This window comes from Mitsuaria sp. CC2, assembly GCF_048957715.1.
In the GTDB taxonomy this organism is placed as follows: domain Bacteria; phylum Pseudomonadota; class Gammaproteobacteria; order Burkholderiales; family Burkholderiaceae_C; genus Roseateles.
In genome coordinates this window covers 57672-114237 of the sequence record NZ_JARVXN010000022.1, presented here as the reverse complement: position 1 = coordinate 114237, position 56566 = coordinate 57672, and the positions used below count along the sequence as shown (strand labels likewise).

General features: G+C 68.7%; 52 protein-coding genes (2 of these 52 only partly in view). 31 read left to right on the top strand and 21 right to left on the bottom strand.

Annotation, left to right across the window (positions count from 1 at the left end; all coding sequences use genetic code 11):
* Positions 1 to 31, bottom strand: the beginning of a protein-coding gene (gene metG, locus PV762_RS15845; protein ID WP_421035964.1) for a methionine--tRNA ligase. Its footprint begins 2015 nt before the window's first position; 31 of the gene's 2046 nt are visible here — the first part of the coding sequence; the start codon lies at positions 29 to 31; the stop codon falls past the left edge of the window.
* Between the two features lie 53 nt (positions 32 to 84).
* Positions 85 to 1077 (bottom strand): bile acid:sodium symporter family protein, encoded by a 993-nt coding sequence (locus PV762_RS15840; RefSeq protein ID WP_421035963.1) that lies wholly within the window; start codon positions 1075 to 1077, stop codon positions 85 to 87.
* Between the two features lie 935 nt (positions 1078 to 2012).
* Between PV762_RS15840 and minC the strand changes: the two genes are divergently transcribed.
* From minC to minE, 3 genes are read left to right on the top strand one after another with little or no spacing between them, the layout of a single operon-like run.
* Complete coding sequence (gene minC / locus PV762_RS15835; RefSeq protein WP_421035962.1) at positions 2013 to 2921, top strand: septum site-determining protein MinC; 909 nt, start codon at positions 2013 to 2015, stop codon at positions 2919 to 2921.
* A 47-nt stretch (positions 2922 to 2968) separates the two neighbouring features.
* Entirely contained in the window at positions 2969 to 3781 is an 813-nt protein-coding gene (minD, locus tag PV762_RS15830) for a septum site-determining protein MinD (RefSeq protein WP_088403458.1), read from the top strand.
* Between the two features lie 17 nt (positions 3782 to 3798).
* Positions 3799 to 4062, top strand: a complete 264-nt coding sequence (minE, locus tag PV762_RS15825) for a cell division topological specificity factor MinE (protein ID WP_088403459.1) — start codon at positions 3799 to 3801, stop codon at positions 4060 to 4062.
* Between the two features lie 3 nt (positions 4063 to 4065).
* Here the strand turns inward: minE and PV762_RS15820 are convergent, their stop codons facing one another.
* The gene (locus tag PV762_RS15820; RefSeq protein WP_421035961.1) at positions 4066 to 5607 is read right to left on the bottom strand and encodes a methyl-accepting chemotaxis protein; all 1542 of its coding nucleotides are present in this window, start codon (positions 5605 to 5607) and stop codon (positions 4066 to 4068) included.
* A 281-nt stretch (positions 5608 to 5888) separates the two neighbouring features.
* Here PV762_RS15820 and PV762_RS15815 point away from each other — a divergent pair, with 281 nt between their 5' ends.
* The 6 genes from PV762_RS15815 (at position 5889) to PV762_RS15790 (ending at position 13029) form a co-directional block, all read left to right on the top strand.
* The gene (locus PV762_RS15815; RefSeq protein WP_421035960.1) at positions 5889 to 7559 is read left to right on the top strand and encodes a 3-(methylthio)propionyl-CoA ligase; all 1671 of its coding nucleotides are present in this window, start codon (positions 5889 to 5891) and stop codon (positions 7557 to 7559) included.
* Positions 7560 to 7697: 138 nt separating this feature from the next.
* Entirely contained in the window at positions 7698 to 8969 is a 1272-nt protein-coding gene (locus tag PV762_RS15810; RefSeq protein ID WP_421035959.1) for a branched-chain amino acid ABC transporter substrate-binding protein, read from the top strand.
* 132 nt (positions 8970 to 9101) lie between these two features.
* Positions 9102 to 10046 (top strand): branched-chain amino acid ABC transporter permease, encoded by a 945-nt coding sequence (locus tag PV762_RS15805; protein WP_421036016.1) that lies wholly within the window; start codon positions 9102 to 9104, stop codon positions 10044 to 10046.
* 15 nt (positions 10047 to 10061) lie between these two features.
* On the top strand, positions 10062 to 11462 hold the full coding sequence (locus PV762_RS15800) for a branched-chain amino acid ABC transporter permease (protein ID WP_421035958.1): 1401 nt from the start codon (positions 10062 to 10064) through the stop codon (positions 11460 to 11462).
* The gene (locus PV762_RS15795; protein ID WP_421035957.1) at positions 11459 to 12250 is read left to right on the top strand and encodes an ABC transporter ATP-binding protein; all 792 of its coding nucleotides are present in this window, start codon (positions 11459 to 11461) and stop codon (positions 12248 to 12250) included. Before PV762_RS15800 ends, PV762_RS15795 begins: the two co-directional genes overlap by 4 nt.
* 32 nt (positions 12251 to 12282) lie before the next feature.
* Entirely contained in the window at positions 12283 to 13029 is a 747-nt protein-coding gene (locus PV762_RS15790) for an ABC transporter ATP-binding protein (protein ID WP_421036015.1), read from the top strand.
* Here PV762_RS15790 and PV762_RS15785 read toward each other — a convergent pair.
* Positions 12999 to 13988: a hypothetical protein gene (locus tag PV762_RS15785; RefSeq protein ID WP_421035956.1), complete on the bottom strand. Its 990-nt coding sequence runs from the start codon at positions 13986 to 13988 to the stop codon at positions 12999 to 13001. The two genes, PV762_RS15790 and PV762_RS15785, sit on opposite strands and share 31 nt — an antisense overlap.
* A 245-nt stretch (positions 13989 to 14233) precedes the next feature.
* On the opposite strand from PV762_RS15785, the gene PV762_RS15780 reads away from it, so the two are divergent.
* The 6 genes from PV762_RS15780 (at position 14234) to PV762_RS15755 (ending at position 21470) form a co-directional block, all read left to right on the top strand.
* Positions 14234 to 14767 (top strand): hypothetical protein, encoded by a 534-nt coding sequence (locus tag PV762_RS15780; RefSeq protein ID WP_421035955.1) that lies wholly within the window; start codon positions 14234 to 14236, stop codon positions 14765 to 14767.
* Between the two features lie 253 nt (positions 14768 to 15020).
* On the top strand, positions 15021 to 17117 hold the full coding sequence (locus tag PV762_RS15775; RefSeq protein WP_421035954.1) for a 3-hydroxyacyl-CoA dehydrogenase NAD-binding domain-containing protein: 2097 nt from the start codon (positions 15021 to 15023) through the stop codon (positions 17115 to 17117).
* Between the two features lie 28 nt (positions 17118 to 17145).
* A complete protein-coding gene (locus PV762_RS15770; RefSeq protein ID WP_421035953.1) occupies positions 17146 to 18321 on the top strand; it encodes an acetyl-CoA C-acyltransferase in 1176 nt (391 codons plus the stop codon).
* A gap of 27 nt (positions 18322 to 18348) precedes the next feature.
* Positions 18349 to 20181: an acyl-CoA dehydrogenase gene (locus tag PV762_RS15765; protein ID WP_421035952.1), complete on the top strand. Its 1833-nt coding sequence runs from the start codon at positions 18349 to 18351 to the stop codon at positions 20179 to 20181.
* A gap of 20 nt (positions 20182 to 20201) precedes the next feature.
* A complete protein-coding gene (locus tag PV762_RS15760) occupies positions 20202 to 20993 on the top strand; it encodes an SDR family oxidoreductase (protein WP_421035951.1) in 792 nt (263 codons plus the stop codon).
* A gap of 24 nt (positions 20994 to 21017) precedes the next feature.
* Entirely contained in the window at positions 21018 to 21470 is a 453-nt protein-coding gene (locus PV762_RS15755) for a PaaI family thioesterase (RefSeq protein ID WP_421035950.1), read from the top strand.
* A 13-nt stretch (positions 21471 to 21483) separates the two neighbouring features.
* Here the strand turns inward: PV762_RS15755 and PV762_RS15750 are convergent, their stop codons facing one another.
* Both PV762_RS15750 and PV762_RS15745 read right to left on the bottom strand, forming a co-directional pair.
* Positions 21484 to 22647 (bottom strand): hypothetical protein, encoded by a 1164-nt coding sequence (locus tag PV762_RS15750; protein ID WP_421035949.1) that lies wholly within the window; start codon positions 22645 to 22647, stop codon positions 21484 to 21486.
* Positions 22648 to 22657: 10 nt separating this feature from the next.
* Positions 22658 to 23554: a hypothetical protein gene (locus PV762_RS15745; RefSeq protein WP_421035948.1), complete on the bottom strand. Its 897-nt coding sequence runs from the start codon at positions 23552 to 23554 to the stop codon at positions 22658 to 22660.
* A gap of 254 nt (positions 23555 to 23808) precedes the next feature.
* Here PV762_RS15745 and PV762_RS15740 point away from each other — a divergent pair, with 254 nt between their 5' ends.
* The 6 genes from PV762_RS15740 to PV762_RS15715 all read left to right on the top strand — a co-directional run bounded on the left by PV762_RS15740 (position 23809) and on the right by PV762_RS15715 (position 30538).
* On the top strand, positions 23809 to 24828 hold the full coding sequence (locus tag PV762_RS15740; protein ID WP_421035947.1) for an NADP-dependent oxidoreductase: 1020 nt from the start codon (positions 23809 to 23811) through the stop codon (positions 24826 to 24828).
* The gene (locus PV762_RS15735) at positions 24828 to 25301 is read left to right on the top strand and encodes a GNAT family N-acetyltransferase (RefSeq protein ID WP_421035946.1); all 474 of its coding nucleotides are present in this window, start codon (positions 24828 to 24830) and stop codon (positions 25299 to 25301) included. The genes PV762_RS15740 and PV762_RS15735 overlap by 1 nt, the downstream gene beginning before the upstream one ends.
* A complete protein-coding gene (locus PV762_RS15730) occupies positions 25298 to 26305 on the top strand; it encodes a glutathione S-transferase family protein (protein WP_421035945.1) in 1008 nt (335 codons plus the stop codon). The genes PV762_RS15735 and PV762_RS15730 overlap by 4 nt, the downstream gene beginning before the upstream one ends.
* A 39-nt stretch (positions 26306 to 26344) precedes the next feature.
* Complete coding sequence (locus PV762_RS15725) at positions 26345 to 27250, top strand: SDR family oxidoreductase (RefSeq protein ID WP_421035944.1); 906 nt, start codon at positions 26345 to 26347, stop codon at positions 27248 to 27250.
* Between the two features lie 119 nt (positions 27251 to 27369).
* The gene (locus tag PV762_RS15720) at positions 27370 to 29103 is read left to right on the top strand and encodes an ATP-binding protein (RefSeq protein WP_421035943.1); all 1734 of its coding nucleotides are present in this window, start codon (positions 27370 to 27372) and stop codon (positions 29101 to 29103) included.
* 172 nt (positions 29104 to 29275) lie between these two features.
* The gene (locus PV762_RS15715) at positions 29276 to 30538 is read left to right on the top strand and encodes a TIGR03862 family flavoprotein (protein ID WP_421035942.1); all 1263 of its coding nucleotides are present in this window, start codon (positions 29276 to 29278) and stop codon (positions 30536 to 30538) included.
* 10 nt (positions 30539 to 30548) lie between these two features.
* On the opposite strand, the gene PV762_RS15710 is transcribed toward PV762_RS15715, so the two are convergent.
* Entirely contained in the window at positions 30549 to 30764 is a 216-nt protein-coding gene (locus PV762_RS15710; RefSeq protein WP_421035941.1) for a tautomerase family protein, read from the bottom strand.
* 226 nt (positions 30765 to 30990) lie between these two features.
* Between PV762_RS15710 and PV762_RS15705 the strand changes: the two genes are divergently transcribed.
* The gene (locus PV762_RS15705) at positions 30991 to 31173 is read left to right on the top strand and encodes a CsbD family protein (RefSeq protein ID WP_421035940.1); all 183 of its coding nucleotides are present in this window, start codon (positions 30991 to 30993) and stop codon (positions 31171 to 31173) included.
* An 88-nt stretch (positions 31174 to 31261) separates the two neighbouring features.
* Here PV762_RS15705 and PV762_RS15700 read toward each other — a convergent pair whose 3' ends face one another.
* The 4 genes from PV762_RS15700 to PV762_RS15685 form a co-directional block, all read right to left on the bottom strand.
* Entirely contained in the window at positions 31262 to 31414 is a 153-nt protein-coding gene (locus PV762_RS15700; protein WP_421035939.1) for a hypothetical protein, read from the bottom strand.
* 67 nt (positions 31415 to 31481) lie between these two features.
* On the bottom strand, positions 31482 to 32234 hold the full coding sequence (locus tag PV762_RS15695) for a hypothetical protein (RefSeq protein WP_421035938.1): 753 nt from the start codon (positions 32232 to 32234) through the stop codon (positions 31482 to 31484).
* 298 nt (positions 32235 to 32532) lie between these two features.
* Positions 32533 to 33813: an MBL fold metallo-hydrolase gene (locus PV762_RS15690; RefSeq protein WP_421035937.1), complete on the bottom strand. Its 1281-nt coding sequence runs from the start codon at positions 33811 to 33813 to the stop codon at positions 32533 to 32535.
* Positions 33814 to 33826: 13 nt separating this feature from the next.
* Positions 33827 to 36211, bottom strand: a complete 2385-nt coding sequence (locus PV762_RS15685; protein WP_421035936.1) for a TonB-dependent receptor domain-containing protein — start codon at positions 36209 to 36211, stop codon at positions 33827 to 33829.
* A gap of 273 nt (positions 36212 to 36484) precedes the next feature.
* Between PV762_RS15685 and PV762_RS15680 the strand changes: the two genes are divergently transcribed.
* Positions 36485 to 37084, top strand: a complete 600-nt coding sequence (locus tag PV762_RS15680; protein WP_421035935.1) for an RNA polymerase sigma factor — start codon at positions 36485 to 36487, stop codon at positions 37082 to 37084.
* Positions 37085 to 37086: 2 nt separating this feature from the next.
* Positions 37087 to 38112 carry a FecR family protein gene (locus PV762_RS15675; RefSeq protein WP_421035934.1) on the top strand — a complete coding sequence of 342 codons (1026 nt, stop codon included), beginning with the start codon at positions 37087 to 37089 and terminating at the stop codon, positions 38110 to 38112.
* Positions 38113 to 38168: 56 nt separating this feature from the next.
* On the opposite strand, the gene PV762_RS15670 is transcribed toward PV762_RS15675, so the two are convergent.
* The 5 genes from PV762_RS15670 to PV762_RS15650 form a co-directional block, all read right to left on the bottom strand.
* Entirely contained in the window at positions 38169 to 38414 is a 246-nt protein-coding gene (locus PV762_RS15670) for a helix-turn-helix domain-containing protein (protein ID WP_421035933.1), read from the bottom strand.
* A gap of 28 nt (positions 38415 to 38442) precedes the next feature.
* Positions 38443 to 39906 carry a M81 family metallopeptidase gene (locus tag PV762_RS15665; RefSeq protein WP_421035932.1) on the bottom strand — a complete coding sequence of 488 codons (1464 nt, stop codon included), beginning with the start codon at positions 39904 to 39906 and terminating at the stop codon, positions 38443 to 38445.
* Positions 39907 to 39912: 6 nt separating this feature from the next.
* Positions 39913 to 41934, bottom strand: coding sequence for a serine hydrolase domain-containing protein (locus tag PV762_RS15660; protein WP_421035931.1), 2022 nt, complete (start codon positions 41932 to 41934; stop codon positions 39913 to 39915).
* A 69-nt stretch (positions 41935 to 42003) separates the two neighbouring features.
* Positions 42004 to 44004: a serine hydrolase domain-containing protein gene (locus PV762_RS15655; RefSeq protein WP_421035930.1), complete on the bottom strand. Its 2001-nt coding sequence runs from the start codon at positions 44002 to 44004 to the stop codon at positions 42004 to 42006.
* A 10-nt stretch (positions 44005 to 44014) separates the two neighbouring features.
* Positions 44015 to 46255, bottom strand: coding sequence for a TonB-dependent receptor (locus tag PV762_RS15650; RefSeq protein WP_421035929.1), 2241 nt, complete (start codon positions 46253 to 46255; stop codon positions 44015 to 44017).
* A 250-nt stretch (positions 46256 to 46505) separates the two neighbouring features.
* Here PV762_RS15650 and PV762_RS15645 point away from each other — a divergent pair, with 250 nt between their 5' ends.
* Positions 46506 to 47219 carry a helix-turn-helix domain-containing protein gene (locus tag PV762_RS15645; RefSeq protein WP_421035928.1) on the top strand — a complete coding sequence of 238 codons (714 nt, stop codon included), beginning with the start codon at positions 46506 to 46508 and terminating at the stop codon, positions 47217 to 47219.
* A 67-nt stretch (positions 47220 to 47286) separates the two neighbouring features.
* Here PV762_RS15645 and PV762_RS15640 read toward each other — a convergent pair whose 3' ends face one another.
* Entirely contained in the window at positions 47287 to 48711 is a 1425-nt protein-coding gene (locus tag PV762_RS15640; protein WP_421035927.1) for a peptide MFS transporter, read from the bottom strand.
* A gap of 113 nt (positions 48712 to 48824) precedes the next feature.
* On the opposite strand from PV762_RS15640, the gene PV762_RS15635 reads away from it, so the two are divergent.
* From PV762_RS15635 to PV762_RS15620, 4 genes are read left to right on the top strand one after another with little or no spacing between them, the layout of a single operon-like run.
* Complete coding sequence (locus tag PV762_RS15635) at positions 48825 to 49976, top strand: NAD(P)/FAD-dependent oxidoreductase (protein WP_421035926.1); 1152 nt, start codon at positions 48825 to 48827, stop codon at positions 49974 to 49976.
* Between the two features lie 24 nt (positions 49977 to 50000).
* Positions 50001 to 50990, top strand: coding sequence for a dipeptide epimerase (locus PV762_RS15630; RefSeq protein WP_421035925.1), 990 nt, complete (start codon positions 50001 to 50003; stop codon positions 50988 to 50990).
* 54 nt (positions 50991 to 51044) lie between these two features.
* The gene (locus PV762_RS15625) at positions 51045 to 52391 is read left to right on the top strand and encodes an AAA family ATPase (protein WP_421035924.1); all 1347 of its coding nucleotides are present in this window, start codon (positions 51045 to 51047) and stop codon (positions 52389 to 52391) included.
* A gap of 5 nt (positions 52392 to 52396) precedes the next feature.
* The gene (locus PV762_RS15620; RefSeq protein WP_421035923.1) at positions 52397 to 53080 is read left to right on the top strand and encodes a retron system putative HNH endonuclease; all 684 of its coding nucleotides are present in this window, start codon (positions 52397 to 52399) and stop codon (positions 53078 to 53080) included.
* On the opposite strand, the gene PV762_RS15615 is transcribed toward PV762_RS15620, so the two are convergent.
* Entirely contained in the window at positions 53077 to 53571 is a 495-nt protein-coding gene (locus tag PV762_RS15615) for a DUF1579 domain-containing protein (protein WP_421035922.1), read from the bottom strand. The two genes, PV762_RS15620 and PV762_RS15615, sit on opposite strands and share 4 nt — an antisense overlap.
* 76 nt (positions 53572 to 53647) lie before the next feature.
* Positions 53648 to 54571 carry a M14 family metallopeptidase gene (locus tag PV762_RS15610; protein WP_421035921.1) on the bottom strand — a complete coding sequence of 308 codons (924 nt, stop codon included), beginning with the start codon at positions 54569 to 54571 and terminating at the stop codon, positions 53648 to 53650.
* 113 nt (positions 54572 to 54684) lie between these two features.
* On the opposite strand from PV762_RS15610, the gene PV762_RS15605 reads away from it, so the two are divergent.
* Positions 54685 to 55674 (top strand): aldo/keto reductase, encoded by a 990-nt coding sequence (locus tag PV762_RS15605; RefSeq protein ID WP_421035920.1) that lies wholly within the window; start codon positions 54685 to 54687, stop codon positions 55672 to 55674.
* Positions 55675 to 55777: 103 nt separating this feature from the next.
* Positions 55778 to 55903, top strand: a complete 126-nt coding sequence (locus tag PV762_RS15600; protein ID WP_421035919.1) for a hypothetical protein — start codon at positions 55778 to 55780, stop codon at positions 55901 to 55903.
* A gap of 79 nt (positions 55904 to 55982) precedes the next feature.
* Here PV762_RS15600 and PV762_RS15595 read toward each other — a convergent pair whose 3' ends face one another.
* The gene (locus PV762_RS15595; protein WP_421035918.1) at positions 55983 to 56195 is read right to left on the bottom strand and encodes a cold-shock protein; all 213 of its coding nucleotides are present in this window, start codon (positions 56193 to 56195) and stop codon (positions 55983 to 55985) included.
* 244 nt (positions 56196 to 56439) lie between these two features.
* Positions 56440 to 56566, bottom strand: partial view of an MBL fold metallo-hydrolase gene (locus PV762_RS15590; protein ID WP_421035917.1) — the end only. Its footprint extends 854 nt past the window's final position; 127 of the gene's 981 nt are visible here — the last part of the coding sequence; the start codon falls outside the window, past its right edge; its stop codon occupies positions 56440 to 56442.

Sequence of the window (56566 nt, the reverse complement as noted above, 5' to 3'; positions counted from 1 at the left end):
GGGCGGTGGTGACGAAGAGCTTGCGGGTCATGGCGCTTTTCAGTGCTGCAGGGGCCCCGGGGGATTTCCGGGGAACCGGTCATTTTAGGCGCCGGAAGCCGGCCTCGGGCGCGACGCGTAACGCTGGGCCAGCCAGGAGCACAGGATGAGCTGCAGCTGGTGATAGAACATGATCGGCAGGACGATCACGCCGACCGCCGGATGCGCGCCGAACAGCAGCTTGGCCATCGGCACGCCGGAGGCCAGCGTCTTCTTGGAGCCGCAGAACACGGCGGCGATCTCGTCCTCGACCGGCAGGCCCATCGCGCGCGAGGCCAGTCGGCTCAGCGCGATCACCACCGCCAGGAACAGGGCGGCGCCCAGGGCCGCCTTGACCAGCAGTTCCGCGCCGTGGTCGCGCCACAGGCCCGAGGCCACGGAGTCGCTGAAGGCCGACAGCACCAGCAGGATGATGACCCAGCGGTCGACCAGCGTGATGCGCGACTTGTGGCGCATGTAAAAGCCCAGCAGCAGCGGGCGCAGCAACTGGCCGGCGACGAGCGGGAGCAGCAGCAGCTGGGTCAGCTTCCAGACCGCTTCGCCGAAGGGCAGGGTGGCGCCGCTGGTGCCGGCCATCAGCGCCACCAGCAGCGGGGTCAGCACGATGCCCAGCAGGCTGGAGACGCTGGCGTTGAAGATCGCCGCCGGCACATTGCCCTTGGCCAGCACGGTCATGGCGACCGACGAAGAGATGGTCGACGGCAGCGCGCAGAGGTAGGCGAAGCCCAGGGCCAGGTCTTGCGGCAGCCAGCGGCCGAACAGCGCGCTGAAGCCCCACCACAGGAGCGGGAAGAGCGCGTAGGTGCTGAGCTGCACCAGCACATGGACCTTCCATTTGAGCGCGCCGTCGCGCAGCGCGGCGGCGGACAGGCCGAGGCCGGTCAGGAAGAACACGAGGGCCACGCCCCAGTTGCTGACGACCTCCAGCCGAAGGAGTCCGCCGCTGCGGCCAAGGTCGGGCCACACGCTGGCGAGCGCCACCGCGCCGACCAGCGCCAGCAGAAACCACTCCTTTCGGAGCCAGGACCGGATACCCATCGCCAACCTTTCGCCGGCGTTGCCGGCACGTCGCCCATCGGAAGAAAGCAGGGACTCTATCGGGCCCGCGACTTGCCCACCTGTCCTTGGCCTTGCCGCCCCGATGATTTCTCCGTCCGACGACACGCTGCTCGCCCTGGATGTCGGATTCGTGACGCGACCCGGTGCATTCATGACGGCATTCGCACGCTCGGGCGAGCCGGCGACCGGAGGATTCGATCCGACTTGTAACGGCAGGCGGACCTGTCGCAAAGGCCCACACACCCTCCGGCGGCCCGCCGAAGAGGGGATCGACCTCGTCCGCCGGTTCAAGGAATGACGCTAAATGCTTGATTTCAAAGACCCCGGAAAGCTATCCACCGAGACTGTGGATAACTGTGTGGGAAACCTGCCGGGGATTGCTCTAAACCCTTGATCGACGGCCCCCCGAGGTTCCGTGCCTCATTTCTGGGCAAGCGAATTCCCGCTATATGAATCAACGACTTAGCGGATTGCCGGGAAAACGAGCAGCTGCGATGCAGCACCCGGGTGTGCGGGACCGATGGAGCCGCTGAATGGGGATAAGTCAAGCCCCGCATCCTCGATTTTTGGGTTGACAACCCTCCGATGACGCCGGAACGGGCGACCCGGCGATGGCGGTGCCGTCCCTGCCGAATGGTGGATCTATCCCCCGCCCCTGTGGACAAGCATGTGTGTCACCTGCCGATGACGCTTGCAAGTGCTTGTCACGAGCGGTATTCCAGTGGCTTGCTCAAAAATGAGGCAGTCCATGGCCCGATCGAACATTCCCATGACGTCGCGTGGCAGGGACATGACACGCTTTCGACACGGGCCTGAGGGCCTTCGGGACCACACGGCCTGGGCAGGCCCCTAAAGAGAGGCCCTCGCGCACCGCTAAAATCCGCGACTTTGCAAACGCATTCCTCATTTCTTTCATGACGCAGGCAGTGGCGGGCAATTCATCCGGGCGATCGTCCGCCGGCAAGACGCCGGAACTTTTTGAACTGAAGAGCGCCTCGCTGAGCCTGCTCTCCCTCGTCCTGAAGACGGCCGACGCGGCCGCGCTCGACGCGGAACTCCAAGCCAGGCTGGGCGAGACGCCCGACGCGTTCCACCACGATCCGCTGCTGCTGGACCTGAGCCAGTTGCCGGCGGCGGCCGCGACGGCAGTCACGACGCCGGGCGCGGTCGAGAGCCAGGGGCAACTGAGCCTGGAGTCCGAGACGCCTGTCGCCATCGATGCCGCCGAGCCGGTCTCCCGCGTCGACATCGCCGCGCTGCTGCCCCTGCTGCGCCGTCATCGCTTGCAGCCGGTGGGCGTGGTCGGCGCGAATGCCGCCGAACTTGCCCAGGCGGCCGAGCTCGGCCTGGCCGAGGCGCCCGACCAGCCGGTGCGCGATTCGCGTGAACCGCGTGAACCGCGCGAACCCCGGGTCGAGCAGGTCGTCCAGCAGGTCATCAAGGAAGTCATCGTCGAGCGGCCGGTGGAAGTGCCGGTGCCCACCGAGGCCAAGACCGTCTACGTCGACAAGCCGCTGCGCTCCGGCCAGCAGGTCTACGCCAAGGGCGCCGACCTGGTCGTCCTGGCGGCGGTGAACCACGGCGCCGAAGTCATCGCCGACGGCAGCATCCACGTGTATGCGCCGTTGCGGGGCAAGGCCATCGCGGGCGCGCGCGGCAACGCGGACGCGCGCATCTTTGCGCAGCAGCTCGAGGCCGAACTGATCGCCATCGCCGGCATCTACCGCACCAGCGAGAACCCGCTGCCCGACAACGTCCGGGGCAAGGCCGCGCAGGTGCGGCTCGACGGCGAAAAACTGCTGATGGAGCCGCTGGGCGCCTGACCCGCGGATCCTCCCAACCAGACACTCTGAAAAAAGGACCTTCCCCCATGACCAAGATCGTTGTGGTGACCTCCGGCAAGGGCGGCGTGGGCAAGACCACGACCAGCGCCAGCTTTGCCACCGGCCTCGCCATGCGCGGCTACAAGACGGCGGTGATCGACTTCGACGTCGGCCTGCGCAACCTCGACCTGATCATGGGGTGCGAGCGCCGCGTCGTGTACGACCTGATCAACGTCATCAATGACGAGATCAAGTTGAGCCAGGCGCTGATCAAGGACAAGCAGCTGGACAAGCTGTTCATCCTGGCGGCCTCGCAGACGCGCGACAAGGATGCGCTCAAGCAGGAAGGCGTCGAGCGCGTGCTGGACGAGCTCAAGGCGATGGAGTTCGACTTCATCGTCTGCGATTCGCCGGCCGGCATCGAGACCGGCGCGCTGATGGCCATGCACTACGCCGACGAGGCGCTGGTCGTGACCAACCCCGAGGTCTCCTCGGTGCGCGACAGCGACCGCATCCTGGGCATGCTCAACAGCAAGACCAAACGCGCGATCGAAGGCAAGGAGCCCGTCAAGGAGCACCTGCTGATCACCCGCTACAACCCCAACCGGGTCGAGGGCGGACAGATGCTGTCGCTGGAGGACATCCACGAGATCCTGCGCACGCCGCTGATCGGCGTGATCCCGGAAAGCGAAGTGGTGCTGCAGGCGTCCAACCAGGGCCTGCCGGCCATCCACATGAAGGGAACGGATGTTGCCGAGGCCTACGCCGACGTCATCGCCCGCTTCCTGGGCGAGGACAAGCCGATGCGTTTCGTCGAGGCCGTGAAGCCGGGCTTCTTCAAGCGTCTGTTCAGTCGCTGACCCCAAAGGGAAAGACCATGGGATTCATGTCCTTCTTCCTGGGCGAAAAGAAAAGCACCGCCAGCGTCGCCAAGGAGCGCCTGCAGCTGATCCTCGCCCATGAACGCAATGGTCGCGGCGCCAGCCCCGACTACCTGCCGCAACTGCAGCGCGAGCTGCTCGCGGTCATCTCGAAGTACGTCTCCATCAACCCGGACGACATCAAGGTCCACATGGAGCGCCAGGACGATCTCGAAGTCCTGGAGGTCAAGATCGAGCTGCCGGAAGGCCGCAAGCTCTGACCCTCAGAGCCTGAAGACGGCGACGGCCTGGTTCAATTGGGCGGCCTGATGCTTCAGGCTCTCGGCCGCCGCGGCCGCCTCCTCGACGAGCGCGGCGTTCTGCTGCGTGACCTGGTCCAGCTGCGTGATGGCGTCGCCAACCTGGCCGATGCCCTGACTCTGCTCGACGCTGGCATGGCTGATCTCCGCAATCAGGTCGGAGACCCGCTTCACCTGTTCGACGATCTGGCCCATGGTCTCGCCGGCCGAACCGGCGATGCGCGTGCCGGCCTCGACCTTGGCGCCGCTGTCGACGATCAGCGTCTTGATCTCCTTGGCGGCCGCCGCGCTGCGCTGCGCCAGCGCGCGCACCTCGCTGGCGACGACGGCGAAGCCGCGTCCCTGTTCGCCGGCACGTGCCGCTTCGACAGCCGCGTTCAAGGCGAGGATGTTGGTCTGGAAAGCGATGCCGTCGATCGTGCCGATGATGTCGGTGATGCGGCGCGAGCTCTCATCGATCTGACGCATCACCGCCACCACCTGCTGCACCGCCTGGCCACCCTCGGCCGCGACCGTGGACGCGCTCTGCGCCAGCTGCGTCGCCGTGCGTGCGGTTTCGGCGTTCTGCTTCACCGTCGCGGTGAGCTCCTCCATCGACGCCGCCGTCTCCTCGAGGTTCGAGGCCTGTTCCTCCGTCCGCTGCGACAGGTCGGCATTGCCGCTGGCGATCTCGCCGGTGCCTGTCGCGATCGAGTCGCTGCTCATCCGCACCTGACCGACGATGCGCGTGAGACTCTCGTTCATCCGCTGCAACGCCCCCAGCAGCTGTCCCGTCTCGTCGCGGCTCTCGACACGGATCTCCGACCGCAGATCGCCGGCGGCCACGGCCTCCGCGACCTTCACCGCCTGCGCCATCGGCGTGACGATCGCGCGGCTCAGCAGCCACGCGGTGAACAGCCCGACGGCGGCGATGACGAGCGCGCCGAATCCCGCCTGCCAGCGCAACGCCGCGCGTGCGTCGGCCGCGGCCTGGCGCGCCTCCCGTGCGTGGTCCTCCTGCATCGCGACGAACTGTCCGATCGCCTCGAGGTAGACCTTCACCGACGGCACGTACTCGTTCTGCACGATGCGGCTGGTGGCGCTCCAGTCACCGGTCGCACCGGACTCTCGTGCCTTCTTGCTGGCCGCGAGCAGCGTCTGTCCCAGACCGACGATCTCCTTGAGCTTGGCCTGGTCCTCCGGGCGCGTGGCTTCCGCCGCGATCTGCTCGCGCAGCTTGGCGACTTCCGGCGCATCGTTGGCGATGTTGGCCTTGAAGAGTTCGCCGACGGCCGGGTCCGAGCTGATCGCGCTGGCCATGCTGCGCGCCACCGCCGTCTGCGTCATGCCCTGCCACTGCACGGACTTGCGGATGATGTCCTGCGCGGCCTCGATCGCCGCGCTGGAGTCGCTGGTGATGCGATCGCCGCGCCACAGCGTGAACATGCCGACCACGAGCATCGACACGAGCAGCAGCACGATCGCGCCGTTGAGCTTGCTGGTCAGGGGAAGGTCGTTGAGCCGCATCGTCGTCTCCTGGGGGTTCTGGTTTTTCGATGTGAGGGCCTGGACGCACCGAATCTGAGCACCGCCGCCTGTCGCTGCCAAGAGAGCTTGTGCCCGCCGCGGTCCCGTGTATTCCCCTATGCCGGAAACGCCGCCGCGTCACTAGGGTGACGCGAGGCGCTCGGGGCGGTCGATAGACTGACTCGAACAGCCGAAATCAAGGCGCCCGAGCGCTGGCCCGATCGCGTTGCACGCGGTCCGGCCGCCGAGAGGTTCCGCGGAGACAATTTCCAGGAGACGACATGGCACTGATGGGCCAGATGATGTCGATGCCCTTGCTGATCTCATCGTTGATCCAGCATGCGGCGCGCCATTCCGGGGAGACCGAGATCGTCAGCAAGCGGGTCGAGGGCGACCTGCATCGCACCACCTGGGGCGAGGTCGAGTTTCGCGCCCGGCAGCTTGCCCAGGCCTTCGCGCGGCTGGGGCTGAAAGCCGGCGAACGCGTCGGCACGCTGGCCTGGAACGGCCATCGCCACCTCGAGATCTATTACGGCACCTCGGGCTCGGGCCTGGTCTGCCACACGATCAATCCGCGCCTGTTCCCCGAGCAGATCGCCTGGATCGCCGGCGACGCCGACGACCGCGCGCTGTGCTTCGACCTGACCTTCCTGCCGCTGGTCGAGAAGCTCGCACCGCAGCTCGGCCAGGTGCGCCACTTCATCCTGATGAGCGACCGCGCCCACATGCCGGCCGAGTCCTCGATCCCCAACCTGCGCTGCTACGAGGACCTCGTCGCCGCCGAGGACGGCCACTACGTCTGGCCCGAGTTCGACGAGAACACCGCCTCCAGCATCTGCTACACGAGCGGCACGACCGGAAATCCCAAGGGCGCCGTCTACAGCCATCGCAGTTCGGTGCTGCATGCCTACGGCGCGGCGCTGCCGGATGCGATGGCGTCCTCGCGCCGAGACGTGATCCTGCCGGTGGTCCCCATGTTCCACGTCAACGCGTGGGGACTGCCCTACAGCACTGCGCTGGTCGGCTGCAAGCTGGTGCTGCCCGGGCCGCATCTGGACGGCAAGTCGCTGTATGAGTTGTTCGAGACGGAGAAGGTCACCTTCAGCGCCGGCGTGCCCACGGTGTGGCTGGGACTGCTGAACTACGTCGGCGCCAACGGGCTGAAGTTCTCGACCTTCAAGCGCACGGTGATCGGCGGCTCGGCCTGCCCGCCGGCGATGCTGCGCACGCTGATGGACGACTACGGCGTGGAGGTCATCCACGCCTGGGGCATGACCGAGATGTCGCCGCTGGGCACGCTGTCGCGGCTCAGCAGCCGCCAGCTGGAACTGCCCAAGGAACAGCAGCGCCACCTCCTCGAGAAGCAGGGCAAGGCGATCTACGGCGTGGACATGGCCGTCGTCGACGACGGCGGCCAGGCGCTGCCGTGGGACGGCAAGAGCTCGGGCAACCTGGTCGTGCGCGGGCCCTGGGTGATCGACAGCTACTTCGGGCATGACGGGTCGCCGCTGATCCGCGTCACCGGCGAGGACGGCCGCGACGCCGGCCTGTGGTTCCCGACCGGGGACGTCGCCGCGATCGACGCCGACGGCTTCATGCAGATCACCGACCGCAGCAAGGACGTGATCAAGTCCGGCGGCGAATGGATCAGCTCCATCGACGTCGAGAACATCGCGATGGCGCACCCGGCCGTCCACGAGGCCGCCGTCATCGCGGTCGCGCATCCGAAATGGGACGAACGCCCGCTGCTCGTCGTGGTGCGCAAGCCGACGGATGCCGGCGCGGCGCTGACGCGCGAGGCGGTGCTCGGTTTCTACGAGGGCAAGATCGCCAAGTGGCAGGTGCCCGACGACGTCGTCTTCGTCGACGAGATCCCGCACACAGCCACCGGCAAGATGCTCAAGCTCAAGCTGCGCGAGCAGTTCAAGGGCCACAAGCTGCCGGGCTGCTGAGCCCGCCGGTCCCGCGCCGTCCGCAGGAAGTCCGCCGCCACCGTTTTTCCTCTCCGCAATTCACCGCAGTCCGCTGCGGTCCGTCGTACCCGCCGCTTCACGCCCTTGCACACACACAAAGCACATCAGGAGACAAGCATGAGCAAGCACAGCACGCGTTCGATTTCCTCGCCGGTCCGTCCCGTGGCCCGCGCCATCGCGGTCGCCGCCTTCGCCGTCACGGCAGCCACCGGCGCGCAGGCGCAGAAGGGCGAGACGGTGAAGATCGCCTGGATCGATCCGCTGTCGGGCCTGATGGCGCCGGTGGGTCAGAACCAGGTCAAGTCCTTCCAGTTCTTCGCCGAGAAGTTCAACGCCACCAACCCGGCGGGCGTGAAGTTCGAGGTCATCCCGATCGACAACAAGCTCAGTCCCGCCGAGTCGCTCAACGCGCTGAAGTCGGCCATCGACCAGGGCGTGCGCTACGTGACGCAGGGCAACGGCTCGGGCGCGGCGCTGGCGATCATCGACGCCGTCAACAAGCACAACGAGCGCAATCCCGGCAAGGAGGTCGTGTACCTCAACCACTCGGCCGTGGACCCGGACCTGACCAACAGCAAGTGCAGCTACTGGCACTTCCGCTTCGACGCCGACACGTCGATGAAGATGGAAGCGATCACGACCTTCCTGAAGGACCAGCCCGACGTCAAGAAGGTCTACCTGCTCAACCAGAACTACGCGCACGGCCACCAGGTCGCGAAGTACGCCAAGGAAGGGCTGGCCCGCAAGCGTCCCGACGTGCAGATCGTCGGCGAGGACCTGCACCCGCTGGCGCAGGTGCGCGACTTCGCGCCCTACGTCGCCAAGATCAAGGCCAGCGGCGCCGACACGGTGATCACCGGCAACTGGGGTTCGGACCTGGCGCTGCTGGTGAAGGCCGCCTCGGAGGCCGGCTACAACGGCAAGTTCTACACCTACTACGCCGGCGTCACCGGCACGCCGACGGCCATCGGCGCCGCGGGCGCGGGGCGCGTCTACCAGGCGGCCTACAACTACAACAACATGGGCGGCCAGATGGACACCTGGGCCAACGAGTTCAAGGCCAAGTTCAACGACGACTTCTACACCGGCAGCGTCATCCACATCTACTCGGCGCTGGGCGCGGCGATGGCCAAGGCCAAGAGTACCGATCCGGTGAAGGTGGCCGCGGCCCTCGAAGGCCTGAAGTTCAAGTCCTTCAACGGCGACGTCGAGATCCGCAAGGGCGACCACCAGCTGCAGCAGCCGATCTACATCTCGCGCTGGGAGAAGGTCGACGCCAAGCATCCGTACAACGTCGAGAACACGGGCTTCAACTTCGCACCGGTGAAGACCTACGACGCGTATGTGTCGAGCACGCCGACCAGCTGCCAGATGAAGCGTCCCAGCTGACTCGCATCCGAACACCGCGAGCCGGACGGCTCGCGGTGGTGTCGCGTGATGCGACGCGATTGAGAGGATGAACTCTTGGAACAGATCCTGATCAACCTGCTGAACGGCCTGTCCTCGGGACTGCTGCTGTTCATGCTCAGCTCCGGCCTGACGCTGATCTTCAGCATGATGGGCGTGCTGAACTTCGCGCATGCGAGCTTCTACATGCTGGGCGCGTACGTCGCGTATTCCATCGCCGGGTGGATCGGGTTCTGGCCCGCGCTGTTCCTCGCGCCGCTGGTGGTGGGCGGGCTCGGGGCCGTGTTCGAACGGGGCGCGCTGCGGCGCGTCCACAAGTTCGGCCACGTCCCGGAGCTGCTGATCACCTTCGGGCTGTCGTATGTCGTGCTGGAACTCGTCCAGCTGGTGTGGGGCCGCACGGCGGTCCCGTTCCCGCCGCCGCCCTCGCTGCAGGGCGCGGCCTTCACGCTGATCCATGCGCCGGGCCAGGCGCTGCAGATGGCCTGGGGCGACGCGCCGGCCGCCGTCTGCGCCGCGGCCAGCTGCTCCAAGTTCCCGCTCACGCGCGCCTTCATGATGCTGGTGGCGCTGTTCATGCTGCTGTCGCTGTGGCTGCTGCTGACGCGCACCCGCATCGGCCTGGTCATCCAGGCCGCGCTGACGCATCCGGAGATGGTCGAGTCGCTCGGCCACAACGTGCCGCGCGTGTTCATGCTGGTGTTCGGCAGCGGCTGCGCGCTCGCGGCGCTGGCCGGCGTCATCGGCGGCGTCACCTTCGTCACCGAGCCGTCGATGGCGGTGCTCGTCGGTTCCATCATCTTCGTCGTGGTCGTCATCGGCGGCATCGGCTCGCTGGCCGGAGCCTTCGTGGCCTCCATCGTCATCGGGCTGCTGCAGACCCTGCCGCTGACCATCGACGTGTCCCTGGCCCAGGTGTTCAGGCTCGGCCCCGACAGCTTCGGCTACCCGCTGCTCAAGCTCACCCTGGCGCAGGTCGCGCCCATCCTGCCCTACCTGCTGATGGTGCTCATCCTGATCTTCCGGCCCAAGGGCCTGCTCGGCACGCGGGAGGGCTGACCGATGGCCGTCGTCATGCCTTCTTCGTCCTCCCCCACGCCCGCCGCTCCTGCCGGCTCCGCGCCGGGCTCGCCGTCCGCCGGTCCGACCCACGGCGGGACACGGCGCGTCCATCCCCGCGCCCGGCGCGGCGAGACCTACCACTTCAAGCCGCACAACGTCGGCCGCTGGCTGATCTGGGGCGTCTACGCACTGGCGCTGCTCGCGGCGCCGCTGATGTGGACCAGCAGCCTGGCGCAGACGATGCTGTCGCAGATGGGCATCGCCATCATCGCGTGCCTGTCCTACAACCTGCTGCTGGGGCAGGGCGGCATGCTGAGCTTCGGCCACGCCGTGTACACGGGCCTGGGCGCCTATCTGGCGATCCACACGCTGAACGTCGTGGGCGCGGGGCAGCTCGCATTGCCAGTGGGGCTGGTGCCCGTCGTGGGCGGCCTCGCGGGCCTGTTCTTCGCGGCGCTCTTCGGCTACGTGTCGACGAAGAAGTCCGGCACGCCCTTCGCGATGATCACGCTCGGCCTGGGCGAGCTGATCTGGTCGATGTCGCTCATGCTGCCGGAGTTCTTCGGCGGCGAGGGCGGCGTGTCCTCCAACCGCGTCGTCGGCAAGGCGGTGTGGGGCATCAGCTTCGGACCGCAGATCCAGGTCTACTACCTGATCGCGATCTACGCCTTCGTCTGCACGGCGCTGCTGTTCGCGTTCACGCGCACGCCGCTGGGACGCATGCTCAACGCGGTGCGCGACAACCCCGAACGCGTCGAGTTCATCGGCTACGACACGCAGTGGGTGCGCTTCCTCGCGTTCCTGATCGCGGGCTTCTTCGCCGGCGTATCCGGCGGGCTGTCGGCGCTGAACTTCGAGATCGTCAACGCCGAGGTCGTCGGCGCGGCGCGCTCGGGCGCCTACCTGCTGTTCACCTTCCTCGGCGGCGCGACCTTCTTCTTCGGGCCCATCATCGGCGCGGTGCTGATGGTCGTGGCCACCGTGCTGCTCTCGGAGTTGACGAAGGCCTGGCTGCTCTACCTCGGCCTGATCTTCCTGTTCATGGTGATGTACGCGCCGGGCGGCATCGCCTCGCTGATCATGATGAACCTGCGGCTGGCGGCCTTCGGCAAGCTGCGTCCGCTGTGGCCGTCCTACCTCGGCCTGGCGGGCGCGGCCCTGACCATGCTGGTCGGCGGCTCGGCGATGGTGGAGATGCTCTACCACCTGCAGCTCAACGAGGCGCTCGGCCCGAAGATGAGCTACCTGGGCGTGGCGCTCGATGCGAAGAGCGTCGAGTCCTGGTTCGGCGCCGGCTTCGTGCTGGTCACCGGCCTGGGCCTGTTCGAACTCGTGCGGCGGGAATTCCGCGCGGAGTGGGACCGGGCGCAGGAAGAGATCGAGAAAGAGATCAAGCGGAGGGAGAGCCTGTGAGCGCGCACCACGCCCCGTATGCCTTGGAACTGAAGTCCGTCCGCAAGAGCTTCGGCAAGAGCGAGATCATCCGCGGCGCGGAGCTGGCGGTGAAGCCGGGCGAACGCGTCGCGATCATCGGCCCGAACGGCGCCGGCAAGTCGACGCTCTTCAACCTGATCAGCGGCCGCTTCGCGCCCACCAGCGGCGAGATCCGGCTCTTCGGCGAGCGCATCGACCAGTTGCCGCCCTACCAGATCAACCGCCGCGGCCTGTCGCGCAGCTTCCAGGTCTCCAACCTGTTCACGCGGCTGTCGGTGTTCGAGAACATCCGCTGCGCGCTGCTCTGGTCCATGGGCCACAAGTACGCGTTCTGGAAGTTCCTCGCCGGCATGGACGACGTCAACGACCGCGTCGAGGAACTGCTGGAGATGCTGCACCTCGACAAGAAGCGCGACGTCCCGGCGGTGAACCTCACCTACGCCGAAGCGCGCGTGCTGGAGATCGGCATCACCATCGCCGGCGGCGCGCAGGTGATCCTGCTGGACGAACCGACGGCGGGCATGAGCAAGAGCGAAACGAAGCGCTTCATCCAGCTGATCCGTCAGGTCACCGAGGGCCGCACGCTGCTGACGGTGGAACACGACATGGGCGTGGTCTTCGGCCTGGCCGACAAGATCGCGGTGCTGGTCTACGGCGAGGTGATCGCCTTCGACACGCCCGACGCGGTGCGCGCGAATCCGCGCGTGCAGGAGGCGTATCTGGGCTCGGTGCTGGCTGAATCGCAGACCGCGGGAGCGCATGCATGAGCGTCGCGATGAATGACAGCAACATCGGCGCGATGCGCGCCGCGTCGACAGGGGCGACACCCGTGGCGGGCACGCGCGCGCTGCGGCTCGACAACGTCCACGCCTTCTACGGCAAGAGCCACGTGCTGCACGGCGTGTCGATGGATGTGCGGCCGGGCGAGATCGTCAGCCTGCTGGGCCGCAACGGCTCGGGCCGCTCGACGACGGTGAAGACGATCATGGGCCAGGTGGACGGCACCGGATCGATCGCTTGGGGCGGCGACGAGCTGCTGGGCCGCAAGGCCTACGAGATCGCGCATCGCGGCATCGGCTACGTGCCGGAGAACCGGGACATCTTCCCGAAGCTGACGGTGCATCAGAACCTGATGCTCGGAGAGAAGGGCGGTCGCAAGGGCGCCAAGCCGCGCTGGGCCTTCGACGACATGTACGCGATGTTCCCGCGCCTGAAGGAGCGCCAGCACACCGAGGCCGGCGTGCTGTCCGGCGGCGAGCAGCAGATGCTGACCCTGTGCCGCACGTTGATGGGCGATCCCGACCTGATCATGATCGACGAGCCGACCGAGGGCCTGGCGCCCAAGATCGTCGAGCTGGTCGCGGAGTACCTCAAGGAGCTCAAGCGGCGCGGCGTATCGGTGCTGCTGGTCGAGCAGAAGCTGGCCATCGCGCTGGAGATCTCCGAGCGCTGCTACGTGATGGGCCACGGGCGCATCGTGTTCGAAGGCACGCCCGCGGACCTGCGCGCGAACGCCTACGTGCGCAAGGAGTGGCTGGAGGTCTGAGCCGATTCGGCCACGTGGATGCAAACGGTCCGGAGATCGCCTCCCGGTCGCCCGGCCAGTGCCAGGGCAAGGCGGCCACAGCGATCGGCATCGCCGCGCAGGCCGACCTGCGTGACGAAGTCCGGAATCAACGCGGGGCTCACATCGGAGTCGCTGTCGATGCGAAGGTACCAGTAGCGCGCGCGCACGACGGCCATGGAGTCATGGAATGCCGCCATCTCCAGCGGCCGGGCCGGGCCCAGGTCGGCCAGGAACTCGCGCGATCCCAGACCGAGCCCGCCGAGCAGGGCGCGAGGCGGCAACGAGAATTCGGGGGTGCCGTGGTTCAGGCCGTCTCCCTCCAGACGGAGGGTGTCATCGGAGCGGTCCTTGACGACCTGGCGCAGCGCTCGCCCGCCGCTCGCCCGGGCCTGCGCCTCCCGATCCGAGGGGGCCTCCGTCTCCCATCGGGCCAGGCGCGCCAGCGCTTGGGTCCAGGAGACCGTGGCATCGCCGCGAGCGGCATACAAGGCCTCCATGCAGGCGATGGTCAGGTCGGTCAGGGAGGCCTGCGCGGAGAAGTCGGGGGCCGGCGCGTTCGATGGATGCCGTCCCTGCTCACGCAGCGCCAGGGCTTGTCCCCGCTGACGACCGCTCAGCAGGCACAGGGGCACCTCGCCGATCAGCGCGGTCCGGTCGTCGTCGCTGGGAGGCTGCGAACGTGCCGGAGAAAACGCCAGTCGGGCGCGACTGCAGTCCCAGGCCTCGTCCGCTTGCGCGACGCGATCCAGGTAGCGCTCGACCGACGGTGAGAAGCGCAGCGTTTCTCCGCGTTCGAGCCGTTCCATCTTGTTCATCTCGTCCGCGGGCAGCGACCAGGGAGACGGCGAAGAGGCGTCGACCTGGGGCGTGGGATCGAGGCGGGTCTCTGCGTCGTAGGCGGAAGGGCCGGAGGAGGCCTTGTCGTGGAGGCGCGGCATCGTGGGGGGGTGCGTCTGAACAGGGGAGGTGTGAGTCCCGATCCGACGGGTGCGGTTCCTTCGACGAAGGCAACCGCAGGAGACCTGGGCCCGCGCGTTCCGCTCGTATCCCGACATCCCCACCCCCCACGTTCATGGTCCCCGCGCGGCGTTGCGCCGTCCCCTGATCCGGGTGGCCCGACGCTCCTCTTGGCGCGCACGTCGGACTACATTGGCCGGCAGGAAACAAGAACAGGGATCCCCCCATGAATTCGGTGCAGCCATGGATGGTGGCCCTCGGAACCGTGGCCGGACTGGCCGTCGGCGGCGTCGCCGCCAGCGGCTGGTGGTGGCCCAAGCTCAAGCGCGCGCGCCGGTTGATCGATCGGATCGAGGCCTCGCGCCTGCTGCTCAACGAGCAGACCTCGCAGGCGCGTCGCCAGATCGAACGCCAGCAGATGGAGCTGGGCGAACTGCGTCTGACCGTCGAGCGGCTGCGTCGCAAGCTGGCGGTCGCCGCGCCGCAGGACTCGAGCCACGGCATCACCGACTCGCTGATGCCGCTGGATTCGGTCTCGCCGATCAGCGCGCCCACGCCACTGCCGGCCTTCCGTCCGATGGAGACGCCGCGCGCCGCGCCGGCGCCGACGGTCGCCAGCGTCGATGCCGCGCTGGCACGTCAGGACCACCTGCGCGATCGCGCCGCCCAGGGCGGCTTCGCGCGCACGGAGATCGAGGACGACGATGAGGACGCCCACTCGCGCGGCTTCCTGCCGACGCAGCTGGACAAGCCGTTCTGAGTCCGTCCTGAGTCCGTCCTGAGTTTGTTCCGAGGCCCTCGCGCCCTGCCGACGTGCACGTCGCACGCCTGACGTCGCCCGCGCACTTCCTTCCGCACTTCCCTCCGCACTTCCCCCGTAGCGCCCTGTCACAGCAGAGACAATCCGCGCGCCTCGCCGCTGCCTAGAATCGAACGATCGTTCTTTTCGCCGGCGGCCTCCGGGAGACACGCGACCGCGGCGAGGCGACTCTTCAGCATCGGAAGGAACAAGCATGGGTGCCAGCTACGAAGTCCGCGGTCAGGTCGCGGTGATCACGCTCAACAATCCGCCGGTCAACGGCCTGGGCCACGCCACGCGCCTGGCCGTCGCCGACGGCATCGAGAAGGCGGAGAACGATTCCGCCATCAAGGCCGTCGTGATCACCGGCGCCGGCAAGGCCTTCTCCGGCGGCGCGGACATCCGCGAGTTCGGCTCGCCCAAGGCGCTGGCCGAACCCAACCTCGGCTCGCTGATCACCCGCGTCGAGTCCTGCACCAAGCCGGTCGTCGCCGCCATCCACAGTGTCGCCATGGGCGGCGGGCTGGAGCTGGCCCTGGGCTGCCATTACCGCGTCACCGCGCCCGGTGCCAAGATCGCGCTGCCGGAGGTCAAGCTGGGCCTGCTGCCGGGCGCCGGCGGCACGCAGCGCCTACCCCGCGCGCTGGGCGTCGAACCCGCGCTGAACATGATCGTCAGCGGCGAGCCGGTCGCCAGCGAACTGCTCGCGCAGGTCCCCGGCCAGGTGCTGTTCCAGAAGGTCATCGACGGCGACCTGATCGACGGCGCCGTGCAGTTCGCGATGAGCATCGCCGACAAGCGCCCGCTGCCGCGCGTGCGCGACATCAAGGCCCAGCATCCCGAGGCCCAGGCCTACTTCCAGTTCGCCCGCAACACCGTGGGCGCGATGTCCAAGAACTTCCCCGCGCCGCTGCAGTGCGTGGAGACCGTCGCCAACGCGGTGGCCATGAAGTTCGAGGACGGCATGGCGGCCGAGCGCGACGCCTTCCAGCAGCTGATGCTGACGCCCGAATCCAAGGCGCTGCGCCACGCCTTCTTCGCCGAACGCGACGCGTCCAAGATCCCCGGCGTGCCCGCGGACACCCCGCTGCGCAAGGTCGAGCAGGTCGCCATCATCGGCGCCGGCACCATGGGCGGCGGCATCGCGATGAACTTCCTGAACGCCGGCATCCCGGTGACCCTCCTCGAGATGAAGCAGGAGGCGCTGGACCGCGGCGTCGCCACCATCCGCAAGAACTACGAGGCGCAGATCAAGAAGGGCAAGCTCAAGGAAGACAAGTACGCCCAGCGCATGGCGCTGCTGGACACGACGCTCAAGTATGCCGACATCGGCCAGGCCGACCTGGTCATCGAGGCCGTGTTCGAGGACCTCGACGTCAAGGAGAAGGTCTTCAAGCAGCTCGACGAGGTGATGAAGCCCGGCGCGGTCCTGGCCACCAACACCTCGACGCTGGACGTCGACAAGATCGCGTCCTTCACGAAGCGCCCGCAGGACGTCATCGGCACCCACTTCTTCAGCCCCGCCAACGTGATGAAGCTGCTGGAGGTGGTGCGCGGCGCGGCCACCGCCAAGGACGTGCTGGCCACCGTGATGGCGCTGGGCAAGAAGATCCGCAAGACCTGCGTGGTCTCGGGCGTGTGCGACGGTTTCATCGGCAACCGCATGATCGAGCAGTACAGCCGCCAGGCCGGCTTCCTGCTGGAGGAGGGCTGCACCCCGCAGCAGGTGGACAAGGCCGCCGAGCGCTTCGGCTTCGCGATGGGCCCCTTCCGCATGGGCGACCTGGCCGGCAACGACGTGGGCTGGTACATCCGCAAGCGCCGCTACCTGGAGAAGCCGGACCTGCGCTACTCCAAGACCGCCGACCTGCTGTGCGAGATGGGCCGCTTCGGCCAGAAGACCGGCGCCGGCTGGTACGACTACCTGCCCGGCAAGCGCGACGCCATCCCGTCCAAGACGGTGCTGGGCATGATCGACATGCACCGCTCGGCGCTGGGCATCACGCCGCGCAAGATCAGCGACGAGGAGATCGTGCAACGCCTGGTCTTCGCCCTGGTCAACGAGGGCGCCAGGATCCTGGAGGAAGGCATCGCGCAACGCGCCTCCGACATCGACATGGTCTACCTGACCGGCTACGGTTTCCCGCTGCACCGCGGCGGCCCGATGTGCTACGCCGACACGCTCGGCCTCTACAACGTGGTGCAGGCGATGAAGCGCTTCGCCAAGAACCCGCTGGACGACGGCAAGTTCTGGGAGCCCGCGCCGCTGCTGCAGCGTCTGGCCGACCAGGGCAAGGGCTTCAACGACTGACCCCCGCGGACCGCATCAGGAGAAAAGAATGAGCAAGGCATTGATCGTTTCCACGGCCCGCACCCCGCTCGCCAAGAGCTGGAAGGGGTCGTTCAACATGACCCACGGCGCCACGCTGGGCGGCCACGTGGTGCGCGCGTCGCTGGAACGCGCCGGCATCGAGGGCGGCGAAGTCGAGGACGTCCTCATGGGCTGCGCCACGCCCGAGGGCGCCACCGGCAGCAACATCGCGCGCCAGATCGCGCTGCGCGCCGGCCTGCCGGTGAGCGTCGCGGGGCAGACCATCAACCGGTTCTGCTCCAGCGGGCTGCAGACCATCGCGACGGCGGCGCAGCGCATCATCGCGGGCGAGGCGGACGTGTTCGTCGCAGGCGGCGTGGAGAGCATCTCCTGCGTCCAGAACGAGGCCAACCGCCACATGCTGCACGAGAGCTGGCTGTCGGCGCACAAGCCCGAGATCTACTGGTCCATGCTGCAGACGGCCGAGAACGTCGCCCAGCGCTACAAGATCCCCAAGGAGCGCATGGACCGCTACGGCGCGGCCAGCCAGCAGCGCGCCTGCGCGGCGCAGGCCGAAGGCCTGTTCAGCGCCGAGATCGTCCCCATCACCGTGATGGCCGGTGTCGCCGACAAGGTGCGCGGCATGATGACCCGCGAGGTCACCGTGAGCGTCGACGAAGGCCTGCGCGTGGGCACCACCTACGAGAGCATCAAGGACATCCGCACGGCGACGCCCGGCGGCGTGGTGACGGCCGGCAACGCCAGCCAGTTCAGCGACGGCGCCGGCGCCTGCGCGATCGTCAGCGAGTTCTATGCCGAGAAGAAGGGCCTCAAGCCGCTGGGCCGTTTCCTCGGCTTCGCCGTGGCCGGCTGCGAGCCCGACGAGATGGGGATCGGTCCCGTGTTCGCCGTGCCCAAGGTGCTCAAGCGCCTGGGACTGAAGGTCTCGGACATCGACCTGTGGGAACTCAACGAGGCCTTCGCGGTGCAGGTGCTGTACTGCGCGGACAAGCTCGGCATCCCGATGGAAAAGTTGAACGTCAACGGCGGCGCGATCGCGCTGGGCCACCCGTACGGCGTGTCGGGCCAGCGCCTGACCGGCCATGCGCTGATCGAAGGCAAGCGCCGCGGCGCCAAGCGCGTGTGCGTGACCATGTGCATCGGCGGCGGCATGGGCGCCGCGGGTGTGTTCGAAGTCCTCTGATCGTTCACCGTCACCGCTGAGGTCCGCATGCGCCAGACGCTGGAATTCTTCCTCTACGACTGGCTGAAGGTGCAGGACCTCGGTCGGCGCGAGCGCTTCTCGGAGCACTCGCGGGAGACCTTCGACGCGGTGCTCGACACCTGCGAGAAGATCGCCCGCGAGAAGTTCGCGCCGTTCAATCGCCTGGCCGACACCGAGGAGCCGCGCTTCGACGGCGAACGCGTGCATCTGCCAAAGGCGACGCACGAGGCGCTCGCCGCCTACGTCGGCTCCGGCATGCTGGCCGCCGCGCAGGACTACGAACACGGCGGCATGCAATTGCCCTGCGTGGTCGAGATGGCCGCCAACTGCTTCTTCAGCAAGGCCAGCGTGGCCCTGGGCGGCTACGCGATGCTGACCAACGGCAACGCCAATCTCCTGATGGCGTACGGCACGGACTTGCAGCGCGAGGTCTTCGCGATGAACGAGCTGTCCGGGCGCTGGTTCGGCACGATGTGCCTGTCGGAGCCACAGGCGGGGTCGTCGCTGTCCGACGTGGCCACGCGGGCCGACCCTGATGCGGGCGGCGACGGCGCCGACTTCGAGGCCGACCCGCTCGGCCCGCGTTACCGGCTCACCGGGAACAAGATGTGGATCTCGGGCGGCGAGCACGAGATCACCGAGAACATCGTCCACCTCGTGCTGGCGAAGATCCCCGGTCCGGACGGGAAGCCGCTGCCGGGCACGAAGGGCATCTCGCTGTTCATCGTGCCCAAGCACCTGGTCGATACGGCAGGGCAGCTCACCGGCGAGCGCAACGACGTGGCGCTCGCTGGCCTGAACCACAAGCTCGGTTATCGCGGCACGACCAACTGCCTGCTCAACTTCGGCGAAGGGCGTCAGACGCCGCGCGGGAAGAAGGGCGCCATCGGCTACCTCGTCGGCAGGCCGGGCGACGGCCTGCGGCAGATGTTCCACATGATGAACGAGGCCCGCATCGGTGTCGGCCTCGGCGCGGTGATGCTCGGCTACGCGGGCTATGAGGCGAGCCTCGAGTACGCGCGCCAGCGTCCGCAAGGCCGCCCGGTCACGACCGCCGGTGTCAAGGACGCGGCGCGTCCGCAGGCGCTGATCATCGAGCACGCTGACGTCAAGCGCATGCTGTTGGCGCAGAAGAGCTATGTCGAAGGCGGACTCGCGCTGGCGCTGTTCTGCGCTCGTCTGGTCGACGAGCAGCACACCGGGTCCGAAGACGAAGTGGCTGCGGCGAAGCGGCTGCTGGAGGTGCTCATCCCCATCGCCAAGAGCTGGCCCAGCGAGTGGTGCCTGGAGGCGAACTCGCTCGCCATCCAGGTGCTGGGCGGCTACGGCTACACGCGCGATTTTCCGGTGGAGCAGTACTGGCGCGACAACCGCCTGAACATGATCCACGAGGGCACGCACGGCATCCAGGCACTGGACCTGCTGGGTCGCAAGGTCGTGATGGACGGCGGCCAGGCGCTGATGGCGCTGGCCGCGCGCATCAGCGACACGGCGCAGCGCGCCGGTCAGGTGCCGGGTCTTGCCGAAGCGGCGAACGAGCTCGGCGCGGCGCTGGCCGCGGTCGGCGGCGCCACCAAGAAGGCCTGGTCCACCGGCGAGCCGGAAGCGGCGCTCGCCAACGCGACGCCCTATCTGCAGGCCTTCGGGCACACGGTGCTGGCGTGGGTGTGGCTGGACGTGGCGCTCGCGCTCGACGGCCGGGACGACGACTTCGCCCACGGCAAGCGCGCCGCGCAGCGCTATTTCTTCGCCTATGAGCTGCCCAAGATCCACGCCTGGCTGGGCGTGGTCGCGCGGCGCGAGGCGCTCACGCGCGAGATGCGCGACGAGTGGTTCTGAACGACATCAAGGAGACGACGATGAGCAGCAAGGTGCAAGACCTCTTCGACCTGACGGGCCAGGTGGCGCTGGTGACCGGCGGATCGCGCGGCCTCGGGCTGCAGATCGCGGAGGCGCTCGGCGAGGCCGGCGCGACGCTGATGCTGAGCTCGCGCAAGGCGGCCGACCTGGACGAGGCCGTCGCCCATCTGAAGGCGCGCGGCATCCAGGCGCAATACGTCGCCGCCGACGCTTCCGACGAGGCGCAGGCCCGCGGCATCGTCGAGCAGACGCTGGCGAAGCTCGGCCAGATCGACATCCTGGTCAACAACGCCGGCGCGACCTGGGGCGCCCCCGCCGAGGACCATCCGGTCGAGGCCTGGGACAAGGTGATGGACCTCAACATCCGCAGCCTGTTCGTGATGAGCCAGGAAGTCGCGCGACGCAGCATGATCCCGCGCAAGTCCGGCCGCATCATCAACGTCGCCTCGATCGCCGGCCTGGGCGGCAACAGCGGCATGATGAAGACCATCGCCTACAACACCAGCAAGGGCGCGGCGGTGAACTTCACCCGCGCGCTGGCCGGCGAGTGGGGCGTGCACGGCATCACCGTCAACGCGCTGGCCCCGGGCTTCTTCCCCAGCAAGATGACCAAGGGCCTGATGGCGGCGATCGGCGAGGAGAAGCTGGCCGAGCACGCCCCGCTCAAGCGCATCGGCGATGATGAGGACCTCAAGGGCGCCGCCCTGCTGTTCGCGAGCCGCGCCGGGAAACACATCACCGGACAGATCCTCGCCGTCGACGGGGGCGTGTCCGCCGTCCATGGCAGCTGATCGCCCCCTAGCTTTCCCATTCCGATGTCCGAGCCGCTGAAGTTCCCCGTCCACATCCCTTTCGTCCAGCAACTGGGCTTCGAGCTGACCCGCATCGACGAGGGCGAGGCCGAGCTGCGGGTCGGCATCCGCGAGCTGCACCTGAACTCGTGGGAAGTGGCGCACGGCGGCGTGCTGATGACGCTGCTGGACGTGGCGATGGCCCATGCGGCGCGCAGCGTGCACCGCGACCTGCCGGACTTCGGGCCCGGCGTCGTCACGGTGGAGATGAAGACCAGCTTCATGCGCCCCGGCGAGGGCGCGCTGCGCGCCGTCGGCCGGCTGTTGCACCGCTCGACGACGATGGCCTTCTGCGACGGCTCGGTCTACGGCGAAGACGGCAAGCTTTGCGCCCACGCCACCGGGACCTTCAAGTACCTGAAGGCGCTGCCGGGGAAGGGCCGCAGCCTCAAGGCGCTGCAGCGCGCCGGGGACTGAGGACGGCCGCCGCTCAGCGGCCCGCGCCCGGCGAACGGCCCCTGCGCGGCGGCGGCAGATCGGGGGCGGTGCCCAGCGTCGCCGCGGCCAGTTGCTGCGCCGTCCTCATCGCCTGCGTCAGACAGACGATGTCGTCGATGCCGAGGGGCAGGACCTTGCCCGGTCGGCGGTGGGCCAGCAGACGTTGCGAGACCAGCAGGGGACGTTGCAGCTCGGGCACCGTCCACTCGGTCGGCGACAGACCGGCCAAGGACGCGGAGACCGTGTTCGCGTCATCCGGCGACAAGGGCCAGAACGCCGGCTCGGCCTCTTTCTCCCGCGGCTGGGAGGCCCACACCGCCGCCGGCTTCAGCACGGCGATGGCGCGAGCCAGCGCCTTCACCCTCGCGAGCGGGAGGGTTCGCAGTCCCTCTTCGAGGGCCGCACGTTGACGCGATGCGTCGTGGGTCTGATGCGTGCGTGTCGGGCGCGATCTCAGGACGTCGTAGTCGCTGACGTCGGTCGACTCGGCGCCAACCGCGACCGGACGTCCTTGCTTGGGCGGCGGACTCCGCGGCCTCTCCGTCGCCAGCGGCGCTGCCTCCGTCGTCTCCGGCAGGGCGATCCGGCGGTCGCGCCGGGGAAGCTTCTTGTAGACGCCGTCATCCACGCGACGCGGCGGCACGTCGTAGATCGCTTCGTCGGCGGAGGGCGCGGTGGACACAGAGGAGACGGCGGATACGGCGGCAGGCGGTGACGCAACGTCGTTCTCCGCGCGAGGCCGCGCGGTGCGAGCCCCCCCGCCCGCGTCCGAGGTCTTGGGTGGTCGCAGCAGCGGCATGAAAATGTCCGGAGACACCTTCGTCAGCCGGGGAAGGTGGCGTCTCAGCCGGTCCGCGAGCCTCAGGGGACAATCGTCGGGCAGCAGCAGGGAGCGGGTGTAGTCGGCCAGTCGCGCCAGCAGGGTGGGCGGCAGCCTGTCCAGCACGTCGGTCTCCCCGGCGGAGAAGTCCAGCGTGCCGGTGCGGCGTACGAGTTCCTTCTCCATCACGCGCGCGACGAGTTCCACGGCCTTGTCCGGCAGCTTGACCTGGCGGGCCCAGTCGCGGACCTGGGCGTCCTTCGGCGCCTGCGACGGCAGTGGGCCGCCCGTCAGGAAGGCGGGCAGATGCGATCGGCGGAAGAGGTTGATGGGCATGGCGCTGCGCTCAATCGTCTTCCGATGGGAGCCTCGGGATTGCCAGGCGCGCATCGAGGTAGGCGCGACGCGACGGGTCCGCGGCGTCCACCCGTGTCTCGATGATCGACAACGCCATGTCCAGCGCATGACCCTGATCCGTCGAGAGTGCCAGCGGTTTCCCGGCCGTTCGCGCGGCCAGCAGGCCCTGCGAGGTCGTGAAGGCGCGCTGCTCCAGGGCGGTCAGCCCGCGAGGCTGCAGCAGCAGCGCCCTCGCGATCGCGTCCGCCTCGTTGGAGGCCAGCGAGGCCCTGTCGTCGTTGCCTTTGCTGAACGCGTGTTCCAACAACCAGGCGCGCATCGGTCGCGCGGCGACCAGGGCCTCCCGGATTTCCTCGCGGTCGGGCATGTCGCTGGGCGGCGGCAATGCCGCCCCATCGATCGCGGCGCCCGGCGGGCGCGGCGTCTCGACCTTCAACGACCTTTTCGCGGGAGTCCGCCCTTTCGCGCCACGGATGAAGGCCCATTTCGCCTCATCGGGCGTCTGGGGGCCGCTCGCCCGGGCGTCGGGCGGCGGCGTCACCGCCGTGTGAGGCAGTTCCATGGCCCAACGTCGCCGGAGATCGTCCGGGCAGTCGACGGGAAGATGCAGCTGCTTCACATGCGCGCCCAGACGCTGGATCAGACCGGCAGGCATCTTGTCCAACGCCTTCGGATCGGCGGTCGACAGATCCAGCTGCGCCTCTTTGCGCGCCAATGATTTCTCCATCAGCCGCGCCAACAGTTCGAAGCCATGCTTGTCGCGCGCACCCGGCGCTTGCGCTGTGAGCCACTTCCGGATGCCTGCATCTTCGGGCGCCTTCGGCGGCGGCGGCGTCGAGAACAGGAACGAGGGGAGGTTCGAGCGACGGAAGAGGGAGAAAGGCATGGCGGTGGCCGGCGTTGTCGGAGGGATGCTCAGTGACAACCTGCCGTCTGCGGTTGATGACTCGAATAGGTGGGACTTCATCCTCCGAACATGAAAAAGCACGCTCGTTCTTTTCTGTCGCGCGAGGGACGTGAAGGGGGCAGGCGTCGTGGTTCAATCGCCGGCATTCCGTCACGGATCGAGGCGTCCGCGCCCGTCGATCCCGCTTCACGCGCCACGCACTGACGTGGCCGACATTGACCGAGGAGCTTTCGATGAGCCAAGTGAACCGCCAGATCCATCTGGTCTCCCGCCCGACCGGGGAGCCCGGCACTGACAACTTCAAGCTGGTCGAACAGGCGATTCCCGACCTCGCCGACGGCCAGGTGCTGGTCCGCAACCATTACCTGAGCCTCGATCCGTACATGCGGGGCCGCATGAACGACAGCAAGAGCTACGCCGCGCCGCAGCCCCTGGACGCCGTGATGATCGGCGGCACGGTGGGCGAGGTGGTGAAGTCGAAGAACGCGCACTTCGCCGTCGGCGACAAAGTCGTCGGCATGGGCGGCTGGCAGGAATACCAGCTGGTCGACGCCAACCAGCGCGGCGTGCTGCAGAAGGTCGACACGACGCATGTGCCGCTGTCGGCCTACCTGGGCGCGGTCGGCATGCCGGGCGTCACGGCCTGGTACGGCCTGGTGAAGATCATCGATCCGAAGCCGGGCCAGACGGTGGTCGTCAGCGCCGCCAGCGGCGCGGTGGGCGGCGCGGTCGGCCAGCTGGCCAAGGTGCGCGGCGCCCGCGCGGTGGGCATCGCCGGCGGCGCTGACAAGTGCCGCTACGTGGTCGAGGAACTCGGCTTCGACGCCTGCATCGACTACAAGCGGCACACCGACCTGAAGTCGCTGTCCGCCGCGCTGAAGGCCGAATGCCCGGACGGCATCGACGGCCACTTCGAGAACGTCGGCGGCATGATCCTCGACGCGGTGATGCTGCGTTCAAACGCCTTCAGCCGCATCGCCCTGTGCGGCATGATCGCCGGCTACAACGGCGAGCCGATCCCGATGACGCTGCCGCAGTTGATCCTCACGAACCGGATGAAGGTCGAAGGCTTCATCGTCTCCGAGCACATGGACGTGTGGCCAGAGGCGCTGAAGGAACTGGGCACGCTGGTCGCTACGGCCAAGCTGAAGTTCCGCGAGAGCGTCGCGCAGGGTCTGGAGAACGCGCCTGAAGCGTTCCTGGGGCTGCTCAAGGGCCGCAACTTCGGCAAGCAGCTGGTGAAGCTGGTCTGATGGCCGGCCCGCGCTGGATCAGCCAGCCCTTCGATGAACTGGGCGTGCGAGGCCTGTATCGCGCCCTTCGGTTGCGCGCCGAGGTCTTCGTCATCGAGCAGCGCTGCATCTACCTCGATCCCGACGGACTCGACGAGCACGCGTGGCATCTGCAGGGGGTGGGGCAGGGCGTCGGCGGTGGCGACGAACTCTTCGCCTACGCGCGCCTGCTGCCGCCCTCGATCGGCGACGGCGCGGCGCGCATCGGGCGCGTGATCACGGCGCCCACCGCGCGCGGCGGCGGCCTGGGCCGCGCGCTGATGAGCCAGGCGCTGCGCGAATGCCAGAAGCGCTGGCCGGGTCAGCCGATCGAACTCGGCGCGCAGGCCCACCTGCGCGAGTTCTACGGCAGCTTCGGGTTCACGCCGATCTCGGACGTCTACGACGAGGACGGCATCCCTCACATCGACATGCGCAAGGAGGCGACGCCATGAGCGAACCCCGCCGCGACACCCAGCGCGACACCCAGCGCGAACCCGGCCGCGAGGCCGCGCCTGCCGCCGGCTCGCCGTCGTCCGACGACCTCGTCCTGCATCACTACAGCAGCTCGCCGTTCGCCGAAAAGGCGCGGCTGATGCTGGGCCTCAAGGGCCTGGCGTGGCACTCGGTGACGGTGCCGATGGTGCTGCCCAAGCCCGACGTGGTGGCGTTGACCGGCGGCTACCGTCGCACGCCCTTCCTGCAGCTCGGGGCCGACATCTACTGCGACACCGCGCTGATCGCCGAGGTGCTGGAAGGCCGCCGCCCGACGCCCAGCCTTTGCCCCGCGGCCGTCGCCGGCCACGCGCGCACGCTCGCGCAATGGGCCGACACGGACCTGTTCTGGACCGCGCTGCCCTACGCGATGCAGCCGGCGGGCGCGACGGCGCTGTTCGCCGGCGCGCCGCCGGACATGCTCAAGATCTTCGTCGCCGACCGCAAGGCGATGAGCGAAGGCATGCCGCAGATGCGCGCCGTCGACGCCGGCGCGGCGCTGACGCAGTACCTCGACTGGCTGTCGGACATGCTGGCCGACGGCCGGCCCTGGCTGCTCGGCGACCAGACCAGCATCGCCGACCTCAGCGTCTATCACCCGCTGTGGTTCGTGACCCGGACCGGACCGCTGGCCGAGATCTTCCAGCCGCATGAGGCGCTGCGGGCCTGGATGGGCCGCGTGGCTGCGATCGGCCACGGCGAGCGCGCCGGCAAGCTCGACGGCGCCGGGGCGATCGCGCTGGCGAAGGCGTCGACGCCGCGTCCCGCGCGGGTCGAGGAGGGCCTCGGTTTCTCCGCCGGCGACGCCGTGACGGTCACGCCGTACGACTACGCGCGCGACGCGGTGGCCGGCACGCTGGTCGGCCTGAGCTGCCGCACCGTGACGCTGGCGCGCGAGGACGAACGCGCGGGCCGCGTGCACGTGCACTTCCCGCGCATCCGCTACTCGCTGAGGGCGGCGTAACCCGGTCCCCAGGACATCGAAGATCAAGGAGACAGGCGCATGAAGGACTATCAAGGCAAGACCGCGGTCATCACCGGCGCGGGCTCGGGCTTCGGACTCGAGGTGGCGCGCATCGCCGCCGCGCGCGGCATGAACCTGGTGCTGTGCGACGTGCAGCAGGACGCGCTGGACAAGGCCGCGTCGGAATTCGCCGCGCACCCGGTGCTGGCGCGTCGCGTCGACGTCGCCAAGGCCGACCAGATGGAAGCGCTGGCGACTGCGGTGAAAGAGCGCTTCGGCGCGCCGAACGTCGTGTTCAACAACGCGGGCGTGGGCTCGGGCGGGCTGATCTGGGAGAACGCGCTGTCGGACTGGGAGTGGGTCCTCGGCGTCAACCTGATGGGCGTGGTGCACGGGGTGCGGCTGTTCACGCCGATGATGCTGGAGGCGGCCGGCCAGGATCCGGCGTGGCAGGGGCACATCGTCAACACGGCCTCGATGGCGGGCATGCTGAATCCGCCCAACATGGGTGTCTACAACGTGTCCAAGCACGCGGTGGTGTCGCTCAGCGAGACGCTGTACCAGGACCTGGCGCTGGTGACGGAGCAGGTTCGCGCGTCGGTGCTGTGCCCGTTCTTCGTGCCCACCGGCATCACGCAGAGCCATCGCAACCGGCCGGGTGAACTCGGCGCCGACAAGCCGACGAAGAGCCAGGTGATCTCGCAGGCGATGACCGACAAGGCCGTGAGTTCGGGCAAGCTGACGGCGGCGGATGTCGCGCGGATGGTGTTCGAGGCGATGGACGAGGAGCGCTTCTACATCTTCAGCCACCCGCAGGCGCTCAAGGCCGTGCAGACACGGCTGGAGGACGTGATGCAGCTGCGCAACCCGACGGATCCGTTCGAGGACAAGCCGGAGATCGGCCAGAAGCTGAAGGCATCGCTGCGGGCCTCGCTCGGCGCCTGAGTCGGAGCGGACGCTGCACGTGAGGTGTCGGCGGCACCTGACACTTCTGACAGGGGACCACCCCTGGATGCGGGAGAGTCCTTCCCCTCCAAAGGGGGAGGCGGGCTCACAATGGATCCGTGGTCCCGTACGCACCCCCCCGAATCTTCCGCGTCCTCCGCCTCCTGCCGCGCCTGCTGCCTGTCCTGGCGGTCGTGCTGGCGGCATGGCTGGCATTGGCGGGGCAGGGACACGCGGACCCGCGTGACTGGCTGACGGCCGAAGAGCGCGCCTGGGTGGCGCAGCATCCGGTGCTGCGGGTCGGCGGATCGGCCAGCTACGGACCGTTCACCTACGTCGACGAGGAAGGCCGGCTCACCGGCCTGTCGCTGGACTATGCGCGGCGCCTGTCGGAACTCACCGGGCTGCGCTTCGAATTCCAGCCGCCGCGCCCCTTCGCCGACAACCTGGACGCGCTGGCCGACGGCACGCTCGACGTGCAGATGTCCCTGCGCGAGACGCCGGAGCGCGCGCAGCGCTTCGGCTTCACGCGCGCCTACATCACGGTGCCGGCGGTGCTGCTTCGCCGCGCGGGCGCGGGCGACGATCCGCTGCGTCCCGGCGAACCGGTGGCGGTGGCGCGCGGCTATGCGGTGGCGGAGTTCCTGCGCGACCGCTATGCGACGAATCCGCTGCAGGTCGAGGTCGACGACCGTACCGTGCTGCGCCGGCTGGCCGGCGGCCAGGTCGGGGCGGCGGTGGTGGACCTGGCCGGCGCGACCTACCTGATGCGGCGCGACGGCATCGGCAACCTGCGGGTAGTGGACGACATCGGCTTCGCGTACGGGCTGGGCATCGGCTACCGGCGCGACTGGCCGATGCTGGGCCGCATCCTGGACAAGGCGCTGGTGCGCATCGGCGACGGCGAGCGTCAGGCCATCGCCGACCGCTGGATCACGCAGGACACGGTGGCGATGCGCTGGCAGCGCCGGGCGCTGTGGGGCGTCGGCATCGCGCTGGCGATGGTGATCGCGGGACTGGGCGTGGCGCTGCTCTGGAACCGCGCGCTGCACCGTCAGGTGCGGCTGCGCGGCGAGCTGCTGCAGCGCGAACTCGGCGAGCGCATGCGGTTGCAGGACGTGGACCGGGCCCGCGAACTGGCCGAAGTCACCAGCAAGACCAAGAGCGAGTTCCTGTCCCACGCCAGCCACGAGCTGCGCACGCCGCTGAACGCGGTGCTGGGCTTCAGCCAACTGCTCGCCCACGATCCGAAGCGACCCCTGGACGAGGTCCAGCAATCGCGGGTCAAGCACATCGACGACGCGGCCAAGCACCTGCTGGTGCTGATCGAGGACATGATGACCCTGTCTCGCGTCGAGGCGAACACGCTCAGCGTGCAGTCGCTGCCCCTGCAGGCGGGGCCGCTGCTGCGCCGCGTGGTGGAGCTGTCGCAGCCCGCGGCCGCGGCGGCCGGGGTGGACCTGCAAGTCGGCATGACGCCGGAGGAGGACAGCACCCTCCCGCTCGTCCAGGCCGATCCGATCCGGCTGGAACAGGTGCTTCACAACCTGATCTCCAACGCCATCAAGTACAACCGCCGCGGCGGGTGGGTGAAAGTCCGCGCCCGCGCGGAATCGCGCGGCTTCCGGATCGAGGTCGCCGACAACGGCATCGGGCTCAGCCCGGAGCAGCGATCCCAACTGTTCCAGCCGTTCAACCGGCTCGGGCGGGTGGATCAACCCGGGCACGGGATCGGGCTGGTCATCTGCAAGCAACTCATGGAACGAATGGGCGGTCGGATCCTCGTGGACAGCGAAAGCGGGCAGGGATCGAGGTTCACGCTGGAATTGCCGGCCGTGCCGAGCACCGTCTAGACCGAGCACGATCGGGACGACCAGGCCCCCCTTTCCTCCATCTCCCTCCTTTGCTTGCCTCCCGGCAAGCAAATTCCCTCCTCAAGTTCCGGAAAGGGGGCCCGGCCGCCCCGATCCGAGCGACCCAGCCGCTCTGGCACACTGCGCAGCCTTGCGCAGTACCCTCCATCCCATGCCTACCTCCGAATCCACCCGTCGCGCCGTCGTCATCGGCGGCGGCCCCGCCGGCCTCATGGCCGCCGAACGCCTCGCCCACGCGGGACTCTCCGTGGACCTCTACGACGCCATGGCATCGGTCGGCCGCAAGTTCCTCCTGGCAGGCAAGGGCGGCCTGAACCTGACGCACTCGGAGCCACGACCCGTTTTCGATTCACGCTACTTCGAGCGCCAGACCCCGGTCGGCACCTGGCTGGACCGCTTCGACGGCGAAGCCGTTCGCGCATGGGCCCAGGACCTCGGCGTCGAGACCTTCGTCGGTACCTCCGGCCGCGTCTTCCCCAAGAACCTCAAGGCCGCACCGCTGCTGCGCGCCTGGCTGTCCCGCCTGCGCGCGCAGGGCGTGCGCTTCCACATGCGCCATCGCTGGCTGGGCTGGAACGAGATCGGCGCGCTGCGCTTCACCTCCCCCGACGGCGACACCGCCGTGACCGCGGCGGTCGTCGTGCTCGCGCTGGGCGGCGCCTCGTGGCCCCAACTGGGGTCGGACGGCGCCTGGGCGCCGCTGCTGGCGGAGACCGGCGCGACCGTGGCACCGCTGCGGGCCGCCAATTGCGGCTTCGATCTCGGCTCGCCTCGCGACGGCGCGGCACCGGGCTGGTCGCCGTTCTTCGCCGAGAAATTCGCGGGCCAACCGCTCAAGCCCGTGGCGCTGAGCGCCGACGGCGTCGACGGCCGGAACTTCTCCCGCCAGGGCGAGTTCGTCGTGACGGCGACCGGGATCGAAGGGTCGCTGGTCTACGCCGCCTCCGCGCTGCTGCGCGAGAAGCTGGAACGCGACGGCCAGGCGCTCGTGCACCTGGACCTGCTGCCGGGCCGCGACGCGTCGTGGGTGCTGGAGCAGGTCGCGCATCCGCGTGGCTCGCGCTCGCTGTCCTCGCACCTGAAGAGCCGCCTGAACATCGAAGGCCTGAAGGCCGGCCTGCTGCACGAGGTGCTCACCAAGGACGAGTACGCCGACACGGCAACGCTGGCACGCACGCTGAAGGCGCTGCCGCTGCGCCTGCGCGCCGCGCGCCCGGTCGCGGAGGCGATCAGCACCGCGGGCGGCGTGACGATCGAATCGCTGGACGAGCGGCTGATGCTCAAGTCGCGTCCCGGCGTGTTCGTCGCCGGCGAGATGCTGGACTGGGAAGCGCCCACGGGCGGTTATCTGCTGACGGCGGCGATGGCCAGCGGTCTGGTCGCCGGAGAGGGCGCGGCGGCGTACCAGCGCTGAACCGGAGCCTTCAAGGTGTCGGCTTGATCCCCATCTTCTCCATCGTCAGCGTCTCGTCCGCGCGGCCCCAGCCGCCGTCGGCGACGTCCTCGACCAGGACCATCGAGTAGGGGCGGGCGCGTTCCCCGAAGTACTCGACGAACATGGCCGTGACGCGGTGGATGATTTCCTCCTTGCGGGCGGCGTCGGCGACGCCTTCGGGGAGCTTGATGTTGGCGAAGGGCATGGTGGCCTCGGCTCCGGTGCCACAAGTTCGCCTCCCGAATGCGACGGGTTGTGAACGGCGTGTGCATGACTTGTTCGCGGCGCGTCGTTTCCTGTGCCAGGGCCTGTAGGACCACGCCGACGGCAGGACGCGTCGCCCGCCTTCACGCGCCGGAAGGCGCCGCGCCTAGGATGAACTCCGTGCCATCGCACCCTGCGAGATACGCAGTAACTTTATGGAGTAGACGATGAACAAGGACCAAGTGAAGGGCGCCGTCAAGGACGCAGCAGGCAAGGTGCAACAGAAGACCGGTGAGGTCGTCGGCAGCACCGAACAGCAGGCCAAGGGCCTGGCCAAGCAGGTCGACGGCAAGGCCCAGAAGGCCTACGGCGACGTGAAGGAAGCGGCCAAGGACGCAGGCAAGCACTGATCGCCCGGCGCCAATGAGAACGCCGGCGGGACTCGCGTCCCGCCGGCGTTTTTCGTTGCCGGATCGTGGATTCCGGACGAAACGGGAATCAGGCCGGCTTGTTCTTCAGCTTGCCCTTGGGCATCACGGCCGTCATCGGCGCGACCGGCCGGGTGGAGACGGAGGATGACTCCTTCGGCGTGCTGGTGTCCTTCTTGGGCTTCTTGTTGGCCTTGTCGTTGCGTTGCTCGCCTTTTGCCATGGCTCGGTTTCCTTCTGGTGGTTCAGGGACGTGATGGCGGCACTCTACTACTGCCGCGAGCTTTCCGTCACTTCGCCAGTGGCCGCGCCACGACGGCCCCGCCGTAACGACCGCCCGCCTCTTCGACACCCCCGTCCCGGATGAAGTCTCGCATCATCGCGAAGTACCCCGGCGCGTAGCGCGTCGGAATGCGCCGGCCGTCCGGCGCGCGCTCGAACTCGGTCATGCCGTGATCGGCGCCGGGATAGACGGCCAGTGTGTAGCGCCTGCCCGCCGCGATCAGCGACCGGATGTCCGCCGCGGCGCCGGCGCTCGGCGCGACGCGGTCGTCCGCGGCCAGCACCCACAGCTGCGGCGTGCGCGAGGTCCGCAAGGTGGGCATCGGGTCGTAGCGGAAGGACACGTCGAACTTGTAGGTCGTGTTCAGTCCCACCAGGATCTGCGTCTTGTCGAGCGGCAGCACCAGGTGCAGGAAGTTGCCGCGCACGTCCTTGAACCACGGCTGCGACTGGTATTCCGTCCGCAGGGCGTCGAATGCCTCGTAGCCCTCCCTGCCGCGTGTCTCGATCACCCGCTGGCCGGCGCGCGTCAGCGCCAGCGCGTTCTCGGTGTCCTGCGAGGAGTGCCCGTGGGTGCGCATCTCGAGTTCGACGCTCTGCAGGTCCTGTTCGAGCATGGAGACCGTCAGACCGAAACTCACGATCGCGAAGTCGACCGGCGCGCGGTCCGCCGCCAGCGGCGCGACCCAGCCGCCCTGGTTGCCGCCTTGATAACCGATGCGGCCGGCGCGCGAGCCCGCCAGGCGTCGCGCTTCCTTCATCGCCAGGACCGCATCGTCCGCCAGCAGGCCGATGTCCTGCGTGTACGCGCCGCCGGAGCGGCCCGTCCCCCGCTTGTCGAAGCCAGGGTCGGCGCAGGCGCCGCCGCGAGCACCGCACAGAGCGGCAGCGCGACCAGTGATGTCATTCGTTTCCTCGAAGCTGGGTCATCGGAGCCCGGAGTCTCGACGTCCAAGCTGGATGACGCGACGTCGAGATGACGTGCCGTCGACGAGTCGGGACGAACTGCAATCCCCGCCGACGAGCCGCATCGCCGACCGCCGCCTGATCAACGATCCGTCATGCGCGACCTCCGCTCCGCATCGGCGCCGATTCGTAGATCACCCGATCCGATTCGTCCGCGTTGTCCGTCACGAGCATCCCGAAGCTTTCGCCGCCGGCCTCCACCCGCACGATCACATGGCCGCGCGTGCTGCGCAGCTTCTGCATCAGCCGGCGGTGCATCAACGCGTTCTCGTGCATCACCTCGGTGGCGAAGACTTCGCGCGGTCCCGCGTAGAGGCGCTCGTTGAACATGTGGTCCAGCTGCTGCAGGCTCGGGTGCGAGATGTGCCAGGTCGGGATGACCCAGGCACTCGGGCGCAGGGTGCGCGCGACGTCGGCGCTGACGCCGTCGTACAGGCCGTGATGGTCCGCCGTGGCGACGTCCACCGGTCCCGCCGCGCGCGCGGCGGCGCCGAGGATGTCCCGCCAGGGGAGGTCGCCGTTGAAGGTGTCGCTGGTCAGGTCCGCGCCGGTGAAATAGCGGAAGGGCCCGGACTCGATGCGTACCGCCGCGCAGCACATGTTCTCGCTCGGACGGTCGCGGTCGGGCAGCGTGGCGGGATCGGGGAAGGTGGCGCGCCGCTCGTCGCCGCGACCGGTCCAGACCTCGCCGTTGACCGCGATGTTGCGCACGGCGAAGTGAGCATCGACGAGACGATGGCCTCGCGGCAGGAACTGCCGATCGGTGCCCGCGTCGAAGCGCTGCACGACACCGCCGCCGGCCTGGCGCGCGGTCACGTACGCGCGATAGTTCGCCGCGAACGGCGCCTTCTCGATGCCGGCGCCCGGATACCGGTAGTCCGGGAAGCCTCGATCGACGAGGGTGCCGATGTCGAGCGCCTCGGCGACGTCCATCACGCCGGTCAGGCGGTAGTCGCCGCGCCGGGACTGAGGCAGCCCCGGTGCGACATCGCCGAGGTGATCGGGATGCAGATGGCTGACGAGCAGGTAGTCCAGACCGCGCGCACCGGTGGGCGTCAGGTGCCGTTGCGCGTAGCGTGCGATCCACTCGCCCGCGCGGCGTTGCGGTCCTGGCCGTGTGGCGACGCTGACATCGGTGGCGTTGGCCGACCCGCCCGCGTCGATCAGCAGGCTGGTGCCGTCGGGCAGGATCACCAGCGTCGCGCTGCCGCGGCCGATCGCGAGGTGGTGGATGTCGAGCTGACCCGGTTGCCAGGGGGCGAGCGTGCGGCCGGCGGAAGGCGCGACGGTGGCGCAACCCGGCAGGGCCGAGCCCGAGAGCCCGAGCAGTCCCATGGCGCCGATCAGGCGCCGGCGTTGTCCGTTGACGTTCATGAGGTCCTCGGGCTCAGAAGCGGAACGCGGCCGTCACGCCGAAGGTGCGCGGATCGCCGAGGTACTCCGCGCGCACCACCTGCGTGGACCGCGTCAGGATGTAGGCGCGGTCGGTCGCGTTCTTGACCCAGACCACGACGCGCCAGCGCCGGTCCGCGGCCTCGAAGCCGGCATTGAGGTTCAGCAGCCCGTAGCCCGGGATCTGCAGGTTGGGATCGTTGGCCGCGCCGGTGTTGTAGTCCGACTGCCAGCCGTAGTTGACCGCGCCGACGGCGAAGCCGCCGCGCACGGGAATACGCCAGTCCGCGGCCACCGAGGCCTTGTTCCGCGGCGACGAGGCCAACGGGTTGCCGGTGTAGTTGATGTTGCCGATCTGGAAGCGGTCGTAGCTGCCGTCGAGGTGACCGTAGGTCGCCGACAGGCCCACCCACTTCACCGGCTTCCAGGCCACTTCGACCTCGGCGCCGCGCACGGTGGCGCGGCTCGCGTTGATGATGCTCAGGATGCCGGTGGCCGTGTTGTTCACGAACTCCTGCTTGTCGCGGTAATCCATGTCGAACACGGACAGGTTCACGCGCAGCCGGTTGTCCAGCCACTGGGACTTGAGGCCGACCTCGCGGTTGGTGACCGTCTCCGGATTGAAGGGCGTCGTCAGCGCGGCCAGCGTGCTCGCATCGGTGTTGAAGCCGCCGGCGGTGAAGCCGCGCGTGACGCTCGCGTAGAGCAGCATCTGCTGCGACGGCTGCCAGTTGAGCGCGACGCGCGGGGTCCACTCGCTCCACGAGGCGCGCAGGCCCTGCGCGGAGAAACCCGCCGTCGGACGCACGAGGTCCGCGCGATCCAGCGAGGCGGTCTTGTGGTCGTAGGTGCAGCGCGCGCCGGCCGTGAGGTCCACGGTCGACGTCCAGTGCCAGGTGCCGTCGGCGAAGACCGACGCGCTGCGCGTGCGCACCTGCTGGTCCGCGAGCGTAGACGCGGTGGGTGCGCCGGTCTTCGCGGCGAAGGACTGCTGTCCGAGGCGGCGCGAGCCGTCCTCGTCGAGGAAGAACACGCCGGCCTGCAGGTGACCCGATTCCCAGCGCGGGCTGGCATAGCGCAGCTCCTGCGACCAGGTGCCGACGCGCTCCGCGTCGCGGGTGACGGCCTGCGCGCCGGTCGCGAGCAAGGCATAGTTCGCACCGACGCCCGAGTAGTCCTCGCGCGACTTCGAATGGCGTAAGGCGGTGATGGACGTGATCTCGCCCCAGGGCCGCGTCCATTCGAGCTTGGCGGACGTGCCCCACAGCGTGCGGTCGAAGCCTTGCGGGACGCCGACCTCGGACGTCCGGCGATCGCCGTCGTCGCCGAAGGTCACGGACGACAGCGTCCGGCCGCCGCTGCTGTCCTCGCCGTAGTCCACGCTGACGAGCGCGTCGACATCGGCGCCCAGGGCGGCGCGCCACTGGCCGCGAAGGTTGCGGCTCTGGAGGTCGTCCTGGTCCCGCCCGGTGAGCCGGTCGCGGCCCGTGCCGTCGCGGTCGCGTGTCGCGACGGACAGCTTGATCGCCTGGTCGTCGCCGACCGGCAGGTTGGCGAGCGCGTCCACATTGACCGCGCCGAAGTTGCCGAGGGTCAGCTGCGTCTCCGCGCTTCGTTCGTTGAAGACCGGCTTGCGCGTGTTCATCACGATCGCGCCGCCGGTGACGTTGCGCCCGAACAGCGTGCCCTGCGGCCCCTTGAGGACGGTGAGGCTTTCCAGGTCGAAGAGCTCGAAGCTGGCCGCGCCGTTGCGGGGCACGAAGACGTCGTCGACGACCACCGCCACCGGCTTGCTCACGCCCATCTGAGAGAAGGTGTTGTTGGCGCCGCGGATCGCGATGGTCGGGTTGGCGACGCTGAACGCGGACACCAGCAGCCCCGGCGTCAAGCGCGACACGTCCTGCAGGCTGGAGACGCGATAGGTGTCCAGCGTCGCGCCGGAGAAGCTGGTCAGCGCGATGGGCACCGACTGCGCGGCCTCCGGCCGGCGTTGGGCCGTCACGGTCACGGTGTCGAGGGCGCTGACCGCGTCGGCGCCTTGTTCGGCGCCAGGCTCGGCGGCGGGACGAAAGATGACCAGCGCGCGCGTGCCGTCGCGCTTGAAGGTCAGCGACGAGCCGTCGAGCAGTTCGCGCAAGGCCTCGTCTTCCGCGCGACGGCCGCGCACGCCCTTGGTCGCGATTCCCAACACGTCATCGGCCTTGTAGAAGATCTGCGCGCCGGTCTCGCGGGCGAAGCGGTCGATGGCGGGCTTGAGCTCGCCGGCCGGGATGTCGAAGTCGAACGCGCGGGTTTGAGCTTGGGCCTGGCCCTGGACGCCGGCGGCGCACAGGACCGCGACGGCCAGCACGGCGGGGCGGAAGGGAATCGGACTGAACATGACGGGATCCTTGGCGGAGGAGAAGGGAGGTGTCTCCCTTCCTTAGACGCGCCGGCTGCGGAGATCCGGCATACATTTTCCGGACTATTTTTCTGCTCGCGCCGTACCGGATCCGGGCGCGTCGTTCGTCCTAGTAGAGGCGGGATCGAATGAATGACGGATGAATGACGGAACGATGACGACCACGATGAATGCGTCGATCAGTGCGATGAGCGCGATGAGCGCGGTCCGCGCCGACGTTGAACGCGAGGACGGGATGTGTCGCTCGATGAGTTGAAACGATGGTTCGTGGAGGAGGTGCTCCCCCACGAGCCGCAGCTGATGCGCTTCCTGCGCAGGAACTGGCGCGACGTCGATGAGATCGACGATCTGCGGCAGGAGGTCTACGCCCGCGTGTTCGACGCCGCCGCGCAACGGCGGCCCGATTCGGCGCCGGCTTTCGTGCTGTCGGTGGCGCGGCACCTGCTGATCGACCGGGCGCGTCGCACGCAGGTCGTCTCCATCGAGGCCTATGCGGACCTGGAGGCCGTGATGCCGACGGCGGACGAGCTCAGCCCGGAACGGCACCTCGCCGGACGGAGCGAGCTGCGACAGCTCGAATCGGCGCTCGCGGCGCTGCCGCCGCGCTGCGGCGAGGTGGTGCGGCTGCGCAAGGTGGAGGGGCTGTCGCAGCGCGAGGTGGCAGAGCGCATGGGCATCACCGAGGACACGGTCGAGCGGCAGGTGTCCAAGGGCATCCGGGCGCTGGCCCAGGCCTTGGGCCGCGGGGACGGCAAGGCCCGCGACGGCCGAGGCGCGAAGGCGCGCGAAGGCCGCATCCAGGACGATCACGAGGCGGCGCAGGACGACGACCTGCCGGCGCGGAAACATTGACGATGAACAGCAATCACAGGACCCCCGCGGAAGACGAAGCGACGACCGCCGCCGGTGCCCGGGCCGTGGACGCCGCGGCGGCGGACTGGCTCGCGGCGCGCGACGGCCAGGGATGGACCCCGGAGCGCCAGCAGGCGCTCGACGACTGGCTCGCGCAGTCGACGACGCACCTGGTCGCGTTCCTGCGACTCGAAGCCGCGTGGACGCGCTCGGACCGGCTGCAGGCGCTGCAGGGGTCGACGCGGACACTCGACGACACGCCGCTGCTGCGCAGCGCTTCGTCATTCTGGTCGCACCGTGTGACACGTTGGGGCGCGGGCGCCGCGGCGGCGCTGGGCCTTGCGCTGAGCATCGGCCTGAGCGAGCCCGGCGGCGTGTGGCCGTGGCACGCGGGCGAGTCCCATGTCACCGCGGTCGGTGAACGCGCAGTGGTGGCGCTGACGGACGGCTCGTCGTTGACGCTGAACACCGACACGCGCCTGCGTACCGAGGTCGATGCGCGAGAGCGCCGCGTCTGGCTGGACAGCGGCGAGGCCTACTTCGACATCGCCCGCGATGCCCAGCGGCCGTTCGTGATCCATGCGGGCGCGCAGCGGGTGACGGTGATCGGCACGCGCTTCTCGCTGCGGCGGGACGGAGACCGGTTGCGCGTGCGGGTCGTGGAGGGACGCGTGCAGGTCGACGGCCAGTCCGGCGCGTCGGCGATCCTGGCGGCGGCCGACGTGGCCGACGTGAGCGGGGCGGCGCGGTCCTCGCTCAAGCTAGCGCATGAGACGCCGGAGGCCGTGGCCGGCGGATTGGCGTGGATGCAGGGCAAGCTGCAGCTGGACGGCATGACGCTCGCGCAGGCAGCGGCGGAGTTCAACCGCTACAACCGGCGGACCTTGCGCATCGAGAACGAGCGCGCGGCGCAGACCCGCATCGACGGCACCTTCGACGTGAACAACGTCGACGGCTTTGCGCGCCTGCTGCGCGCCGGGTTCGGGCTCAAGGTCGAGGAGCGGGAGAACGAGATCGTGATCCGGTGAGCGGTGGCCGCCGGAGGCGCTGTGGCCTTGTCGGGCGGGAGCAAGCATTGAACTGGTCAGCCCGGCAGTCCCGGCCTGATCCCGTACAGCGCCAGCATCCCGAACACATGCCCGATCGCGACGCCGGGTTCGCCGGATTCGATGCGCGCGATGGTCTGGACGTGGACTCCCAGCCGTGCGCCCGCTGCGCCCTGACTTTCGCCGGCCGCCGTGCGCGCGGCCTTGGCCGCGGCGCCCAGCGCCTTGATCGCTTCAAGAGCGCCGTCGTCGATGTCCACGGAGATGCGTTTGCCTTGTGCCATGGGAGGGCATTCTCGCCGGACGGCGACGTCAACCGAATCCGTGCGGATCCGCCACCCTCGGCCAGTAGTCCAGCGACCTCAGCCGATAAGGCGTACTTGCGAAATCGCAGCTCATCGCGCCTGGCGTGGTGACGTAGAGCACCGCCTTGGCGATGGGCGCGAACTCGGCATGGAAGTGCTGCGTCGACTTCACCACGATCAGCGCCTTGTTCTCCAGCGTCAGGCCCAGGCCGGTGAAGGCGTCCGTACCGTAGGTCTGTGTGCGGATCGAGCAGAGCACGATGTGCACGCCGTTCGCCGCCTCGACGCGCACGCAGGTGCCGAGCCGCTCGCGCGTGCCCAGCGCCGACTGCGTGTGGTCCTCGACCACCGCGCGCACCACCACCCGCAGGTCCAGCGGATCGCCGGAGGCCGGTCCGCACTTGCCGCCGATGCGCAGGTCGAGTTCCGCGCCGACGCCCGCGTCGCGGCAGATGTGCACCGCGCCCAGGTCCCACAGCGCGCCGACGATCACGTTGCCGATGCCGCGCTGGACGATGCGGCGCAGGATGAAGGTGCTGTCGCAGGGCGCGCCGCCGCCGGGGTTGTCGGCGATGTCGGCCAGCACCACCGGGCCTTCGCCCAGCGCCAGCGCGCGGTCAAGCGCGCCGTCGACGTCGATCAGCTCGGGACCGATCGCCTCGCGCATCTCCCAGAGCTCGCGCCCCAGTTGTTCCGCGAGTGAGCGCGCCAGCGCGGCGTCGTTGTCGGTCACGACCCAGAGTTTCGCGCCGGCCTCCGGCACGTCGCCCCAGGGGAAGCCGTGGCCGAGCGACACCGACAGCACGCGCGGTTCGCGCTCAAGGGCCAGCATGCGCGCGACGAAGGACTGCATCGGCTCACGCGTCGTGTGCCAGAGTCCGACCATCTTGCAATCGAAGGTCGCCGTGACCGGGCGGACGCGGCCTGCGGCCGTGTCGACGAGGATCCGGTACAGCTCTCGCCCGCGGGGCTCCGCGTCGATGTGCGGGTACTCCTTGAACGCCACGATCGCATCCGCCGAGCGCTGCATCAGCGCCGTGAGATGACAGTGCAGATCGAGCTCCAGCCCGATCGGGACGTCCGGCCCCACGACCTCGCGGATGTGCGCGGCGAGATTGCCTTCGCAATCGTCATACCCCTCTGCCGCCATCGCGCCGTGCAGCAGCAGCTGCACCGCATCGACCGGCATCGCCGCGCGCAGGTCGGCGAGGATCTCGTCGCGCAGCGCTTCGTAGACATGCCGCACCGTGCGACCTGACGGCTGCGCAATGGCGCAAAGACTCTCGGCGACCTCGTGACCTTCCGACTCGATCAGGTCGCGCAGGAAGCGCATGAAGGCGCCGGTGCCCTCGGGATCGCGCCGACTGGCGTCGCCGTGGAAGATCCCGTATTCCTCGAAGCCGCCCAGCCCCGTCGGCGCCGGCGCGAAGGTGTTGGTCTCGGTGGCGAGGTGGGCGATGAAGAATTTCATGGACGCTCAATAGTTGAGGTTGAAGGCCATCAGCTGGCCGACCACGCCGATCCAGACCATGCCCGCCAGGGCCATCGCGACCAGCACGCCCCACACCCGTGACAGACGTGTGGCATCGACGCGGAACAGCTTCCAGGCGACCCACGCGCCGACCAGCGCCGCGGCGATCGCGAACATGCCGCTCAGCTGCATCAGGCCGAACAGCCAGTCGTTGCCGCCGTTGTAGAGGGCCAGGTCGGTGCTGAGCACCGGCATGATGAGCACCAGCCACGCCCCCACCCAGACGAGGTCGACGACGACCGCGATGCGCTGCCAGCGGCGCAGCTTGTGCAGCGCGGGCGACGCGCCGCTGGTGGCGCGATCCGCGCGCCGCAGCAGCGCGCCCAGCGGCCAGGCCGCGAGCGCGCTCGCCAGCACCAGCAGCGACAGTCCCAGGATGCTCAGCGTCAAGGGCGCGGAACGGAGGAAGGGCGCTTCCTGCAACACGGAGACAGGGTTCTCGCTGTCGATCACGGTCTTCACGCCCTCCACCTCGACGAGCGCGAGTTCCTGCATCGCGCCCTGCTTGCGCCACCGCTGCGGCGCCACTTCGCGGAAGGTCGCCATCTCACCGGTCGGGCCCGACGGCGCGAGGATGGTGCCATCGGGATTGGCGGCGATCACCGTCTGGTTCATCAGATACAGCGCGCTGAGGAAACCGTGCTCGACGCGGCGCGAGGTCTGGTAGCGCCCCGCGATCAGTTGCGCGTCCTTGGTCGCGGACGCCAGCACCGGCGCGTCGACGACCGGCTTGCCGGGGAAGTAGCGGTCGAGGAAACCCTCCATCAGCGCCTTGCGCGCGAGGTAGACCGCCGAGTCCTTTCCCCGGCTGTTGAAGGACACGAAGATCCCGACGCCTTCGTCCGGCAGCAGGCTCAGGTCGGAATGGAACACGACGGTGTCGCCGCCGTGACCGAGCAGCGTGCGGCCGTTGCGGAACTCACGGAAGAAGCCGTGCGCCATCACGTTGAAGCCGGGCCGCGCCTGCGCGGACGGGCTGTGCATCAGCGCGGTGGTGGCCGGACTCAGCATCTCGTGGCCGTTGAACCTGCCCTGCTGCAGGTGGGCGAGCATGAAGCGCGCCATGTCCGACGCGGTCGCGCTGCCGCTGCCCGCAGGCGCGGTGACGACGAGTTCGAACGGGGAGGGCTCTGGATCGCTGGCCTGCCGATACCCCTTGGCGATGAAAGGCGCGAACTTCGCCGGCAGCGGTTGCGCCGTCGTCGAATGCAGCATCCCCAGCGGCTGGAAGATGTGGCGGTCGACGTAGGCGTCGAAAGGCTCGCCCGAGACACGCTGCACGATGTAGCCGGCCAGCGCGACGCCGTAGTTGGAGTAGCCCGGTGCCTGCCCGGGCGCGAACAGCATCGGTCGCGGATGCTGCTTCAGGTAGTCCTCGTTGGACGGCGCGAGCTTCGGGTCGTAGGCGAGCAGGTCCTTCAGGCCCTCCTCGAAACCGGCGGTGTGGTTCATCAGATGCCGCAGCGTGATCGGCTTGCCGAAGGTCTGCGGGATCTTGAAGTCGAGGTAGTCGTTGACGTCCCGGTCCAGATTCAGCTTGCCCGCCTGGACCTGCTGCATCACCGCCGTCCAGGTGAACAGCTTGGACGTCGAGCCGGGCCGCACCATCGTGGTCTCCGCGCTCATCGGCACCTTGGCCTTCACGTCGGCGTAGCCGTAGCCCTTCTGGAACAGCACTTGTCCGTCCTTCACCACGGACACCACGGCGCCGGCGATGTCGCCCGCTTCGAGCGCGTACGCGACGCGACCGTCCAGCCAGGCTTCGAGGTCGGTGGCGGTCAGCGCGGCGGCCGCGCGGGCCGCGGAAGCGGACGGCTCGGGCGTGGCGGCGACCTTGGGCGCGAGCGGCTTCTCGGGCGGTATCGCCGCGGGCTGCCCGCTGGGCTGCGAGTGAGACAGCGACGCCGCGGAAATCGCCAGCGCCAAGGTCACCAAGCCGGTGAGACCGGCCTTTTTCATCGGATTCATAGCGCATCCTTCAAGCGAAACAGGCGCGCCTCGTGGGCGCGCCTCGACTCCATCCCGGGAGCCTCGGGGTCAGAAGTTCTGGTTGAAACTCATCAGGTGGTGGGCGGCACCTACCACGATCAGGACCGCGAAGGCCAGCACCCAGACCACGGCCAGCGCCTTGGCCGCCTTGCCGCCGCCGCCCTGGAAGGCGGGCCTCGCCTGCCACAGCGAGGCAAGCAATCCGCCGATGAACGCGACCAGTGTCAGGACTTGCGCGAGGGGCAGGACCACGCTCAGGTCGCCGTCGCCTTCGAGGCGGGTGAACACCAGCGTCCACAGCGCGACCGTCAGCAGGACCAGGACGCTGGCGATGCGCACCGCGAGCAACGGACGGCCCGGCGCCGCGACGCCGTGCCTGCGCCGCAGCACTGCGGCGACCGGCCACAGCAGCGCCGTGAGCAGCAGGGTCACCAGCGCGATCCCGGCCAGCAGCAGCGCCAGGCCGCCCGACAGCGCCGGCACCGGCTCGAACACGAAGGCGAAGACGTAGGGCTCCAGACCCCATCGAACCACGCGGCCGTTCTCGACGATGGCCTGCAGGCGGCGCTTGCCGTGCTCCTCTTCCCACAGATACGGCTTGACCTCGCGGAACACGCTGCGCGAGCCCGCGAGTTCCAGCGCCACGCGGCCGTCGTCCAGTGCCTCCACCTTCAGCGGGCTGAGCAGCGGCAGCAGCGAGAAGAAAGTCGAGTCCTCCCGACGCGTGCTCTGGTACGACCCCGCGAGTTGCTGCGCATGCTGCTTCGCGGTGGCGTCGTCGACCTGGCGCGCCGTCGCCGGGCGGGCGTCCGGCAGGTAGCGGTCGGCGAAGGACTCCAGCACGCGGTCGCGCAACCACTTGCCCTGGCCGTCCTTGCCCGGCGAGTTGACCGAGATGTAGAGCCCGATGCCGTCGTCGACGAACAGCAGCAGGTCGGTGTGGAAGAGGATGGTGTCGCCGCCGTGGCCGACGACGCGATGGCCGTTGATGTCGTGCTGGTAGAAGCCCAGCCCGATGCCGAGCAGGTCCGGCATCGGCTTCGTCAGCTGGCCATGCATCTGCTTCACGGTCTCGGGCTTCAGGAGGCGCGCCTCGCCGAGCTGTCCCTGCTGCAGGAACGCCAGCATGAAGCGTCCCATGTCCGCGCCTGTCGCCGACAGGCTGCCGGCGGGCGCCAGGCTGACGATCTCGAAGCCCTTGCCCGGATCGCCCTGCTTCTCGTAGCCCTGCGACATCAGCGGCGCCAGCGCCGGCGGGAGCGGCTGACGGAAACTCGCGTGCCGCATGCCCAGCGGCGTGAAGATCTTCTGCTCGACGTAGTCGTCGAAGGGCAGACCGCTGACGCGCTGCACGATGTAGCCGGCCAGCGCCGTCGCGTAGTTCGAGTAGCCCGGCCGCGCGCCCGGCTCGTAGAGCGCGGGCGGGATGTAGTCCTTCAACACCTTCGCCAGGTCGGGCGACTTGCCGGTATAGGTGATCAGGTCGCGCGCCGTCTCCTCGAACCCCGTCGTGTGCGTGAGCACGTGCCGCAGCGTCATCGCCTTGCCGTTGAACTGCGGGATCTTGAAGTCCAGGTACTGGTTGAGGTCGGCGTCCAGGTTGAGCTGGCCCTGCTCGACCAGCTGCATCACCGCCGTCCACGTGAACAGCTTGGACACGGAGCCGGGACGGAACAGCGTGCGCTCCGCATCGACGGGGACGCGCCGGTCCCAGTCGGCGTAGCCGTAGCCTTTCTGGATCAGCGGCTGACCGTCCTTCACGATGACGACGACGGCGCCCGGCACCTGCGCCATCTTCAGCGCGGCGGGCATCAGCCCGTCCAGCCAGGCTTGCGTGTCGGCGAGCGTCATCGGCTGGGTGGCCGCCTTCGCCGTGACAGGGGAGGTTGCAGCCGCCGCGGCGGAGGCGGCCGACGCCGGTGCTGTCGCGGTGATCGGCGCGATCGGCGCCGACTTGGGCGTGGTCGTCGGCGTCTGCGCGGAGGCGATCGGCGCGGCGCCGAGCGCGGCCAGCATCAGGGCGCCTAGGCGCAGGGTGAGTGGCTTCATGGGGCGGCGTTCAGAAGTTGTAGGTGACCGAGGCGCCGATCGTGCGCGGCTGCGCCGGCGTCGCGCGCAGCGGACCGCCGAAGGCGGTGAGCGCGGTGTCGGCGCCGAGGATCGCGCGCTTGTCGGTCAGGTTGCGGACGAAGGCCGACAGCTGCCACGCGCCGAAGTCCATGCCCCACTGCGCGTCGACCAGCGTGTAGGCCGGCATCACGAAGTTGGGGATGGAGGTCGTCTCGCTGTCGAAACCGGCATTGCGCTTGCCGACGTGCCGCACCTGCAGGCTCGCATAGGACGGCTTGCCGGCCAACGCAAACGCATAACGCGCGCCCAGCGACACGGACAGCTTGGCGGAGTTGGGCAGCCGCGCGCCGGACGCGCCGAGCGCGGGCGCGTCCTCCTTGAGCTTGCCGTCGGTCCAGGCCAGGTTGCCTTCCAGGCGCCAGTCGTCGTTGATCGCATAGCGCGATGCCAGCTCCAGGCCCTTGACCTCGGCCTTGCCGGCGTTGCCCATCACGGTCGTCGCGCCGAAGGCCAGCGGCTGTTGCAGCTTGCTCCAGCGGATGTCGAAGAGCGCCACCTCCAGCGACAGCCGCCGGTCGAGCAGGTCGGCCTTGTAGCCGGCCTCGTAGCTCCACAGGGTGTCGGCCTCGAAGGAGGTCGGCGCGCCCGGGATGACCTGGCCGTTCTCGTCGATGGCCTGCGGGTTCGGGCCGCCGGGGCGGTAGCCGCTGGCGGCGCGCACGTAGACGCTGCTCTGCTTGTCGAGCGAATAACGTCCCGTCGCGAGGTAGGTGTTCGAACGGTCCTTGGACGTGGCCGGCGTCTCGAAGTCGGGCACGTCGTTGGTCAGCGTCTCGTAGGCCTGCTTGTTGCGGGCCACGCGCGCGCCCAGCGTGAAGGACAGCGCCGAGGTCGGGTTCCAGGTCACGTCGCCGTAGACGGCGTTCTCTTCGTAGCTCGCGGGCTGGCCGACGCGCACCAGCTCCATGTCCGCGTCCGCGCCGGTGGGCAGGCCCCACAGGCGCTGGTTGTAGTTGTTGCGCTCCTTGTTGTGATACAGCCCGACCAGCCATTCGATGGTGCCGCGCGCCGAGGTCAGGCGCAGCTCCTGCGTCTCCTTGCGCAGCCTGGTGCGGTTGTCCAGCTGGACGAAGTCGAAGGCGCCGCCGCCGAGGATCTCGGTGGCGTCGAGCAGCGTGTCGCCGTTGAAGCGCTGGCTGGAGACGATGGCGTTCAGGCGCGCCCAGCCGAAGTCGTAGTCGACGTCGGCGGACAGCAGCCGCGTGCGGATGCTGTAGGGCTCGGAGATCGACAGGTCGTGCGTCAGGTCGCCGTGGATCGGCTGACCGGTGGCCACGTCGTACTGGACCACGCCGGTGCCGTCGCGCTCGATCTTCTGGTCGACTGCGGAAAGGCGGATCTTCATCTTGGACATCGGCTCCAGCAGCAGCGCGACCCGTCCGCCGCGCGTGTCGCCGTCGTTGACGTGCTTGCCCGGCGCCAGGCCCGAGGCCTTGATGTAGCCGCCATCATGGTCGTTGAACGCCGCCACGCGCAACGCGGCGACGCCGGCGCTGAGCGGCACGTTCACGACCGCGTTCTCGGTGTGCCCCAGCGCGCCGCCCTTGATGCCGCGCACGCCGAAGCCGACCTTGCCGGAGAACTCCAGGGTGTCGGGCTCGTTGGTGACGTACTTCAGCAGGCCGCCCATGGCGCCGGCGCCGTAGAGCGTGCCCTGCGGGCCGCGCAGCAACTCGATGTGGTGCAGGTCCAGCAGCGACATGTCGAGCGCGGCGACGGCGGCGCCGCCGAAGGCGGTACTGGAGCCGTAGGCCACTTCGTCCACATAGGTGCCGACCGTCGCCGTGCCCGCGCTGCCCACGTTGACGCCGCGGATGCTGACCTGACCGCGACCGGGACCGCCGTCGCTGCTCACGTCCACGCCGGGCAGGTTGCCGACGTAGTCGACCAGTGAGCCGGCGCCGGAGCGCTCCAGGCCTTCGGTGCTGATGGTCTCGACGCGCAACGGCACGTCCCGCAGCGGTTCACGGCGGCGCGTGGCGGTGACGGTCACGACTTCCAGCTTCTCCGCCTTGACCGCGGCGCGCTCGTTGTCCTTCTCGACCGGTGTCGCCGCCGTCGCCGCGGAGGCGGCCGGCGCGGCGGGCGTGGCGGACTGGCTCCAGGCCGGCATCGCCTGCATCGCGGCCAGGCAGGGCAGCAGCAGCGGCGCCAGGGCGAAGCGGCGCACGCCGGGCGCGGGGCGGCCGGCGCGGGGGGAGCGGACTGACCGGATTGAACGGGCTGGGCGGGGGGCGGCAATCATTCGGTGGACTCCTGGCGGGGCGGGCGAAGTGGAGCCACAAGTTTCCAATTTGGAAAAAGCTTTCACATTGGTGGAAACCTTAGATGCCATCGCGCAAAGCGTCAACTCAGGGTGATCGCGGTGGTCCGCCGGGGAGGCCTTGCTAAGATCGAAGCACTGTCTGCCTCCCTCGACCATGGCCATCGATTCGAACCTTCCTGGTGACCACATCCGCAGCGTGCGACGCCGCCTGGGCCTGACGCTCAGCGACGTGAGCGGTCGGACCGGCCTGGCGGTGTCGACGCTTTCCAAACTGGAAAAGGGCAACATGTCCCTGTCCTACGACAAGCTGATGCTGCTGAGCAAAGGCCTGGGCGTGGACATGGCGGAGCTGCTGGCCGACGTGCCCGGCTCGCGCGCCGCGCCGGGCGGCGGCGGGCGTCGCATCGTGGAGCGCGCCGGGGAAGGGCAGCAGGTGGTGACCGAGAGCTACCAGCAGCTCTACCTCGCGACGGAGCTGCTGAACAAGCGTGTCACGCCGCTGATCGCCGAGGTCAACGCGCGTACGCTGGAGGAGTTCAAGGCCGAGTTCGGCGACCTCATCCGCCATCCCGGCGAGGAGTTCGCGTATGTGCTCGAGGGCGAGATCGCCTTCCACTGCGAGCTGTATGCGCCGGTGGTGCTGAAGACCGGCGACTCGATCTATTTCGACAGCGAGATGGGGCATGCGTACCTGAAGGCCTCCGACGCGCGCTGCCGCGTCCTGGCGACCTGCGCGCCGCGCAGCAGCGGCACGCCGGACGGGTTCAGCCAGCATTTCATCGATGTGTCCAAGCGTCTGCAGGAGCCGGCACCGGCGCCGAAGGCAGCCAAGGCAGCGCCTGGAAAGGCGCGCGGATCGAAGCGCTGAGTCTTTCTTACTCCCTCTCCCGCTTGCGGGAGAGGGCTGGGGTGAGGGCCAGCTGACGTGGCAGTGATCAATCCTCCAGCTTCCTGAGCATCGGCGTGAGCGCCAATAACGCGATCGCCGAAGCTGCGGCGAGCGCTGCGAGCAGCACGAAGAATCCTGCGGGTCCGAGCCACTCCCACGCACGACCCACGACCCCCGACAGCAGGTTGCCCGCGAAGGCCGCGAGGAACCACGCCGCGATGACCGTCGCGCCCATGCCCGACGGCGCCAGTCGCGCGAACAGTCCCAGCCCGACCGGCAGGATGTAGAGCTCGCCGACCGTGTACACCGCGAAGAACACCACCAGCAACAGCCCGCTCACCGGCTTGCCATCGGACATCGCGGCCATCGCCGCCAGCAGCAGGTAGGCGGCGGCGACGCCGGCCGCGCCGATCGCCATCTTCCGGACCGGCGCGGGCTCGCGGCCCTTCACGGCCGCGCGGCGCCACGCGCGGATCAGCAGCGGCGTGAACAGGAAGACGAACAGCGGGTTGAGCGACTGCACCCAGGTCACCGGGATCGCGAAGCCGAACGCGTGCAGGTCGACGCTCGTGTCCGCCCACAGCGCCAGCGTGTTGCCGCTGTGCGCGTACGAGCTGCGGAACACCATCACCGCCAGGGCCACCAGCAGCAGCGGCACGACGATCGCGGCCGCGCCGGGCTTGCGCCGCGCGCTGCCGTCGACCGGTTCCGTGGTGGTCGTCGATCCCGCGGAGCCGGCCGCATCGGGGCTTGCGGCATTGGCGGCGCGCGCGGAGGTTTCGCGCAGACGGTCTTGCGGCAGGTGTCGCCCTCCGAGCAGATAGATGCCGAGGCCCACGCACATGCCGACGCCCGCGGCCCCGAAGCCCCAGTGCCAGCCGTAGACCTCGCCGAGCGTGCCGCAGACCAGCGGCGCGATCAGCCCGCCGAGGTTCACGCCGACGTAGTAGACGTTGTAGGCGCCGCCGCGGCGCGGATCGTCCTCGCCATAGAGATCGCCGACCTGGCTGGGCAGGTTCGGCAGGAAGAGGCCGTTGCCCAGCGCGATGAGCACGAGGCTCGGATAGAACAGCGCCTCCCAGCTCAGCGCGAAATGCCCGACCGCCATCAGGCTGCCGCCGATCACGATCGCCAGGCGCCGCCCCAGCCAGCGGTCGGCGAGGTAGCCGCCGGCGATCGGCGTGAGGAACACGCCCCCCGTGTACAGCCCGTAGATCAGCGACGCATCGGCCTGCGTGAAGTGCAGTTGCTTGGTCATGTAATAGACCAGCAGCGCGCTCATCCCGTAGAAGGAGAAGCGCTCCCACATCTCCGTCAGGAACAGCACGGTGAGCCCGCGCGGCTGGCCGAACCAGGTGGCGCGCGAACGCGTCGCGGAGCGATCGACGCCGGTGTCGCCGGCGTTCCCTGCGTTCCCGGGGATCTCGGCGTTGGCGGATGTGGTGCTGGGGGTGGTCATGGTGGCGCTCATCGTCGCGGTCCTTCCGGCGGAAGTTCTGCGGGTCTTCCCGTGTCAAACAAGGTTGTGCATCGAGTTGTCCGGATGGTAGAGTTATTTTCCAAATTGGAAAGTAGCTAAAAACCATGAGTGAGACGACCGCCCGCAGCGTGGATTGCCTGGTGATCGGGGCCGGCATCGCCGGGGCGTCGATCGCGGCGAACCTCGCGCCGCACCTGACGGTGGCCGTGCTCGAAGCGGAGGCGCACGCCGGGTATCACACCACCGGCCGCTCCGCGGCGCTGTACTCGGCGCTCTACGGGAACGCGCCGGTGCGCGCCCTGACGCGGGCCAGCCGACCGTTCTTCGACCGGCCGCCGGCCGGTTTCGCCGAAGTGCCGCTGCTGCGGGCGCGTGACACGCTCTATCTGATCGGCGCCGGGCAGCAGGCCATCGCCGACCGCTTCGCCGCGGACGAGGACGTGCGCGCCCACACGCGGCGCCTGGAGCCAGACGAGGTGATCCGGCGCATCGGGATCCTGCGACGCGAGCGGATCGAAGGCGCCTTGCTCGACGACACCTCCGCGGACATCGATGTCGACGCGCTGCATCAGGGTTTCCTGCGCCTGGCGCGCGCCGGCGGCGTGCGGGTGCACCTGGGGGCGTCGCTGCGCGAGCTGGTGCGCGGGAAGGCGGGCTGGCTCGCCCGCACCGACAGCTTCTGCCTGCGCGCGCCGCTGGTGATCAACGCGGCCGGCGCCTGGGCGGATGCGGTCGCGCAGATGGCCGGCGTCGCGCCCTTGCCGCTGCAGCCGCTGCGGCGTACGGCGGCGCTGATCGACGTGCCGGCCGGCGTCACCGCCGCGGAGGCCGCCGACTGGCCGGCGGTCATCGCCATCGACGAGAGCCACTACTTCAAGCCCGATGCGGGCCTGCTGCTGATCTCCCCGGCGGACGAGACGCCGAGCCTGCCCTGCGACGCGCAGCCCGAGGAACTGGACGTGGCCATCGCCGTCGACCGTTTCGAAACGCTCAGCGGCCAGCGCGTGGCGCGCGTGCGGCATCGCTGGGCAGGGCTGCGCGTGTTCAGTCCCGACCGCACGCCCGTCGCGGGCTTCGATGCGACGGCGCCGGGATTCTTCTGGTGCGCGGGGCAGGGCGGCTACGGCATCCAGACCGCGCCTGCGCTGGCACGGGCGGCCGCGGCGCTCGCGCTCGGCCAGGACCTGCCCGACGACATCGCCGACGCGGGCGTCCACGCCCGGGATCTCTCCCCCCAGCGTTTCCGCAACGCCTGACCCTTCCTGCCGAGTTCCTTCCCCATGCCCCGCCTCCAACTGTCCACCCATGTCGAGCAGCTCGTGCTGCGCGAGCCCTTCGTCATCTCCGGCTACCGGTTCACCGAGATGCCTGCGATGCGCGTCGTCCTGCGGGACGGCCCGTTCGAAGGACGCGGCGAGGCTGCCGGCGTCTATTACCTGAACGATCGCCCGGGGGACATGCCGGCGCAACTCGAAGCGGTCCGCGACGCGATCGAGGCCGGCATCGGCCGCGAGGCGCTGCGGCACCTGCTGCCGCCCGGTGGCGCGCGCAACGCGGTCGACTGCGCGCTGTGGGCGCTCGAAGCCCGGCGCACCGGCCAGGCCGTGTGGCAGATGGCTGGGCTCGGCGAGCCGCGCCCGCTGACCACGACCATCACGCTCGGCGCCGACGAGCCCGGCGCAATGGCGACGAGGGCACTGGCGCTCAGCGGCATGAGGGCGCTCAAGCTGAAGCTCACCGGCGATACCGATGCCGACATCGCGCGGGTTCAAGCGGTGCGCGCGGCGCGACCCGACGTCTGGCTCAGCGTCGACGCCAACCAGGGCTTCACGCCGGCCACCATCGAAGCCTTGCTGCCGGTGCTGGTCGCCTGCGACGTCAGCCTCGTCGAACAGCCGTTCACGCGCGGCCGCGAGGCCGACATGGCGCTCGTCGACTTCCCCATGCCGACGGCGGCGGACGAGAGCTGCCTGACGCTCGATGAACTTGAGACGCTGCCGGGGCGCTTCGACGTGCTCAACATCAAGCTCGACAAATGCGGCGGCCTGACAGAAGCGCTGCTGATGGCGCACCGGGCGCGCGTGCTCAAGCTCGGCGTGATGGTCGGCAACATGGGCGGCACCAGCCTGGCGATGGCGCCGGCGATGCTGGTCGGCCAACTCTGCGACATCGTCGACCTCGACGGGCCGACGATCCTGGTGCAGGACGTCGTGCCGGGGGTGAGGTACGGCGAGGGGAAGGTGGACTGTCCGGTGACGGTCTGGGGGTAGCCGCCAACGAGATGGACAGTCGCCCGGGTCCTCGCTGCGCCGATTCATAATGAGGTGCACAACCACTCGGAGGTCTTTTTGAGGCTGACGCGGATCAAGCTGAAGAACTATCGTCGCTTCGACGAGTTTGAGATCAGCCTTCACCCCGAACTGACGGTCATCGCGGCCAGAAATGGTCAGGGCAAGACCACCATCCTTGAAGCGATCGCAGCATCGCTCGGCCCCTTCGTCGGCGCGTTCGACGCAGGAAAGTCCGAACACATCCGCCGCACGGACGCCCGCTACGGGCCGGTCGGGAATGGTCTGGAGAACGAACAGAACTTTCCCGTGCTCATCGATGCAGCCTTGATCGAGCCGGCTCACATCGAATGGCAACGTGGCTTGTTCAGCGCCAAGGGCCGGACCACCACGAAGGAGGCTGTGCAGCTGGCTCGTTTGGGCTCATCGTTGCAGACGCAGTTGCGCCATGCTGCCGAGACGCCGTTGCCGGTCATCCGCTACTACAGCTCGAAGCGGCTATGGGTCAGCCACAAGAGTTCGTCGACCAAAGCGACGCTCACTGAAAGTCGGACGGTGGGTTACGAGGACTGCCTATCGTCGCTGTCCAGCTTCGTGCAACTCCAGGAGTGGATGCGAAAGGCTTCGTTGGCCGTCGTTCAGCAGCGCGACCAGCCTGGCTATGAGGGGTCGGACCTGCAACCCCGTCTGCAGGGCATTGCTGATGCGGTCGATGTCGTGATGACAGGCGAGGGTTGGAGTCATTTCCATTACAGCCTCGTGTTCGAAGAACTCGCCATGGTTCACCCGGAACACGGTGCCCTGCCCATCAGTCTGCTCAGCGACGGTGTGCGCGCCATGATCTCCCTGGCGGCCGATCTGGCCCTGCGTTGCGTGCGTCTCAATGGGTTCTTGAGGGAGCGGGCGCCGCGCGAGAGCGCCGGCGTCGTCCTGATCGACGAGGTCGACCTGCATCTGCACCCTGCCTGGCAGCAACAAGTGATGCAGAGCCTGAGGAATGCCTTCCCCAAGCTGCAGTTCATCGTCAGCAGCCATAGTCCGCAGGTGCTCTCCACGGTGAAGCGGGAGAACATTCGGGTCGTCTTCAAGGACACTGAAGGCCACTGGCAGGCTCCAGCTCCCGATCAGGAGATTCTTGGATTGGAAAGCGCGGTCGCGCTTAATGACGTGATGGGCGTGAACCCCATCCCGCCCGTGCAGGAGGCTCAACTGATTGCCGACTACACCGCAGCGATTGAGCGCGGACAGCACGACACTGCAGACGGCCGAGCACTGCGCAATCGGCTCTTGGCCATCTATGGCACGGGGCACCCTGTTTTGATCGATGCCGACAGGCTCATCCGATTCCAGGGCTTCAAGCTCCGTCAATCGCAGGAGACGTAGGGCTGATGCACAAGCTTGATCGTGCAGGGGTGACGCCTCCCACGTGCCTGACGGGCTATAGCTATCCCACGCACAAGTGGGAAGACCTGGGACGCGAATGCAAGCGTGAGTTGCGAGCCGCACTCGTGTTGATGCAGGGAGAGCCGGGAGTCACGACGCAGGACGCCAACGAGTACGGTCTGCGATGTGCCTACTGCGAGGGCAGGGTGCTCCACGAAGGGCATATCGAGCATTTCCGTCGCAAGAATCCCCTCCACTTTCCTCAACTGACCTTCGCCTGGGACAACCTGTTTCTCGCATGCGGTTCGAATGATCACTGCGGGCACTACAAGGATCGCAATGGCGCCTCCTACAATCCGGCGGCACTCCTCAAGCCAGACCAGGACGAGCCTGACGACTACCTGCATTTCCATTCGTCCGGGGAAGTCCGTGTGCGTGAAGGGCTGGAGCAGGCTGACGCGTATCGAGCCAGCGAAACCATCCGTGTGTTCGGGTTGGACAATCCCACATTGAAGGGAGCCCGCGCCAAGGCCTTGTCGGTCTATAAAAAGAAGGTGGTGGGCGATCTCGATGAACTGGCTTCGTGGTCACCTGCCGACAGGCTGGCGTATCTAGCCGGCGAGATCGCGGAAACGCGATACGAGCCGTACGCGACCACCGTCAAGCACTTCCTGCAACGCTCCACTTAGAGATCGCTCGCAAGCCTGGTGAATCGCATCACCCAGTTCGTCTCCCAAGTCGTCCCGCCGTCGGCCGAGAACGCCTGCTCCCAGCGGGGTTCCTGCGCGTTGCGCTTGTCCCACGTGAATCGCACCTTGATGTCTCGCCCGTCGAGCACGTGGTCGGCGAAGAACAGTCCCATCGGACCGTCGAAGCGGCCCTTCACCGGCACATCGAGCGCGTGGGGCGCGCGGCCGTCCAGCCACCAGATCGCCCACAGGCCGCTCTTCGGATCGAAGGAGCGCAGCGCCACCGCGCGGTAGCGGCCTTCCGGCAGATCGAGCTCGTTGTCCTCGATGTTGCCGAGCCCGCCGAGGATGGGCCGCGTGGTGCAACGGCCTTCAAACTCGGTCCAGTCCTCGCAGCCGCTGAGGCGGCGATTCAGCCGGCGGTGATGGATGGCGAAGGCGCCGAATTCGAAGTCGAAGTCATCGGCGCCTGCAGGGGAGGGCATGTGCATGGGTGGCCTCGGGTCGGGTGGTCGACCCGGGCAGTCTCCACGCGCGGCTGCCCAGTCCTGGCAGCAGGGCCGGCGTTCAGGACCGGTGCGCGAGGGCGAAGTCCAGCGCCGCGCGCACCGCGGTCACCTGTGCCTCCACGCATTCCTCGGGATTCGTCCGCGGACTGTCGGGATACACCTCGGTGGTCGTCGTGAACGGCGCCCGCGTCACGCACGCGCACAGGCCGGAGTTGCGGACGGGGAACTCGATGACGCCGCGCGCGCTCAACGGCGCGCCGATGATGCGGCCGTCGGCATCGGGCGGCGCGATGTGGGTGACCTGCTCGACCGCGCGGATGATCGCTTCCTGGAAGTCCAGCCGCGTCGTCTCGCTGTCGCCGACGAGGTAGAAGCCGTCGGGCACCGATTCGGGCGCCAGCGGCTGGCCGTCGCGCGAGGCCTTCGCCAGCCGGAATTCGGTGACGTCGGTGTCCGTCGTCTCGTGCAGGTCGATGTGCAGCAGGAACCGTCCCGCGTACGGCGCGAGCAGCTCGATCAGCGCCGAGGACTCCGCGGCCTCGCGGCTCGCGCCGAAGTTCCGGTTGGGATCGACCGCGTGGTAGTTCCAGCGGCACACGCGCTCGTAGGCCCACGGGCTCACGCAAGGCACGACGATCACGTTCACGCGATCGCTGAAGGCTTCGGCGTGTTCCTCGGCGAACCGGAGCGCGCCCAGCACGCCGCTCGTCTCGTAGCCGTGGACGCCGCCGGTGACCAGTGCCACCGGCCGCGCCGGATCCCACGAGCGGCTCTTCAACGCGAGCAGCGGGTAGACATCGTCGCCGTAGGTCAGCTGTCCGTAGCGGACGACCTCGAAGCGGTCGGCCAGGGCCTCGACGCGCGTGACGACGTCGTCCTGATAGCGCCGGGACACGACCTGGCGCTCGCGCCAGGCGGTGCGTTCCGCGTCACCCCAGGGGACGCCGGGAATGCCGATGGGATAGAAGTGCGCTGCGCTCATGAATGCTCCGAAGCATTTGCCGAACCCGGGGAGGGTCATCCAGTCGACGAGTGTCTCCCATCCGCGATGGTCGACTATCCTGCGCCGGCATTGTTCAACCAGGAGCTGCGCGCATGAAGACCACCAAGCTGGGCAACACGGGACTGGAGGTCTCGCGGCTGTGCCTGGGATGCATGACCTTCGGGGCGGCGGATGTCGGCAATCACAGCTGGACGCTGGACCTCGACGCCTCCCGTGCGATCTTCCGCCGCGCGGTCGAGCACGGCATCACCTTCTTCGACACCGCCAACAGCTATTCCGGCGGCACCTCCGAGCAGATGGTGGGCGTGCTGCTCAAGGAGATGACGCGGCGCGAGGACGTCGTGCTCGCGACCAAGATGTACTTCCCGTACGAGACACCGGAGGGCGTCAGGCATCGCCGCGGCCTCTCGCGCAAGCAGGTGCTCGCCGAGATCGACGCGAGCCTGGCGCGGCTGGGCACCGACTACGTCGACCTGCTGCAGATCCACCGCTGGGACCCCGGCACGCCGATCGAGGAGACCATGGGCGCGCTGAACGACGTGGTGCGCTCGGGCCGGGCGCGTTACCTCGGCGCTTCGTCGATGTACGCGTGGCAGTTCGCGAAGGCGCAGGAGGTCGCGCGCCGCAACGGCTGGACGCCTTTCGTGAGCATGCAGAACCACCTCAACCTGCTGTACCGCGAGGAAGAGCGCGAGATGATTCCGCTGTGCGCGGACCAGGGCGTGGGGTTGATCCCGTGGAGCCCGATGGCACGGGGCCGTCTGACCCGCCCGGCGGACGAAGCCACGCCACGGCTGCGGACCGACGACGTCGGCAAGCGGCTTTACGACAAGTCGGGCGATCAGGACCGCCCGGTCATCCAGGCGGTTCAGGACCTCGCGGCGAAACGCGGCGCGAAGATGGCGCAGATCGCCCTGGCGTGGGTACTCGCGAAGCCGGAGGTCACGGCGCCCATCATCGGCGCGTCGAAGATCGAGCAGCTGGACGACGCCGTCGGCGCGCTCGAGCTCGCGTTGGCCGACGACGAGATCGTCGCGCTGGAAGCCCCCTACCTGCCGCACGCGATCAGCGGACACGAGTAACTCCGGGTCGCATCACCGGCGGGTCGCACTACCCTTCGGTCCCGGACCAGATTGCCCACGATCGTTGGCGGCGCGAGAGAGAGCCTCCACAACACCGGAATGCATGCCGCGCAACAGGCGCAGGGGGGGCGCGATCCTGCTCGTCGACGTCGACGTCGACGTCGAGACCGGCACCGAGTTCCGCATCACCCTGTCGATGGGCTCGCCGGAAAAGCAGACGGCGCCCTGACTTGCGTCGAGGGCGCCGTGCTGTCGTCATCGATGACGGGCATCGAGGACCGCGCGCCGCCGAGGCGGCGCGACGTCGATCAGATCGTGCGGATGTTCGAAGCCTGCAGGCCCTTCGGGCCTTCCTTGGTTTCGAACTCGACCTTGGCGCCTTCGGCCAGGGTGCGGAAGCCGCCGTTGTTCTTGATTTCGCTGTGGTGGGCGAAGAGGTCCTTGGAGCCGTCGGTCGGGGTGATGAAGCCGAAGCCCTTGTCGTCGCTGAACCACTTCACGGTGCCGGTCTGAGTCGTCATGGTGTTTCCTTTTGGAATGAATGAACAGGAGAACCCGGCGCGCTGATGCGGGCCGGGACAGAAACACTCAAGAACTTGCAGCGGGGGGGTGTTGCTGAAGCAGTCCGCTCGCGCGAGGGGCCCGGAGAAGGCCGGCGGCGGCTGCAGAGAAGACCTCAGAAGAAAGGTCTTGTGCGAATCTATCCTGCTAATGTAGCACGGATGTGTCATTCGTAGCACTGCTGAGTCAGCCGCCCCTCAAAGGCTACTTCTGCGGGTGGTAGTCGTTGACGTAGGGCATGGCAATCCAGCGGTATCCCCTGCCATCGGCTTGCAGGTGCCCGACGCCGGGGAAGGCGACGTGGTCGCCCGCGACCCAGTAGCGGCCCTTC

Bases quoted from the DNA above. Each gene is read 5' to 3' on its own strand.
- PV762_RS15840 (WP_421035963.1), bottom strand. From the start codon at position 1,077: ATGGGTATCCGGTCCTGGCTCCGAAAGGAGTGGTTTCTGCTGGCGCTG.
- minC (WP_421035962.1), top strand. From the start codon at position 2,013: ATGACGCAGGCAGTGGCGGGCAATTCATCCGGGCGATCGTCCGCCGGC.
- minD (WP_088403458.1), top strand. From the start codon at position 2,969: ATGACCAAGATCGTTGTGGTGACCTCCGGCAAGGGCGGCGTGGGCAAG.
- minE (WP_088403459.1), top strand. From the start codon at position 3,799: ATGGGATTCATGTCCTTCTTCCTGGGCGAAAAGAAAAGCACCGCCAGC.
- PV762_RS15820 (WP_421035961.1), bottom strand. From the start codon at position 5,607: ATGCGGCTCAACGACCTTCCCCTGACCAGCAAGCTCAACGGCGCGATC.
- PV762_RS15815 (WP_421035960.1), top strand. From the start codon at position 5,889: ATGGCACTGATGGGCCAGATGATGTCGATGCCCTTGCTGATCTCATCG.
- PV762_RS15810 (WP_421035959.1), top strand. From the start codon at position 7,698: ATGAGCAAGCACAGCACGCGTTCGATTTCCTCGCCGGTCCGTCCCGTG.
- PV762_RS15805 (WP_421036016.1), top strand. From the start codon at position 9,102: ATGCTCAGCTCCGGCCTGACGCTGATCTTCAGCATGATGGGCGTGCTG.
- PV762_RS15800 (WP_421035958.1), top strand. From the start codon at position 10,062: ATGCCTTCTTCGTCCTCCCCCACGCCCGCCGCTCCTGCCGGCTCCGCG.
- PV762_RS15790 (WP_421036015.1), top strand. From the start codon at position 12,283: ATGCGCGCCGCGTCGACAGGGGCGACACCCGTGGCGGGCACGCGCGCG.
- PV762_RS15785 (WP_421035956.1), bottom strand. From the start codon at position 13,988: ATGCCGCGCCTCCACGACAAGGCCTCCTCCGGCCCTTCCGCCTACGAC.
- PV762_RS15780 (WP_421035955.1), top strand. From the start codon at position 14,234: ATGAATTCGGTGCAGCCATGGATGGTGGCCCTCGGAACCGTGGCCGGA.
- PV762_RS15775 (WP_421035954.1), top strand. From the start codon at position 15,021: ATGGGTGCCAGCTACGAAGTCCGCGGTCAGGTCGCGGTGATCACGCTC.
- PV762_RS15770 (WP_421035953.1), top strand. From the start codon at position 17,146: ATGAGCAAGGCATTGATCGTTTCCACGGCCCGCACCCCGCTCGCCAAG.
- PV762_RS15765 (WP_421035952.1), top strand. From the start codon at position 18,349: ATGCGCCAGACGCTGGAATTCTTCCTCTACGACTGGCTGAAGGTGCAG.
- PV762_RS15760 (WP_421035951.1), top strand. From the start codon at position 20,202: ATGAGCAGCAAGGTGCAAGACCTCTTCGACCTGACGGGCCAGGTGGCG.
- PV762_RS15755 (WP_421035950.1), top strand. From the start codon at position 21,018: ATGTCCGAGCCGCTGAAGTTCCCCGTCCACATCCCTTTCGTCCAGCAA.
- PV762_RS15750 (WP_421035949.1), bottom strand. From the start codon at position 22,647: ATGCCCATCAACCTCTTCCGCCGATCGCATCTGCCCGCCTTCCTGACG.
- PV762_RS15745 (WP_421035948.1), bottom strand. From the start codon at position 23,554: ATGCCTTTCTCCCTCTTCCGTCGCTCGAACCTCCCCTCGTTCCTGTTC.
- PV762_RS15740 (WP_421035947.1), top strand. From the start codon at position 23,809: ATGAGCCAAGTGAACCGCCAGATCCATCTGGTCTCCCGCCCGACCGGG.
- PV762_RS15735 (WP_421035946.1), top strand. From the start codon at position 24,828: ATGGCCGGCCCGCGCTGGATCAGCCAGCCCTTCGATGAACTGGGCGTG.
- PV762_RS15730 (WP_421035945.1), top strand. From the start codon at position 25,298: ATGAGCGAACCCCGCCGCGACACCCAGCGCGACACCCAGCGCGAACCC.
- PV762_RS15725 (WP_421035944.1), top strand. From the start codon at position 26,345: ATGAAGGACTATCAAGGCAAGACCGCGGTCATCACCGGCGCGGGCTCG.
- PV762_RS15715 (WP_421035942.1), top strand. From the start codon at position 29,276: ATGCCTACCTCCGAATCCACCCGTCGCGCCGTCGTCATCGGCGGCGGC.
- PV762_RS15710 (WP_421035941.1), bottom strand. From the start codon at position 30,764: ATGCCCTTCGCCAACATCAAGCTCCCCGAAGGCGTCGCCGACGCCGCC.
- PV762_RS15705 (WP_421035940.1), top strand. From the start codon at position 30,991: ATGAACAAGGACCAAGTGAAGGGCGCCGTCAAGGACGCAGCAGGCAAG.
- PV762_RS15700 (WP_421035939.1), bottom strand. From the start codon at position 31,414: ATGGCAAAAGGCGAGCAACGCAACGACAAGGCCAACAAGAAGCCCAAG.
- PV762_RS15695 (WP_421035938.1), bottom strand. From the start codon at position 32,234: ATGAAGGAAGCGCGACGCCTGGCGGGCTCGCGCGCCGGCCGCATCGGT.
- PV762_RS15690 (WP_421035937.1), bottom strand. From the start codon at position 33,813: ATGAACGTCAACGGACAACGCCGGCGCCTGATCGGCGCCATGGGACTG.
- PV762_RS15685 (WP_421035936.1), bottom strand. From the start codon at position 36,211: ATGTTCAGTCCGATTCCCTTCCGCCCCGCCGTGCTGGCCGTCGCGGTC.
- PV762_RS15675 (WP_421035934.1), top strand. From the start codon at position 37,087: ATGAACAGCAATCACAGGACCCCCGCGGAAGACGAAGCGACGACCGCC.
- PV762_RS15670 (WP_421035933.1), bottom strand. From the start codon at position 38,414: ATGGCACAAGGCAAACGCATCTCCGTGGACATCGACGACGGCGCTCTT.
- PV762_RS15665 (WP_421035932.1), bottom strand. From the start codon at position 39,906: ATGAAATTCTTCATCGCCCACCTCGCCACCGAGACCAACACCTTCGCG.
- PV762_RS15660 (WP_421035931.1), bottom strand. From the start codon at position 41,934: ATGAATCCGATGAAAAAGGCCGGTCTCACCGGCTTGGTGACCTTGGCG.
- PV762_RS15655 (WP_421035930.1), bottom strand. From the start codon at position 44,004: ATGAAGCCACTCACCCTGCGCCTAGGCGCCCTGATGCTGGCCGCGCTC.
- PV762_RS15645 (WP_421035928.1), top strand. From the start codon at position 46,506: ATGGCCATCGATTCGAACCTTCCTGGTGACCACATCCGCAGCGTGCGA.
- PV762_RS15640 (WP_421035927.1), bottom strand. From the start codon at position 48,711: ATGAGCGCCACCATGACCACCCCCAGCACCACATCCGCCAACGCCGAG.
- PV762_RS15635 (WP_421035926.1), top strand. From the start codon at position 48,825: ATGAGTGAGACGACCGCCCGCAGCGTGGATTGCCTGGTGATCGGGGCC.
- PV762_RS15630 (WP_421035925.1), top strand. From the start codon at position 50,001: ATGCCCCGCCTCCAACTGTCCACCCATGTCGAGCAGCTCGTGCTGCGC.
- PV762_RS15620 (WP_421035923.1), top strand. From the start codon at position 52,397: ATGCACAAGCTTGATCGTGCAGGGGTGACGCCTCCCACGTGCCTGACG.
- PV762_RS15615 (WP_421035922.1), bottom strand. From the start codon at position 53,571: ATGCACATGCCCTCCCCTGCAGGCGCCGATGACTTCGACTTCGAATTC.
- PV762_RS15610 (WP_421035921.1), bottom strand. From the start codon at position 54,571: ATGAGCGCAGCGCACTTCTATCCCATCGGCATTCCCGGCGTCCCCTGG.
- PV762_RS15605 (WP_421035920.1), top strand. From the start codon at position 54,685: ATGAAGACCACCAAGCTGGGCAACACGGGACTGGAGGTCTCGCGGCTG.
- PV762_RS15600 (WP_421035919.1), top strand. From the start codon at position 55,778: ATGCCGCGCAACAGGCGCAGGGGGGGCGCGATCCTGCTCGTCGACGTC.
- PV762_RS15595 (WP_421035918.1), bottom strand. From the start codon at position 56,195: ATGACGACTCAGACCGGCACCGTGAAGTGGTTCAGCGACGACAAGGGC.